56 protein-coding genes (1 of these 56 cut by a window edge) are annotated in these 57,530 nt (G+C 64.9%); 33 read left to right on the top strand and 23 right to left on the bottom strand.

The genetic code is table 11. The features are described 5' to 3' along the window. Nucleotides 1-1,191 carry the 3' portion of a sugar porter family MFS transporter gene (locus BH95_RS06580; RefSeq protein ID WP_033189612.1) on the top strand. The gene continues 273 nt to the left of window position 1, outside the view, so 1,191 of the gene's 1,464 nt are visible here — the last part of the coding sequence; its start codon lies beyond the left edge, outside the window; its stop codon occupies nt 1,189-1,191. Between the two features lie 29 nt (nt 1,192-1,220). After that, a complete protein-coding gene (locus BH95_RS06575) occupies nt 1,221-1,577 on the top strand; it encodes a universal stress protein (protein WP_019664164.1) in 357 nt (118 codons plus the stop codon). A 3-nt stretch (nt 1,578-1,580) separates the two neighbouring features. Here the strand turns inward: BH95_RS06575 and nuoN are convergent, their stop codons facing one another. The 16 genes from nuoN to BH95_RS06495 form a co-directional block, all read right to left on the bottom strand. After that, the gene (nuoN, locus tag BH95_RS06570) at nt 1,581-3,158 is read right to left on the bottom strand and encodes an NADH-quinone oxidoreductase subunit NuoN (protein ID WP_037181427.1); all 1,578 of its coding nucleotides are present in this window, start codon (nt 3,156-3,158) and stop codon (nt 1,581-1,583) included. Beyond that, complete coding sequence (locus BH95_RS06565) at nt 3,155-4,681, bottom strand: NADH-quinone oxidoreductase subunit M (RefSeq protein WP_019664162.1); 1,527 nt, start codon at nt 4,679-4,681, stop codon at nt 3,155-3,157. The genes nuoN and BH95_RS06565 overlap by 4 nt, the downstream gene beginning before the upstream one ends. Next, on the bottom strand, nt 4,675-6,555 hold the full coding sequence (gene nuoL / locus BH95_RS06560) for an NADH-quinone oxidoreductase subunit L (protein WP_037181424.1): 1,881 nt from the start codon (nt 6,553-6,555) through the stop codon (nt 4,675-4,677). Before nuoL ends, BH95_RS06565 begins: the two co-directional genes overlap by 7 nt. A 1-nt stretch (nt 6,556) precedes the next feature. Continuing rightward, the gene (gene nuoK, locus BH95_RS06555) at nt 6,557-6,856 is read right to left on the bottom strand and encodes an NADH-quinone oxidoreductase subunit NuoK (protein WP_020110242.1); all 300 of its coding nucleotides are present in this window, start codon (nt 6,854-6,856) and stop codon (nt 6,557-6,559) included. After that, complete coding sequence (locus BH95_RS06550; RefSeq protein WP_019664159.1) at nt 6,853-7,572, bottom strand: NADH-quinone oxidoreductase subunit J; 720 nt, start codon at nt 7,570-7,572, stop codon at nt 6,853-6,855. Before BH95_RS06550 ends, nuoK begins: the two co-directional genes overlap by 4 nt. Then, entirely contained in the window at nt 7,569-8,072 is a 504-nt protein-coding gene (gene nuoI / locus BH95_RS06545) for an NADH-quinone oxidoreductase subunit NuoI (protein WP_019664158.1), read from the bottom strand. The genes BH95_RS06550 and nuoI overlap by 4 nt, the downstream gene beginning before the upstream one ends. Further along, the gene (gene nuoH / locus BH95_RS06540) at nt 8,065-9,315 is read right to left on the bottom strand and encodes an NADH-quinone oxidoreductase subunit NuoH (protein ID WP_019664157.1); all 1,251 of its coding nucleotides are present in this window, start codon (nt 9,313-9,315) and stop codon (nt 8,065-8,067) included. Before nuoH ends, nuoI begins: the two co-directional genes overlap by 8 nt. Then, complete coding sequence (locus tag BH95_RS06535) at nt 9,312-11,660, bottom strand: NADH-quinone oxidoreductase subunit G (protein WP_019664156.1); 2,349 nt, start codon at nt 11,658-11,660, stop codon at nt 9,312-9,314. The genes nuoH and BH95_RS06535 overlap by 4 nt, the downstream gene beginning before the upstream one ends. After that, a complete protein-coding gene (gene nuoF, locus BH95_RS06530) occupies nt 11,657-12,970 on the bottom strand; it encodes an NADH-quinone oxidoreductase subunit NuoF (RefSeq protein WP_033189618.1) in 1,314 nt (437 codons plus the stop codon). Before nuoF ends, BH95_RS06535 begins: the two co-directional genes overlap by 4 nt. Before the next feature lies 1 nt (nt 12,971). Next, on the bottom strand, nt 12,972-13,799 hold the full coding sequence (gene nuoE / locus BH95_RS06525) for an NADH-quinone oxidoreductase subunit NuoE (RefSeq protein WP_033189619.1): 828 nt from the start codon (nt 13,797-13,799) through the stop codon (nt 12,972-12,974). Continuing rightward, nucleotides 13,796-15,127: an NADH dehydrogenase (quinone) subunit D gene (nuoD, locus tag BH95_RS06520; RefSeq protein WP_019664153.1), complete on the bottom strand. Its 1,332-nt coding sequence runs from the start codon at nt 15,125-15,127 to the stop codon at nt 13,796-13,798. Before nuoD ends, nuoE begins: the two co-directional genes overlap by 4 nt. Then, the gene (locus tag BH95_RS06515; protein WP_033189620.1) at nt 15,127-15,783 is read right to left on the bottom strand and encodes an NADH-quinone oxidoreductase subunit C; all 657 of its coding nucleotides are present in this window, start codon (nt 15,781-15,783) and stop codon (nt 15,127-15,129) included. The genes nuoD and BH95_RS06515 overlap by 1 nt, the downstream gene beginning before the upstream one ends. Continuing rightward, a complete protein-coding gene (locus BH95_RS06510) occupies nt 15,780-16,334 on the bottom strand; it encodes a NuoB/complex I 20 kDa subunit family protein (protein WP_019664151.1) in 555 nt (184 codons plus the stop codon). Before BH95_RS06510 ends, BH95_RS06515 begins: the two co-directional genes overlap by 4 nt. A gap of 38 nt (nt 16,335-16,372) precedes the next feature. Beyond that, nucleotides 16,373-16,732 carry an NADH-quinone oxidoreductase subunit A gene (locus BH95_RS06505; RefSeq protein ID WP_019664150.1) on the bottom strand — a complete coding sequence of 120 codons (360 nt, stop codon included), beginning with the start codon at nt 16,730-16,732 and terminating at the stop codon, nt 16,373-16,375. Between the two features lie 196 nt (nt 16,733-16,928). After that, nucleotides 16,929-17,336, bottom strand: a complete 408-nt coding sequence (locus BH95_RS06500; RefSeq protein WP_019664149.1) for an Rv3143 family two-component system response regulator — start codon at nt 17,334-17,336, stop codon at nt 16,929-16,931. Nucleotides 17,337-17,426: 90 nt separating this feature from the next. After that, nucleotides 17,427-18,071 (bottom strand): CG0192-related protein, encoded by a 645-nt coding sequence (locus tag BH95_RS06495; protein WP_026347619.1) that lies wholly within the window; start codon nt 18,069-18,071, stop codon nt 17,427-17,429. Nucleotides 18,072-18,233: 162 nt separating this feature from the next. Between BH95_RS06495 and BH95_RS06490 the strand changes: the two genes are divergently transcribed. The 7 genes from BH95_RS06490 (at nt 18,234) to BH95_RS06460 (ending at nt 28,841) form a co-directional block, all read left to right on the top strand. Then, entirely contained in the window at nt 18,234-18,413 is a 180-nt protein-coding gene (locus BH95_RS06490) for a hypothetical protein (protein ID WP_019664147.1), read from the top strand. A gap of 76 nt (nt 18,414-18,489) precedes the next feature. Further along, entirely contained in the window at nt 18,490-20,019 is a 1,530-nt protein-coding gene (locus tag BH95_RS06485; RefSeq protein ID WP_051127718.1) for an aldehyde dehydrogenase family protein, read from the top strand. 38 nt (nt 20,020-20,057) lie between these two features. After that, nucleotides 20,058-21,578: an APC family permease gene (locus BH95_RS06480; RefSeq protein ID WP_019664145.1), complete on the top strand. Its 1,521-nt coding sequence runs from the start codon at nt 20,058-20,060 to the stop codon at nt 21,576-21,578. Further along, on the top strand, nt 21,575-23,128 hold the full coding sequence (locus tag BH95_RS06475) for a GMC family oxidoreductase (protein ID WP_020110231.1): 1,554 nt from the start codon (nt 21,575-21,577) through the stop codon (nt 23,126-23,128). The genes BH95_RS06480 and BH95_RS06475 overlap by 4 nt, the downstream gene beginning before the upstream one ends. Then, nucleotides 23,112-24,995, top strand: coding sequence for a putative nucleotidyltransferase substrate binding domain-containing protein (locus BH95_RS06470; protein ID WP_037181422.1), 1,884 nt, complete (start codon nt 23,112-23,114; stop codon nt 24,993-24,995). Before BH95_RS06475 ends, BH95_RS06470 begins: the two co-directional genes overlap by 17 nt. 23 nt (nt 24,996-25,018) lie before the next feature. Next, nucleotides 25,019-27,688: an MGH1-like glycoside hydrolase domain-containing protein gene (locus tag BH95_RS06465; protein ID WP_037181419.1), complete on the top strand. Its 2,670-nt coding sequence runs from the start codon at nt 25,019-25,021 to the stop codon at nt 27,686-27,688. A gap of 49 nt (nt 27,689-27,737) precedes the next feature. After that, on the top strand, nt 27,738-28,841 hold the full coding sequence (locus tag BH95_RS06460; RefSeq protein ID WP_027498553.1) for an alcohol dehydrogenase catalytic domain-containing protein: 1,104 nt from the start codon (nt 27,738-27,740) through the stop codon (nt 28,839-28,841). Here BH95_RS06460 and BH95_RS06455 read toward each other — a convergent pair. Continuing rightward, the gene (locus BH95_RS06455) at nt 28,823-29,629 is read right to left on the bottom strand and encodes an ABC transporter ATP-binding protein (protein ID WP_037181417.1); all 807 of its coding nucleotides are present in this window, start codon (nt 29,627-29,629) and stop codon (nt 28,823-28,825) included. The two genes, BH95_RS06460 and BH95_RS06455, sit on opposite strands and share 19 nt — an antisense overlap. 116 nt (nt 29,630-29,745) lie before the next feature. On the opposite strand from BH95_RS06455, the gene BH95_RS06450 reads away from it, so the two are divergent. The 8 genes from BH95_RS06450 (at nt 29,746) to zwf (ending at nt 36,665) form a co-directional block, all read left to right on the top strand. Next, entirely contained in the window at nt 29,746-31,080 is a 1,335-nt protein-coding gene (locus BH95_RS06450; RefSeq protein WP_019664139.1) for an OFA family MFS transporter, read from the top strand. Continuing rightward, nucleotides 31,077-31,193: an MFS transporter small subunit gene (locus tag BH95_RS30060; RefSeq protein WP_019664138.1), complete on the top strand. Its 117-nt coding sequence runs from the start codon at nt 31,077-31,079 to the stop codon at nt 31,191-31,193. Before BH95_RS06450 ends, BH95_RS30060 begins: the two co-directional genes overlap by 4 nt. A gap of 73 nt (nt 31,194-31,266) precedes the next feature. Further along, nucleotides 31,267-32,025, top strand: coding sequence for a 4-hydroxy-tetrahydrodipicolinate reductase (gene dapB, locus BH95_RS06445; protein ID WP_208601144.1), 759 nt, complete (start codon nt 31,267-31,269; stop codon nt 32,023-32,025). Between the two features lie 4 nt (nt 32,026-32,029). Beyond that, the gene (locus tag BH95_RS06440; protein ID WP_020110224.1) at nt 32,030-32,494 is read left to right on the top strand and encodes a hypothetical protein; all 465 of its coding nucleotides are present in this window, start codon (nt 32,030-32,032) and stop codon (nt 32,492-32,494) included. Nucleotides 32,495-32,510: 16 nt separating this feature from the next. Next, entirely contained in the window at nt 32,511-32,960 is a 450-nt protein-coding gene (locus BH95_RS06435; RefSeq protein ID WP_033189625.1) for a flavodoxin family protein, read from the top strand. A 27-nt stretch (nt 32,961-32,987) separates the two neighbouring features. Further along, nucleotides 32,988-33,899 (top strand): alpha/beta hydrolase, encoded by a 912-nt coding sequence (locus tag BH95_RS06430; RefSeq protein WP_037181414.1) that lies wholly within the window; start codon nt 32,988-32,990, stop codon nt 33,897-33,899. A gap of 33 nt (nt 33,900-33,932) precedes the next feature. Further along, a complete protein-coding gene (locus tag BH95_RS06425; protein ID WP_037181413.1) occupies nt 33,933-35,153 on the top strand; it encodes a winged helix-turn-helix domain-containing protein in 1,221 nt (406 codons plus the stop codon). Nucleotides 35,154-35,210: 57 nt separating this feature from the next. Further along, nucleotides 35,211-36,665, top strand: a complete 1,455-nt coding sequence (gene zwf / locus BH95_RS06420) for a glucose-6-phosphate dehydrogenase (RefSeq protein WP_037181412.1) — start codon at nt 35,211-35,213, stop codon at nt 36,663-36,665. 1 nt (nt 36,666) lies between these two features. Here zwf and BH95_RS06415 read toward each other — a convergent pair whose 3' ends face one another. Continuing rightward, nucleotides 36,667-37,128 (bottom strand): toxin-antitoxin system HicB family antitoxin, encoded by a 462-nt coding sequence (locus BH95_RS06415; RefSeq protein ID WP_037181411.1) that lies wholly within the window; start codon nt 37,126-37,128, stop codon nt 36,667-36,669. A gap of 101 nt (nt 37,129-37,229) precedes the next feature. On the opposite strand from BH95_RS06415, the gene thyX reads away from it, so the two are divergent. The 3 genes from thyX (at nt 37,230) to BH95_RS06400 (ending at nt 40,798) form a co-directional block, all read left to right on the top strand. Next, a complete protein-coding gene (gene thyX, locus BH95_RS06410) occupies nt 37,230-37,982 on the top strand; it encodes an FAD-dependent thymidylate synthase (protein WP_026347615.1) in 753 nt (250 codons plus the stop codon). Between the two features lie 72 nt (nt 37,983-38,054). Continuing rightward, the gene (gene dapA, locus BH95_RS06405) at nt 38,055-38,963 is read left to right on the top strand and encodes a 4-hydroxy-tetrahydrodipicolinate synthase (protein WP_019664129.1); all 909 of its coding nucleotides are present in this window, start codon (nt 38,055-38,057) and stop codon (nt 38,961-38,963) included. Next, nucleotides 38,960-40,798, top strand: coding sequence for a ribonuclease J (locus tag BH95_RS06400; RefSeq protein ID WP_026347614.1), 1,839 nt, complete (start codon nt 38,960-38,962; stop codon nt 40,796-40,798). Before dapA ends, BH95_RS06400 begins: the two co-directional genes overlap by 4 nt. A 59-nt stretch (nt 40,799-40,857) precedes the next feature. Here the strand turns inward: BH95_RS06400 and BH95_RS06395 are convergent, their stop codons facing one another. After that, nucleotides 40,858-41,637, bottom strand: a complete 780-nt coding sequence (locus BH95_RS06395; RefSeq protein WP_019664127.1) for a sulfite exporter TauE/SafE family protein — start codon at nt 41,635-41,637, stop codon at nt 40,858-40,860. A gap of 61 nt (nt 41,638-41,698) precedes the next feature. Here BH95_RS06395 and BH95_RS06390 point away from each other — a divergent pair, with 61 nt between their 5' ends. Both BH95_RS06390 and BH95_RS06385 read left to right on the top strand, forming a co-directional pair. Further along, the gene (locus tag BH95_RS06390; protein WP_026347613.1) at nt 41,699-42,322 is read left to right on the top strand and encodes a TIGR03085 family metal-binding protein; all 624 of its coding nucleotides are present in this window, start codon (nt 41,699-41,701) and stop codon (nt 42,320-42,322) included. A gap of 60 nt (nt 42,323-42,382) precedes the next feature. Then, nucleotides 42,383-45,085: an FtsK/SpoIIIE family DNA translocase gene (locus BH95_RS06385; RefSeq protein ID WP_208601143.1), complete on the top strand. Its 2,703-nt coding sequence runs from the start codon at nt 42,383-42,385 to the stop codon at nt 45,083-45,085. Nucleotides 45,086-45,137: 52 nt separating this feature from the next. Here BH95_RS06385 and BH95_RS06380 read toward each other — a convergent pair whose 3' ends face one another. Both BH95_RS06380 and BH95_RS06375 read right to left on the bottom strand, forming a co-directional pair. Continuing rightward, nucleotides 45,138-45,419 (bottom strand): YciI family protein, encoded by a 282-nt coding sequence (locus BH95_RS06380; protein WP_019664124.1) that lies wholly within the window; start codon nt 45,417-45,419, stop codon nt 45,138-45,140. Between the two features lie 43 nt (nt 45,420-45,462). Continuing rightward, nucleotides 45,463-46,047 carry an amino-acid N-acetyltransferase gene (locus tag BH95_RS06375; RefSeq protein ID WP_020110219.1) on the bottom strand — a complete coding sequence of 195 codons (585 nt, stop codon included), beginning with the start codon at nt 46,045-46,047 and terminating at the stop codon, nt 45,463-45,465. A 146-nt stretch (nt 46,048-46,193) separates the two neighbouring features. Here BH95_RS06375 and pgsA point away from each other — a divergent pair, with 146 nt between their 5' ends. From pgsA to BH95_RS29010, 5 genes are all read left to right on the top strand, one after another. After that, the gene (gene pgsA / locus BH95_RS06370) at nt 46,194-46,814 is read left to right on the top strand and encodes a CDP-diacylglycerol--glycerol-3-phosphate 3-phosphatidyltransferase (RefSeq protein ID WP_019664122.1); all 621 of its coding nucleotides are present in this window, start codon (nt 46,194-46,196) and stop codon (nt 46,812-46,814) included. A 257-nt stretch (nt 46,815-47,071) separates the two neighbouring features. Next, on the top strand, nt 47,072-47,443 hold the full coding sequence (locus BH95_RS06365) for a helix-turn-helix domain-containing protein (protein WP_037181408.1): 372 nt from the start codon (nt 47,072-47,074) through the stop codon (nt 47,441-47,443). 164 nt (nt 47,444-47,607) lie between these two features. After that, on the top strand, nt 47,608-48,426 hold the full coding sequence (locus BH95_RS06360) for a PspA/IM30 family protein (protein WP_019664120.1): 819 nt from the start codon (nt 47,608-47,610) through the stop codon (nt 48,424-48,426). Nucleotides 48,427-48,471: 45 nt separating this feature from the next. Further along, a complete protein-coding gene (gene pspM, locus BH95_RS06355) occupies nt 48,472-49,263 on the top strand; it encodes a phage shock envelope stress response protein PspM (RefSeq protein WP_052059972.1) in 792 nt (263 codons plus the stop codon). A 134-nt stretch (nt 49,264-49,397) separates the two neighbouring features. After that, entirely contained in the window at nt 49,398-49,571 is a 174-nt protein-coding gene (locus BH95_RS29010) for a hypothetical protein (protein ID WP_037181405.1), read from the top strand. Here BH95_RS29010 and BH95_RS06345 read toward each other — a convergent pair. Then, entirely contained in the window at nt 49,534-50,439 is a 906-nt protein-coding gene (locus BH95_RS06345) for a diacylglycerol kinase (protein ID WP_167336896.1), read from the bottom strand. The two genes, BH95_RS29010 and BH95_RS06345, sit on opposite strands and share 38 nt — an antisense overlap. Further along, a complete protein-coding gene (locus tag BH95_RS06340) occupies nt 50,436-52,025 on the bottom strand; it encodes an FAD-binding oxidoreductase (protein ID WP_037181400.1) in 1,590 nt (529 codons plus the stop codon). The genes BH95_RS06345 and BH95_RS06340 overlap by 4 nt, the downstream gene beginning before the upstream one ends. Before the next feature lie 130 nt (nt 52,026-52,155). Here BH95_RS06340 and BH95_RS06335 point away from each other — a divergent pair, with 130 nt between their 5' ends. The 6 genes from BH95_RS06335 to BH95_RS28185 all read left to right on the top strand — a co-directional run. Next, on the top strand, nt 52,156-52,764 hold the full coding sequence (locus BH95_RS06335; protein WP_020110215.1) for a TetR/AcrR family transcriptional regulator: 609 nt from the start codon (nt 52,156-52,158) through the stop codon (nt 52,762-52,764). Continuing rightward, entirely contained in the window at nt 52,761-54,347 is a 1,587-nt protein-coding gene (locus BH95_RS06330) for a glycerol-3-phosphate dehydrogenase/oxidase (RefSeq protein WP_037181397.1), read from the top strand. The genes BH95_RS06335 and BH95_RS06330 overlap by 4 nt, the downstream gene beginning before the upstream one ends. A 22-nt stretch (nt 54,348-54,369) precedes the next feature. Then, complete coding sequence (locus tag BH95_RS06325; protein ID WP_026347609.1) at nt 54,370-55,518, top strand: glycosyltransferase; 1,149 nt, start codon at nt 54,370-54,372, stop codon at nt 55,516-55,518. A 23-nt stretch (nt 55,519-55,541) separates the two neighbouring features. Then, nucleotides 55,542-55,736 (top strand): DUF3046 domain-containing protein, encoded by a 195-nt coding sequence (locus BH95_RS06320; RefSeq protein ID WP_019664112.1) that lies wholly within the window; start codon nt 55,542-55,544, stop codon nt 55,734-55,736. Between the two features lie 210 nt (nt 55,737-55,946). Further along, nucleotides 55,947-56,981, top strand: coding sequence for a recombinase RecA (gene recA / locus BH95_RS06315; RefSeq protein ID WP_019664110.1), 1,035 nt, complete (start codon nt 55,947-55,949; stop codon nt 56,979-56,981). Nucleotides 56,982-56,997: 16 nt separating this feature from the next. Beyond that, nucleotides 56,998-57,530, top strand: a 533-nt coding sequence (locus tag BH95_RS28185) for a regulatory protein RecX (RefSeq protein WP_080737986.1), incomplete at its 3' end; no start/stop codon positions are given.

The raw sequence follows: 57,530 nt of genomic DNA, 5'->3' as shown, positions 1-57,530 counted from the left end.
ATCGGCGCACTGGTGGGCGGGCGCCTGTCCGACAGATTCGGCCGACGCCACAACATCATCATGCTCGCTCTGGTCTTCATGGTCGGAACGCTCGGGTGCGTGCTGTCACCGAGCTGGGAGATCTTGGCCGTGTTCCGCTTCGTACTCGGCCTCGCTGTCGGTGGCGCATCGGCGACGGTGCCCGTCTACCTGTCGGAGATTTCCCCCGTGGAGCGGCGCGGTTCGTTGGTCACGCGCAACGAGGTCATGATCGTCAGCGGGCAGTTCGCAGCCTTCGTGATCAACGCGATCATCTTCAACATCTGGGGTGAGCACGAGTCCGTCTGGCGCTTCATGCTTCTCGTTGCGGTAGCTCCCGCAATCGTGCTTTTCTTCGGAATGCTGCGCATGCCCGAAAGCCCGCGTTGGCTCGTTCTTCAGGGGCGCGAGGACGAGGCCCTGGAAGTACTCAGGCAGGTTCGGTCGGAAGAACGCGCACAGGCCGAGATGGCCGAGGTGCACCGACTCGCCGAGGAAGAGAAACTGGCGAAGACCGGTGGTGTCACGGATCTGTCCGTCCGCTGGATTCGTCGATTGATCTACATCGGCGTCGGACTCGGTGTCGCCAACCAGATCACCGGTATCAACTCGGTGATGTACTACGGAACCCAATTGTTGAGCGATGCCGGGTTCTCGTCCAGCGCAGCAATCATCGCGAACACCCTCAACGGATTGTTCAGTGTTCTCGGAATCACGGTCGGCATATTTCTGATGAACAAGGTCAACCGGCGGACCATGCTGATCGCGGGCTTCTCGCTGACTACAACGTTCCACCTTCTCGTCGGCTTGTCCGCGCTTCTACTGCCGGACGGCACGGTCAAGGCATACTTCATTCTGGTGTTCGTCGTCCTGTTCGTGTTCTGCATGCAGGGAACCATCGGACCTCTGGCGTGGTTGATGCTCGCGGAGATCTTCCCCCTGAAGATTCGCAGTTTCGCGATCGGCCTGTGTGTCTTCGCGCTGTGGATTGCGAACGCGGCGATTGCGCTGTTGTTCCCGCCGGTCGTAGCAGCCTTCGGGATTGCGGCCACGTTCTTCATCTTCGTCGGTCTCGGTGTGATCGCGCTCATCTTCTGCATCACTCAGGTGCCGGAGACGCGCGGCCAGACGCTCGAAGAACTGGAAACCCGGTTCCGCAAGGAATACTCCTAGAGGTTCGCAACACCGAGAGAGGTAATTTCATGTCAGTTCTGGTTGCAGTGACCGACAGCCCCGAGGGCATCCATTCGCTGTCCGCCGCGGCGGACGAGGCGGCGCTTCTCGGCACCGATCTGATCGCGGTCAACCTGACGCTGGGAAAGCTCGACCTCTCCGTGCTTCCGGAAGACTGCAAGGTCACCGTCGTCGAACGTGAGGGGCGTGAGGACCGCGACCCTGTCGCCGCCGTTCTCGACGAGTTGGAAGTGTTTCCCGATGTCACGCGTCTGGTGATCGGAATAAGGAAGCGCAGCCGGGTCGGAAAGGCCCTGCTCGGCAGTGTCAGTCAGCGTCTGCTGCTGACCTCGCCGGTCTCGGTCCTGGCGGTCAAGGCGCCGTAGGACTCACCAGACCGCCGCGCCCGCGGCGAGATCCAGCAGCGGTTGTGGAAACACACCGAAAACGACAGTCGTGACGACGCCGAAGCCGATGGCCACGGCTGTTGCGACACCCGGAGTGACGACGGTGGGACTCCCACCGTCGTCACTGTCGTTCGTGGGGGCCACGGGCTCGGCGAAGAACATGAGAACGATGACGCGGACGTAGAAGATCGCGGCGATGGCACTACTGAGCACCCCGACGACGACGAGGGCGGTCGCGCCGCTGCCGGCCGCAGCCTGGAAAACTGCGAACTTACCGACGAATCCAGCCGTCAGCGGGATCCCCGCGAACGACAACAGCAGCAACGCGAAGACGGCGGCGATCGCGGGGGAGCGACGACCGATGCCGGCCCATCGCGCCAGTTCGGTCACCTCGCCGTTGCCGTCGCGCACGACGGTGACGACGGCGAATGCCGAGACAGTGCTGAACCCGTAGACGAACAGATAGAACATCGTCGCGGACAACCCGTCGGCGTCCAGAGCGACGACGCCCGTGAGAATGAAGCCGGTGTGGGTGATCGACGAGTACGCGAGCATCCGTTTGATGTCGGTCTGAGTGACCGCGAGCAGAGCGCCCACCAGCATCGTGACGATCGCGACGGCCCACAGCGCCGGTCGCCAGTCGTCGCGCAGGTCCGGCAGTGCGATGTAGAACAGGCGGAGCATGGCACCGAACGCGGCGATCTTCGTCGCGGCGGCCATGAAGGCGGTGATCGGAGTCGGTGCACCCTGATACACGTCGGGAATCCACGAATGAAACGGAATCGCACCGACTTTGAACAGTAAGCCGACACCGACGAGTGCAGTACCGAGCACGGCCAGCACGTCGTTGCCGTCGCCGAGAGCAATGGCAGCACCGATGGGGCCGAGCTCGAGCGAGCCTGCGTACCCGTACAGCATCGCGGTACCGAACAGGAAGAACGCCGAAGAGAACGCGCCGAGCAAGAAGTACTTCATCGCGGCTTCCTGCGACAGGAGCCTGCGCCGACGGGCCAACCCGCACATCAGGTACAGCGGTAGCGAGAACACCTCGAGGGCAACGAACATCGTGAGCAGATCGTTCGACGCGGGAAACAGCAGAAGGCCGCCGATCGCGAACATCGTCAGCGGGAACACCTCCGTCTGCGCCGCGCCTGCCTGGCCTGCCTGGCGTTCGGACAGACTTCCGGGAACGGTGGAGGCCTGCGGGGCGAAGGAGTCCACCCGGGTGCGTTCGAGTGAGCGTTCCCCGACCATGAGCAACGAGGGCACGGCTACGAGCAGGAGGGTGCCCTGGAGGAACAGTGAGGGTCCGTCGACCACGACCGAGCCCATCACGGCCCGGGTGCCGGGTGAGCTGGAGCCGGACACGGCCAGGACGACGACCGCTACCAGCGACCCCGTCGTCGCAGTCAGGGCGAGGGTCGTCTGGATGCGGCGACGGGCGGCACTCGGTGCGAACGCCTCGACGAGTACGCCGAGAACAGCTGCGGCGAAGACGATCAGCATCGGTGACAGAACGCTGTACTCGATGCTCGGCGCGGTCAGGACGGAGTCGTTCATCGGGGTCCCTCCGGCACTTCGGCCACGTTGTCGATGCCTTGCACGGTGGTCACTGTCGACTGCACAGCAGGAGAAACGATGTCCAGCAGGGGCTTCGGGTACACGCCCAGTACGACGAGCAGCACGATGAGCGGGCCCATCACGGCGAGTTCACGCGGTACGAGATCCTTCATTCCGTCGTTCTCAGCGCGGCGTGGTCCCGTCATGACCCGTTGGTACAGCCACAGGATGTAGATCGCGGACAGCACGAGCGCGATCGATGCCACGACGGCAGCGACGTGATACTTCGCGAACGTGCCGATCAGTACCAGGAATTCGCTGACGAACGGTGCGAGCCCCGGAAGCGACAGAGTGGCCAGACCGGCGACGAGGAAGGTGCCGGCCAGCACCGGTGCGACCTTCTGGACGCCACCGTAGTGCGAGATGACGCGGGTGCCGCGACGCGAAACCAGGAAACCGGCAACGAGAAACAGTGCTGCCGTGGAGATTCCGTGATTGACCATGTACAACGCGGAACCGGCCTGGCCTTGGCTGGTCATGGCGAAGATTCCCAGAATGATGAAGCCGAAGTGCGAGATCGACGTGTACGCGATCAAACGCATCACGTCGGTCTGCGCGATCGCCAGTACGGCGCCGTAGACGATGCCCACGACCGCGAGAGTGACGATGACCGGCGCGAAGTACGACGACGACTCGGGGAAGAGTTGCAAACAATACCGAAGCATCGCGAACGTGCCCACCTTGTCCACGACGGCCATCATCAGAACGGCTGTGGCAGGGGTGGATTCGACGGCGGCATCGGGTAGCCACGAGTGGAACGGCCACAGGGGTGCCTTGACGGCGAAAGCGAACATGAACCCGAGGAACAACGCGTTCAGAACTCCGGGGGTGACGCCGAGGTCGCCGAGAGCAGCGGTGTCGGCGATCTCACGGAACGAGAAGGTTCCCGCCACGACGTACAGCCCGATGACCGCAGCCAGCATCACCAGACCGCCGACGAGGTTGTACAACAGGAATTTCACGGCCGCGGCGGCGCGTCCCGGTCCGCCGAATCCTCCGATGAGGAAGTACATCGGGATCAACATGGCCTCGAAGAAGACGTAGAACAGCAACACGTCGAGGGCGCAGAAGGACATCAGGACCATCGACTCGACGATCAGAATCGATGCGACATAGACGTGCGTGGACTGCCCGACGCGCGGGTCGTTCCATCCGGCTACCAGCAGGATCGGAAGCAGGACCGTGGTCAGCAGGACGAGCACCAGAGCGATGCCGTCGATTCCCAGCTCGTATCGAGCTCCGAACGACTCGATCCACCAGTGGGATTCGACGAACTGGAATTCGTCACCGGACGGATCGAAGCCGACGAACAACACCACTGCGACCGCCAGAGTCAGCAGCGAGGTCGCGAGCGCGCACACCTTCGCGAGCTGTGGCCTCGTACGAGGCAAAATCAGGGTCAGGACAGCACCTGCCACCGGAAGCAGCCACAACACGGTCAGCCACGGAAGAGTAGTCACCACACCATCACCGCCACCATCATCGCGAGGACTACCGCCGTACCGGCCAGCATCGTCAGAGCGTACGAGCGCACGTACCCGGTCTGCGTGCCACGAATGCGAGCGGACAGCGACGTCAGCCCGCCCGCAAGAGTGCGGGTTCCGCCCTCGACGGCGACGTCGTCGAAACGCTGCGCGGCCTCGGCCAGCTTCAGACCCGGTCGCATCAGAAACGCTTCGTTGACGGCGTCTCCGTACAGGTCGACTCGTGCGGCAGCCGTCAGCGCGGTGACGGGTGTCGGCGCGATCGGCGGTACGGGAGTTCTCGCGTAGCGGCGATACGCGAGCCCGACGCCGACGGCCACGACCGTCAGTGCCATCACGGTCACCAGCCACGCGGGTACGACGTGCGCTTCCTGGGCCTCGCCGACGACCGGTTCCAGCCAGTGCGTCAGCGCGCCACCGACGGTGAACAGGGCCCCAGCCGCAACCGAACCCACCGCCAGAACGATCATCGGCACGGTCATGGTCGACGGCGACTCGTGTGGGTGCGCGCCGGGCTCCCAGCGCTTCTGGCCGAAGAAGGTCATCACCATGACTCGGGTCATGTAGAACGCGGTCAGGCCTGCACCGAGGAGCGTGACGATTCCGAGCACGGCGCCCTGTACTCCACCGGCACCGAACGCGACTTCGATGATCTTGTCCTTGGCGAAGAAACCCGAGAACGGGGGAACACCGATGATCGCGAGGTAACCCAGACCGAAGGTGACGAACGTGACGGGCATGACGGTTCTCAAGCCGCCGAACTTGCGCATGTTCACTTCGTCGTTCATGCCGTGCATCACCGAACCGGCACCGAGAAAGAGTCCGGCCTTGAAGAATCCGTGGGCGAGAAGCAGCATGATCGCGAATGCGTAGCCGGACGGACCGAGGCCGGCAGCGAGAACCATGTAGCCGATCTGGCTCATCGTCGACGCGGCCAGCGCTTTCTTGATGTCGTCCTTCGCGCAACCGATGACGGCCCCGAACAGCAGTGTCACGGCACCGACGACGATCACCGCGGTCTGCGCGGCGGGGGCTGCTTCGAAGACGGGTCCGGATCGGACGATCAGATACACCCCGGCGGTCACCATCGTCGCCGCGTGGATCAACGCCGACACCGGCGTCGGGCCTTCCATGGCGTCACCGAGCCACGACTGCAGCGGCACCTGGGCCGACTTTCCACACGCTGCGAGGAGCAGAACGAAGCCCAGTGCGGTGAGTGTTCCGCTGGACGCAGTCTCGGTACCGGAGAAGACGTCCGTGAACGAGACGCTTCCGAAGTTCGCGAACATGATCATCAACGCGACCATCAGTCCGATGTCTCCGACACGGTTGACGACGAAGGCCTTCTTCGCCGCCGTCGCCGCCGACGGTTTGTACTGCCAGAACCCGATCAGCAGGTAGGACGCCAGACCCACACCTTCCCAGCCGACGTACAGTCCGAGGAAATTGTCGGCTGTCACCAGGAGGAGCATCGCGGCGAGAAAGAGGTTCAGGTACGCGAAGAACCGTCGCCGGTCCGGGTCCTCCGCCATGTACCCGATGGAGTAGACGTGAATGAGCGTGCCGACACCGGTGATCAGAAGTACGAAGCACATGGACAGTTGATCCAGGCGAAAGCCGAAGTCCACCTGCAACTGTTCGACGGGAACCCAGCTGAACAGCGTGGTGGTCACGGCCCTGTCGTCTGCAGCCCGGCCCAGCATGTCGACGAAGAGGACCACGGCGAATCCGAAGGACACCGCGGCCATGACGGTTCCGAGCGCGTGTCCCCATCGATCGGTTCGCCGGCCTCCGACGAGCAGCACGACAGCGCCGAGCAGCGGCAGCGCCGGCAACAGCCAGATGGCGTCCATGTCAGTTCTTCAGCAGGTTGGCGTCGTCGACCGAGGCCGAGCGGCGGGCACGGAAGATGGTCATGATGATCGCGAGGCCGACGACCACCTCGGCTGCAGCCACCACCATGGTGAAGAACGCGAAGACCTGGCCTTCGAGATTGCCGTGCATCCGGGCGAACGTCACGAATGCGAGGTTGGCGGCGTTGAGCATGAGCTCGATGCACATGAACACGACGATCGCGTTGCGGCGCAACAGAACACCCGCCGCACCGATCGTGAAGAGGAGGACCGACAGATACAGGTAGTTCTCGGGATTCACATCTCACCGTCCCGGTGACCGCGGTGCATCGGGTTGACGGACAGCTCCGACGGTGACCCGTCGGGCAGACGCGCGGGCCAGTCGACGGCGTTGTGCCGGGCATACACTCCGGGACTCGGCATCGGCGTGACGTGAGTGCCGTCGCGGAAGCGCTGCTCGGACAGCTCGCGCTGACCTTGCCGCTCGGTGAACCGCTCACGGTGGGCGAGGATCATCGCGCCGACCGTGGCGATGATCAGCAGCGCACCGGTGAGTTCGAACGCCCAGAGGTAGCGAACGAAGATGAGCTCGGCGAGGCCTTCGACGTTGCCGCCCGCATTGGCGGCGTCGAGTCCGACGAAGTCCGGTCGCCCGCTCTCCACCGATGCGTTGCCGATCGCACCGATGACGACGAGCCCGAAGCCGATGCCTGCGGCGATCGCGGCAGGCCGTTGACCTTTCAGCGTTTCGGTCAACGAGTCCGCCGAGTCCACCCCGACGAGCATCAACACGAACAGGAACAGCATCATCACCGCGCCGGTGTAGACGACGACTTGTACGACGCCGAGGAACACTGCGCCCTGCGCGATGTAGAACACGGCCAGGATGATCATCGTGACCGCGAGGAACAGAGCCGAGTACACGGCTTTGGTGGCGCAGACCATCGCGATCGCACCCAGTACCGCCAATCCGCCCAGCAGCCAGAACTGGACGGCCTCGGCGGTTCCGGTGCTCATCGGATCGTCCCTCGGTAGTAGTCGGCCGCAGTCGTGTTCTCGGCCATGGGATGTGGCGCGGGTTCCATGCCCGGTTCCATCGGCGCGAGGAGGCGGTCCTTCTCGTAGATGAGGTCGGCGCGGTTGTCGTCGGCCAACTCGTACTCGTTGGTCATGGTCAACGCGCGCGTCGGGCAGGCTTCGATGCACAGCCCGCATCCGATGCAGCGGAGGTAGTTGATCTGATAGACCTGCCCGTATCTCTCACCGGGGGACCAGCGCTCCTCGTCGGTGTTGTCCGCGCCCTCGACGTAGATCGCATCCGCCGGGCACGCCCAAGCACACAGCTCGCACCCGATGCACTTCTCGAGGCCATCGGGGTAACGATTGAGCTGGTGCCTGCCGTGGTAACGCTGAGCGGTCGGTACCTTGTCCTCGGGATAGAACTCCGTCACCGGCTTCTTGAACATCGTCGAGAACGTGACACCGAAACCTGCCACCGGACCGAGAAATTCAGGCATCGCTGCGCTCCTTCACTGGTGTCGGCAGTGTCTGTCCCGGCATCGGTGGGACGGGGAAACCGCCGGCGAACGGATCGAACGGTTCGTCGTGCGTGGACGGTGGGGACGGCTCGTCCGGCTCGCGGTGCAACCGGCGCCGGACGAAGACCGCTACCGACAGAGCCACGACGGCGCTGACGACGACCAGCGCGACAGCCAGTGATCCGTATCCTTCGATGCGGAACGCGCGGACGGTGGCCACGAGCATTATCCAGATCAACGAGATCGGGATCAGAACCTTCCAGCCGAGATTCATGAACTGGTCGTAGCGCAGTCGCGGCAACGTGCTTCGCAGCCAGATGAAGACGAACAGGAAGAGCCACACCTTCAGCGTGAACCACAGAACCGGCCACCACCCGGCATTCGCGCCGTCCCACAGGCTGATCGGGAACGGTGCATGCCATCCGCCGAGGAACAGTGTTGTCGCGAGTGCGGACACCGTGACCATGTTGACGTACTCGGCGAGCATGAACATCGCGAAGTTCAGGGAGGAGTACTCGGTGTGGAATCCGCCGACCAACTCACCCTCGGCCTCGGGAAGGTCGAAGGGAGCGCGGTTGGTTTCACCCACCATGGACGTCAGATAGATCGCGAACGACGGGAACAGCAGAAAGATGTACCACGTGTTCGACTGTGCGGCAACGATTCCGGATGTCGACATGGTGCCCGCGTACAGGAAAACCGCGGTGAAGGACAAGCCCATCGCGATCTCGTACGAGATGACCTGCGCGGTGGATCTCAACCCTCCGAGCAAAGGGTACGTCGAACCCGACGCCCACCCGGCGAGCACGATTCCGTACACACCGACGGATGTGACGGCAAGGATGTACAGGACTCCGACCGGAAAGTCCGTCAGCTGCAGGGCAGTCCGGTGGCCGAGGATCGACACTTCGGGTCCGAAGGGAATCACGGCGAAGGCCATGAACGCGGGCACCGTCGCGATCACCGGAGCCAGAAGGTAGATCGGTTTGTCGACGCCCTTGGGGACGATCCCTTCCTTCAGCGCCAGCTTCACGCCGTCGGCGAGGCTCTGGAGCATTCCGCCCGGCCCTACTCGGTTCGGTCCGACGCGGTTCTGCATACGCGCCATGACCTTCCGTTCGACGAGAATGCAGACGAGCGGTGTCAGGATCAGGAAGACGAAGATCGCCAGCGACTTCGCGACCACGAGCCACCACGGGTCCGTCCCGAACGTCCCGCTCACGACGACGCGCCTTCGACACGGACGACGGCGCCGTTGCCTACTCCGAGTGCCGAGTTGACCTCGGACCCGGTCGAGCGCATCGGCAGCCACACCACCCGATCGGGTAGGTCGGTGATCGCCAGCGGGAGGGTGATCGATCCCCCGCCCGACGACACCGTCACCGGATCACCTTCGGAGACGCCTATCTCTGCCGCCGTGCCGGGGGACAGCCGCACCACCGGGGTGCGCGCGGTACCGGCGAGATGCGGTTCACCGTCCTGCATGCGGCCGGCATCCAGCAGCATTCTCCAGGTGGCGAGAACGGCTTCGCCGACGCTCGGTGTCGGGGTCGGAGATGGATCGTGGCTCGGCGCTGGGGGAGGCGCGCCCGTCCAGGATCCCAGCCTGTCGATCTCGCTGCGCGTGCTCTGGACGTCGGGAAGGCCGATGGGCGCGTTCATCTGGGCGGCGAGTGCATGGAGTACCCGGCCGTCGGTCAGCGACCGCGAATCGGGAATCGCTGCCTCGAAGGAACGCGAGCGGCCTTCCCAGTCCAGATAGGTCCCTGCCTTCTCGGTCACCGGAGCGACCGGGAACACCACGTCCGCATGTTCGGTGACGCTGCTGTGGCGGATCTCGAGGCTGACCACGAACGATGCGCTGTTCAGCGCCGCTGCTGCGGCGGCGGGATCGGGCAGGTCTGCGAGCTCGACGCCGCCGACCACGAGTGCGCCGCCCGACCTCGCCGAGCCGAGGATTCCCGTCGTGTCCAGCCCGTGGGAGTCGGGCACTGCAGTCGTGCCCCAGAACTCGGCGAGGTCCGTTCGCGCGCCTGCGTCGCCGACAGGTCGCCCACCGGGAAGAAGGGTCGGCAGCGCTCCCATGTCGAGCGCACCACGATCGCCTGCCCGTCGAGGAATCCAGGCCAGGGCAGCACCGGTTTCCTGCGATGCGGCGACGACCGCCGTGTAGCCGCCAGCAGTGTCCGCCACTCGTTCGCCGACCAGAATCACACTGCCCTCGGGCAGATCTCCGAGGTCGGCGAGCGCCGCGGGCTCCTGGCCGGGCACACAGGAAATCAACGACGCGCCCAGCTTGCACGTCCCGGCCGACAGGAACGGCGCGACGGCCTTCACCTTCTGACCCTTCGTGCGGACGGCTTTGCGCAGTCTGAGGAAGACGATGGGCGATTCTTCCTCGGGCTCGAATCCGACCAGGACCACTGCGGGAGCGTTCTCGAGTCGCGCGTAGGTGACGTTCGTGTCGGCGCCGGCGACATGCGAGGCGAGGAACTCGGCCTCCTCGATGCTGTGTGCACGAGCACGGAAATCGATGTCGTTCGTGCGCAACGTGACCCGAGTGAACTTCGAATACGCGTAGGCATCCTCCACGGTTGCGCGGCCGCCGACGAGCACGCCCACTCGATCGGCCTTGCTCAGTCCCGCGGCCGCGACTGCCATGGCCTCGGACCACGACGCGGGTTCCAGAGATCCGTCTGCCGTGCGCACGAGCGGAGTGGTCAACCTGTCGGGCTCGGTGGCGTACGTGAACGCCCACCGTCCCTTGTCGCAGTTCCATTCCTCGTTGACGGTCGGGTCGTCTCCCGCCAGGCGGCGCAACACTTTTCCGCGGCGATGATCGGTACGTTGCGCGCACCCGCTGGCGCAGTGCTCGCAGGCGCTCGGAGTCGACACCAGGTCGTAGGGCCGAGCGCGGAATCGGTACGCCGCTCCGGTCAGTGCCCCGACCGGACAGACCTGCACGGTGTTGCCGGAGAAATAGGACTCGAACGGCTCGTTCTCGTAGATGCCGACCTGCTGCAGCGCCCCTCGCTCGACGAGCTCGATGAACGGGTCGCCCGCGATCTGCGAGGAGAATCGAGTGCACCGCGCGCAGAGCACGCACCGCTCGCGGTCCAGCAGCACCTCGGTGGACAGCGGAATCGGTTTCGGATACGTGCGCTTCTCCTCGACGAACCGTGACTCGGACCGGCCTGCCGACATCGCCTGGTTCTGCAGGGGGCACTCGCCGCCCTTGTCGCACACCGGGCAGTCGAGCGGATGATTGATGAGCAACAGCTCCATCACGCCCTTCTGCGCCTTCGCAGCAACCGGCGAGCTCAGCTGAGTGCGAACGATCATGCCGTCGGTCACCATGGTGGTGCACGACGCCAACGGTTTGCGCTGGCCCTCCACCTCGACGAGACATTGGCGGCAGGCCCCCACCGGATCGAGGAGCGGGTGGTCGCAGAACCGGGGAATCTGAATGCCGATCAGCTCCGCGGCACGTATCACCAGGGTGCCGGGAAGGACCTGGATTTCCTGGCCGTCGATGCTGACGGTGACGGTGTCCACCGAGGTGCTCATGACGAAAGCCCTCCCGCTGTCAGTTCGGCGGACATCAGCGTGCTGCGGTGCGGATCGAACGGGCAGGATGCGCCGATGTGCTGTGCGTACTCGTCTCTGAAATGCTTCAGCGACGACGTGATCGGGCTGACTGCGCCGTCGCCGAGGGCACAGAAGGACTTGCCGAGAATGCTGTCCGCGATGTCGAGCAACGTGTCGAGATCCGATTCCGTTCCGCGGCCGGTTTCGAGCCTCTCGTAGATCTGCACGAGCCAGTACGTTCCTTCGCGGCACGGCGTGCATTTGCCGCAGGATTCGTGGGCGTAGAACTCCGTCCATCTCCGTACCGCACGTACGACGCACGTCGTTTCGTCGAATATCTGCAATGCCTTGGTTCCTAGCATGGATCCGGCTGCACCGACGCCCTCGTAGTCCAACGGAACGTCGAGATGCTCGGCAGTGAAGATCGGCGTCGACGACCCGCCTGGCGTCCAGAACTTCAGCGAATGACCCTCGCGCACACCGCCCGCGTAGTCCAGAAGCTCCCGCAGTGTGATGCCGAGCGGAGCCTCGTACTGTCCGGGAGTGCTCACGTGCCCCGACAACGAGTACAGCGTGAAACCCGGGGACTTCTCGCTGCCCATGGACCGGAACCAGTCGACACCGTTGCGCAGAATCGACGGGACGCTCGCGATGGACTCGACGTTGTTGACCACCGTCGGGCACGCGTACAGACCTGCCACCGCAGGAAACGGCGGCCGTAGTCGAGGTTGCCCACGTCGACCCTCCAGCGAGTCCAGCTGAGCCGTCTCCTCGCCGCAGATGTACGCGCCCGCGCCCGCGTGCACCACGACGTCCAGATCGAATCCGCTGCCGAGGATGTCCTTGCCGAGATACCCGGAGGCATAGGCCTCCTCGACTGCAGCCTGAACACGTCGAAGCACGGGGACGACCTCGCCTCGCAGATAGATGTAGGCGCGGTGCGCCCGAATTGCGTACGCCGCGACCACGATTCCCTCGATCAGGACTTGCGGCGTCGCCAGAAGCAACGGCATGTCCTTGCACGTGCCGGGCTCGGACTCGTCGGCGTTGACCACGAGATAGTGCGGCTTGCCGTCACCCTGCGGGATGAAGCTCCACTTCATCCCCGTCGGGAATCCGGCTCCTCCACGGCCCCGAAGTCCCGCGTCCTTGACCGTGGCGATCACGTCGCCCGCGGGCATCTCGAGTGCACGGCGGAGGCCGTCGTAGCCGCCGTGGCGTTCGTAGGTTTCGAGGGTCCATGATTCGGGGTCGTCCCAGTAACTGCTCAGGACAGGGGTCAGCGCCACGTCACGGTCCTTTCTCGGGGGGAACCGGTTCCGTCGGTGCAGGAGCGGGCTTGTCCTTGGTGGTCTCGGCGGCGTTGGCCTGCTCGGAGCCCAACGGGGCGGCTCCACTGTCTCGCACTTCGTCCGCAGTCGGCGCGTTCATTCCGTGCTCGCGAGCGAACCGCAGACCTGCCAGCGTCGGCGCACCCGCACGTCCACCCGCGTGCACGGCGCCGAGCCGCTGGTCGGGGAAACCGGCGAGAATTCGCTCAGTCTCCTGGAACGTGCACAACGATGCACCACGGGTGGGAACCACCTCGGTGTCGGAGCGGAGCGAATCGACCAGTGCACGAGCGGATTCCGGTGTCTGATTGTCGAAGAACTCCCAGTTGACCATGACGACCGGCGCGTAGTCGCACGCCGCATTGCATTCGACGTGCGTGAGGGTCACGGCCGGATCGGCGGGGTCGACGTGTTCGCGCAGAGCGTCCATGATCGCGTCTCCGCCCATCACGGCACACAGAGTGTTGGTGCAGACGCCGACGAGGTAGTCGCCCGTCGGCTCGCGCCGATACATGGAGTAGAAACTCGACACGGCTGTGACTTCGGCACCCGTCAACCCGAGGTGCTCGGCGCAGAATTCGATTCCGGTGGGGGAAACATACCCGTCCTGGGACTGCACGAGGTGGAGCAACGGCAGCAGCGCCGACCGTGCCATCGCCGGGTTCGGCGCGTCCGGAGGCGAGTACCTCGCGATGATCGCCCTGGCGTCCTCGTCGAGGCGGACCCGGACATCGTCCGGGTACGGAGCCGGGCGGGTTCGGAGTCGAAGGTGGACCTTCTCGCTCATCGGTCGACACCGCCCATCACCGGATCGATGCTGGCGACGGCGGCGATGACGTCGGCAACCATCCCGCCCTCGCACGTCGCAGCCACGGCTTGGAGGTTGGTGAACGACGGATCCCGGTAGTGCACCCGGAACGGCCGAGTTCCGCCGTCGCTCACCATGTGCACGCCGAGCTCGCCGCGCGGCGACTCGACGGCAACGTAGACCTGCCCGGCCGGAACGCGGAACCCCTCGGTCACCAGCTTGAAATGGTGGATCAGCGATTCCATCGACGTGTTCATGATGTCCCGGACGTGGTCCGCGGAATTGCCCATTCCGTCGGACCCCACGGACAGGTCGGCCGGCCACGCGATCTTCTTGTCGTCGATCATGATCGGTCCCGGCCGGAGCCGATCGAGGCACTGTTCCACGATCTTCAACGACTCACGCATCTCCGCGACCCGAATGATGTAGCGGCCGTACGCGTCGCACCCGGTGTCGGTGCACACATCGAACTCGTAGTTCTCGTAACCGCAGTACGGCTGCGACACGCGTAGGTCGTGGGGCAGGCCGGTGGACCTGAGCATCGGTCCCGTGATCCCGAGCGCCATGCATCCGGTGAGGTCGAGATAACCGATACCCTTGGTTCGAGCCTTCCAGATCCTGTTGTCGTCCAACATGTTCGACATGTCGGTCAATCCGGACGGCAGTGTCTTCAGAAGGTCGCGTATCTTCTGGATCGCTCCCTCGGGCAAATCCTGCGCCAGACCACCGGGCCTGATGTACGCGTGGTTCATTCTGAGGCCGGTGATGGTTTCGAACACGTCGAGGATCTGTTCTCGTTCGCGGAATCCGAACAGCATCGCAGTCACGGCGCCGAGTTCCATCCCGCCTGTCGCCAGCGCGACGAGGTGCGACGAGATTCTGTTGAGTTCCATCAGCAGAACGCGAATCACGGTCGCGCGCTCGGGAATCTCGTCGGTGATGTCGAGGAGTTTCTCGACACCCAGACAATATGCAGCCTCGTTGAAGAAAGGGGACAGATAATCCATGCGCGTGACGAACGTGACGCCCTGGGTCCAGTTTCGGAACTCGAGGTTCTTCTCGATCCCGGTGTGCAGATAGCCGATCCCGCATCTGGCCTCAGTCACGGTCTCGGCTTCGATCTCCAGAATCAGACGCAGTACACCGTGCGTCGACGGGTGCTGCGGACCCATGTTGACGACGATCCGCTCCTCCGAGGACGTCGACGTGTCGGCGGCTGCCGCCACGATGTCGTCCCAGTCCTGCCCGGACACGGTGAAGGATTTCTCCGGAGGGGCCGACGTGTCGTGGCCTGCTGTGTCCGTCATCAGTTGTACTCCCGCCGTCGATCGGGTGGGGGAATGCTCGCGCCCTTGTACTCGACGGGAATCCCACCCAACGGATAGTCCTTGCGCTGGGGATGACCCACCCAGTCGTCGGGCATCTGAATGCGTGTCAGCGACGGGTGTCCGTCGAACTCGATGCCGAAGAAGTCGAACGTTTCGCGTTCGTGCCAGTCGTTCGTCGGGTAGATACCGACGAGGCTCGGGATGTGCGGATCCGATTCCGGCACCGACACTTCCAGACGAACACGACGGTTGTGGGTGATGGAGAGCAGGGGATAGCACGCGTGAAGTTCCCGGCCGGTGTTCTGTGGATAGTGAACGCCGTTGACGCCCAGGCACATCTCGAACCGTAGCTCGGGACCGTTTCGAAGCGTGCTCGCCACTGCGCGCAGGTGCTCGCGCCGGACGTGCAGGGTCAATTCACTGCGGAAGACTACGACGGATTCGACGGCGGCGTCGAACTCGACACCGAAGTCGTCTCGGAGTGCGGAGGCGAGTTCGTCTGCGACCGAGTCGAAGAATCCTCCGTACGGCCGCTCGGTGCTGCCCTGAACCAGCGGCGGTATCACGAGCCGCCCGTACCCTGAGGTGTCGCCCGTCCCGCGGACGCCGAACATCCCGCGCTTGTCCACCGTCATCGAAGCAGTCCCTTCAGCTCGATCGTCGGCCTGGAGTTCAATGCTGCTTCCTCGGCGGCACGCGCTACCGTCTCTCGGTCGACGCCCAGCGGCATCTCCTGAATTTTCTCGTGCAGTTTCAGGATCGCGTCGAGCAGCATCTCCGGCCGCGGCGGGCAGCCCGGCAGATAGATGTCGACCGGAACGACATGATCGACGCCCTGGACTATGGCGTAGTTGTTGAACATCCCGCCCGAGGATGCGCACACGCCCATTGCCAGAACCCATTTCGGCTCGGCCATCTGGTCGTAGATCTGCCGAAGAACCGGTGCCATCTTCTGGCTGACCCGTCCGGCGACGATCATCAGGTCGGCCTGCCGAGGGGATGCGCGGAACGCCTCCATGCCGAAACGTGCGATGTCGAACCGCCCTGAACTGGTGGCCATCATCTCGATCGCGCAGCACGCGAGTCCGAACGTCGCGGGCCACAGCGAGCCTTTGCGAACGTAGCCGGCGAGCCCCTCCACCGTGCTCAGCAGAAAGCCGCTCGGGAGCTTCTCTTCGAGACCCATGTCGGACCCTTCTTGTTGTTCGGCGCGCGATCGGCGGACTAATCCCAGCTCAAGCCGCCTCGACGCCATTCGTAGGCGTACGCGACGGCGGCGCTGACGATGAACATGCCCATTGCGAGAAGACCGAAGATGCCGAGCGCGTCGAAGTGAACAGCCCAGGGATAGAGGAAGACGATCTCGATGTCGAAGATGATGAACAGCATGGCCGTCAAGTAGAACTTGACGGGGTATCGGCCAGCTCCCATCGGCTGCGCGGTCGGCTCGATTCCGCATTCGTAGGCATCCAATTTGGCGCGGTTGTAGCGCTTGGGCCCGACAACTGCTGCGATGACGACGGACACGAGGGCGAAGGCGACTGCGACAGCGCCCAGGACCAGAATGGGGATGTACTCGTTCAACCTGTGTCGCCTCTCCGTGCCTGCCTTGTGAGCAAATGAGGAGTTCTGCCGACCAAGAGGTCCTTAGCCAACAGAAATTGTGAGCTGAAACACAGCCTACCGGTGCGATGCCCCGACTTGTCTCGGTTTTCGGCCAGTCGGATCGGCGTGTCGGTCGAAAAGTTGATCTTGCGCCGTCACGAGTCGGCGAAGGAAATCAGTTGTGACCGACAGATTTCGACGACGTGCGCAGTAAATCCGTCACTGCCCTCGTCAGAACGAACGGGTCGAGGGGTTGCGACACCGCAGCATCGGCGCCGGACCACTCGGCCAGCCACCTGTCGTCGGGGCGACCGGTGAGAACGACCAGCGGCGGGCAGTGTTCGATCTCGTCCCTCAGTTGTTTGGCGACACCCATCCCGCCGGCCGGCGCTGCCTCTCCGTCGAGGATCGCAAGGTCTATACCGCCTGCGTCGAGGTGATGCACCACCATGGGCTCGCTCGCGACCTCGAGGTATTCGACTTCCGGAAGCGATGGATCGGGGCGTCGTCCGATGGACGAGGTGACGTCGGCGCGCGTGTGCGCATTGCTGCTGTAGACGAGGATGCGCAGCGAGGCGGTCACGTGAGCGATGCTACGTCCGAACCATCGCCGTGGGTACGGTTCGGCAGAATTAGGTAAACCTTTGTCCGACAACGAGTCCGTAATCGTCTGTCAATCCTCGTGCGGCCTGATCCAGGCCAGGACGACGGGCTCGGACTGGCCGGGCCAGATGCCGGTCAGGGACGGGCCGGCTGCGGTCGATCGAGTGGTGTCGACGGCACGGACGAGGTCGATGCGCGTCGCCCCGGCGGTGATCGTCGTCGAGTCGTCGGAATCGATCGACGACACCGAGTCGAGGGCAGGTACCGGGGTGCCCGGGGTTCCGGTGCCGACGACTCGGGTGGTGACGGCCCGCTTCTCCGGCGGAGCCTCGTAGTCGTACTCCTCGTAGTCGTACACCAGGGCGGCCTCGGTTCCACCGGTCAGGATCGCAGTTACCAGCGCGGTCACGTACACCGGATCGGCCACACCGTCGTACGCCCATCTCGTTCCGAGGACCGAGTGCTCCATCGTCGTCACGAGGGCGTCGTCGGACCCGGGCCACGGTGCGCCGCGGTACGTGAGCGGGACCTGCAGTACTCGGCCGCCGGTCGAGATCAAGAATGTCTCGATCCCGACGGCACCGGCGGGATCGTCGAATCTGTACGCGCCGAGGATGTCGACATCCGTGCTGCTCGTCCAAGGACGCGACGGTAGCCAGGCGCGGAGAGCGTCGCGCTTGCTCGGCGTCAACTCTGCGGCGTGAATGATGGCCATGACGTGCACGCTACCTGCATGCCTGCGTTCCATTCAGTATCGATGTGTAACGGTTCGAGTCGTTGGACTGATTAACCATGCAACTCCGGAGCGCGGTGCCGCAGACCCCCGACTCGGCACCGCACCGGAGCCCTGAACCCCGGACGAGCTGCGAGGAAGCCCATGCACGATCATGTGACAGCCCAGTTTCCGCACGGCGACGGGCCCAGCGAGGACGTGTTGAACGAGTTCGGAGTCAGTCGTCAGGCATTCGTCGGCCGACTGCGCGAAATTCTCCTCCGTAATCCTCCCGCGGCACTCGACGACGTCGACGTCGCACGGGTGCTCGCAGCCTGCTCCTGACGGCACTGGCACACGAAGACCCCTCGCGGGCTTACGGTTGATCACGAGTCATCCGGTCAGCGAGAAGGAGTCCGACGTGCCCACCTCCGGAAACGAAGCACTCGACACAGCGAATCTGCGCCCGTCGTTGTGGATCGACGGACGATGGACGGAGTCGTCCGACGGAGGCACCCGGGAGATCGTCGATCCGTCGAACGGAAGCGTTGTCGTCGTCGTCGACGAAGCGACGCCCGCGGACGCGCGAGACGCTGTCACGGCGGCGCGTCGAACCTTCGACGACGGCGCCTGGCCGGCAACGGCTGTCTCCGAGCGGGCAGCGCTGCTGAGTACGATCGCGGATCTCCTGCAACGGGACAAGGAGCAACTCGCGCACCTGGAAACCGTCGACACCGGTAAAACGTTGGCCGAGAGCCGAATCGACATCGACGACGTGACATCGGTGTTCCGGTACTACGCGGAACTCGCGGCGGTGCACAGCGACCGGCTCGTCGACGTCGGACGGCCCGAAATTCTCAGCCGCGTCGTGCACGAGCCGATCGGTGTGTGCGTCATGATCGCGCCGTGGAACTATCCGCTTCTGCAGATCTCCTGGAAGATCGCACCGGCGCTGGCGGCCGGGTGCACGATGGTGCTCAAGCCCAGCGAAGTGACCCCGCTCAGCACCATCGCGTTCGCCAAACTGGTCGAAGAGGCAGGGGTGCCTGCGGGTGTGGTCAACCTCGTGCAGGGAAGCGGGGCCGTACTCGGTGAGGCGTTGACGACCGATCCGGACGTCGACTTCATCTCGTTCACCGGGGGACTGGCGACGGGCCGAACGATCCTGGCGGCGGCGGCCGCGAACGTGACCAAGGTTGCCGTCGAGCTGGGCGGAAAGAACCCGCACATCGTGTTCGCCGATGCACTCGTCGACGACGACGCGTTCGCGAACTCCGTGGATCATGTGTTGACCGGGGTGTTCCTGCACTCGGGGCAGGTGTGTTCTGCCGGGACCCGGCTGATCATCGAGGAGTCGGTAGCGGACCGATTCGTCGCTGCACTCGCCGAACGCGCGGGCCACATCACGATGGGATCGGGCCTGGACGAGAACTCCGAGACCGGACCGCTCGTGTCGGAGGCGCAGCTGAAGAAGATCGAGGGCTTCGTCGAACTGGGGATTTCCGAAGGTGCCGAGCTCGTCGTCGGCGGCAGACGGCCCGAGGATCCGCGCCTTGCTGCCGGCAGCTTCTTTCTGCCCACGGTGTTCGACAGATGCGATCGCTCGATGAAAATCGTGCAGGACGAGACGTTCGGGCCCATACTCACTGTTGAGCGTTTCACGACCGAGGAGGACGCGTTGCGTCTCGGCAACGACACGAACTACGGTCTCGCGGCGGGTGTCCGAACGTCGGACAGTGCGCGGGGCGAACGTATGGTGCGCGGATTGCGGCACGGAACGGTGTGGCTCAACGACTTCGGCATCTACACTGCTGCGGCCGAATGGGGCGGATTCAAACGATCCGGAAACGGTCGAGAACTGGGCCCGTCCGGTTTGTCCGAATATCAAGAAGCCAAGCATATCTGGCACAACACCTCGCCCACGGCGGCCGGGTGGTTCAGCACCCCCTGAGATTCCACGAGTTCTGCCGGACGAAAGGCAGTACGAGTATGACAGTCGATTCCGACAGCGGCATGGACGATTTCGGTTACAAGGAATCGCTCGATCGAAGTCTGGGAAAGTTCGCCAGCTTCGCCGCAGGTGTGAGCTACATATCGATTCTGACCGGCACGTTCCAGCTGTTCTACTTCGGGTTCGGTACGGCCGGGCCCGCCTACCTGTGGTCGTGGCCTGCAGTGTTCGTCGGGCAACTCTGCGTCGCACTGTGTTTCATGGAGCTCGCCGCCAAATATCCGGTCGCGGGATCGGTCTACAACTGGGCCAAGCTTCTGGGGCGGCGCATCGTGGGGTGGTCTGCGGGCTGGTTGATGCTGACGGCGTCGATCGTCACGCTGTCGGCCGTGGTTCTCGCGTTGCAACTGAATCTTCCGCGAATCTGGACCGGTTTCCAGATCATCGGCGACGGCAGCGGAGACAACGATTTCGCGACCAACGCAGTCCTGTTGGGCGCAATCATGATTGCGATCACCACGACCATCAACGCGCTGGGTGTCAAGTTGATGGCGATGATCAACAGTGCCGGTGTGTTCATCGAGTTGATCGCCGCAGTGCTGATCGCCGTCATTCTCGCGGCCAACATCACACGAGGCCCCGAGGTCTTCTTCTCCACCAACGGATACGGAGCAGGTGAGAGCGGCGGCTTCCTTGCCGCGTTCCTCGTCGCATCTCTTGCGTCCGGCTACGTCATGTACGGATTCGACACCGCGTCGTCGCTCGGCGAGGAAACCGTCGAGCCCAGACGGACGGCACCGAAGGCGATTCTGCGCGCCATTCTCGCGTCGTTCGTCATCGGCGGGGCGATTCTCGTGTTCGCGGTGATGGCAGCCCCCGACCTGGAGGATCCCTCGCTCGGCAGCCCCGAGGGAAGTCTTCAGTCGATAGTCGAATCGGTGATGTGGGGTCCCCTCGGCACGGTCTTCCTGATCTGCATCGTCGTCGCCGTCGTCGTCTGCTCACTGGCCGTCCACACCGCAGCGATCCGTCTGACGTTCGCCATGGCACGCGACAACGCATTGCCGTTCGGCGAGAGCCTGGCCAAGGTCAATCCGAAGACCCAGACTCCGGTCGTGCCTGCCGTGACGATCGGCGTGCTGGCCATCGCGATCCTCGTCGTCAACGTCGGTCAGCCGCAGATCTTCACGGTGCTGACGTCGATCGCGATCATCATGATCTACCTCGCGTATCTGATGGTGACCGGTCCGCTGCTCGTCAAGCGGTTCAAAGGAGAATGGCCACCGAAGGACCTGAAACCCGGCGGCTACTTCACGATGGGCAGAGCCGGCCTGATCGTCAATCTGGTCGCCGTCGTCTGGGGAGCAGGCATGGCCTTGAATCTGGCGTGGCCGCGCGTCGCGGTGTACGGCAGTCCCTGGTACAACACGTGGGGTGCGTTCGTCTACATCGGTGTGATTCTGGTGCTGGGTCTGGCCTGGTACGGAACGACGGGTCGTCGCCACATCGGTACGTTGAAGTCACATGCATCCACCGGTGAGGAGAGGAGTCCGTCGTGACGGACGCGGCATTCGATTACGTCATCGCCGGAGGCGGTACCGCAGGGTGTGTTCTCGCAGCGAGACTGAGCGAGGATCCGTCCGTGACCGTGTGCCTCGTCGAGGCTGGTCCGTCCGATGTGGGCGACGACAGCATTCTCGACCTGTCGCAGTGGATGCACCTGTTGGATTCCGGTTACGACTGGGACTATCCCGTCGAACCACAGGAGCGGGGCAACAGTTTCATGCGCCATGCCCGGGCGAAAGTGCTCGGAGGGTGTTCGTCGCACAACTCCTGCATCGCATTTCACCCGCCCGCGCAGACGCTGGACGACTGGGAAGCCGCGGGCGCAACGGGGTGGGGAGCGAAGGACGTGCTGCCGTTGGTGGCGCGAGTGGAGAACAACGACACCGGACGCGGTCACGACGGGCCCGTGCGCATCCGCGACATTCCTCCCGTGGATCCCTGCGGGACAGCGGTTCTGGAGTCCGCTGCCGAGGTCGGTCTGCCCACCGTGCAGTTCAACCGCGGTGACACCGTCATCGACGGTGCCGGGTGGTTTCAGATCAACGCAGGCGAGGACGGCACGCGCATGTCCACCTCACACGCGTATCTGCATCCGATTCTGGACTCACGCCCCAATCTCGAGGTTCGGACTCACAGCTGGATCAGCGAGATTCTGATCGACGACGCACTCACCGCAACCGGGATCCGCTGCCAACGACCTGATCTGACGGGGTACGACACGATCACCGCGCGCCGCGAAGTCATTGTCACAGCAGGCGCGATCGACACACCGAAACTGCTCATGTTGTCCGGCATCGGACCCGCGGATCATCTGCGCTCCATGGGAATCGATGTGCGAGTCGACTCGCCCGGTGTCGGTGAAAATCTCGACGACCACGTCGAAGGCCTCGTCTTCTGGGAAGCGTCACGGCCCATGGTGACGACGTCCTCGCAGTGGTGGGAAATCGGTATCTTCGCCGCGACCGAACCGAACCTCGACTACCCCGACGTCATGATGCACTACGGCAGCGTGCCGTTCGACATGAACACCCTCCGCTGGGGATACCCGACGACCGACAACGGATTCTGTCTGACTCCCAACGTGACTCAGGGCCGGTCGCGGGGCACGGTACGCCTACGGAGCCGTGACTTCCGGGACCGCGCGAAAGTGGACCCCCGATACTTCACCGACCCGGACGGACACGACGACGCAGTCATGCTCGCCGGCCTGAAGCTGGCGAGGAAGATCGCCGCGCGAGGGCCGCTGTCGTCCTGGATCGAACGTGAACTCGCTCCAGGACCCGACGCCGTGACCGACGACGACCTGCTCGAGTACGTGCACAAGACACACAACACCGTCTATCACCCGGCGGGCACCGCACGGATGGGGTCCGCCGCAGACGTCACGGCGGTGCTCGACCCGGAATTGAGGGTCAAGGGCGTACGCAACCTGCGTGTGGTGGATGCATCGGCGATGCCCAAGTTGCCCTCGGTCAACCCGAACATCACCGTCATGACCATGGCAGAGAAATGCGCGGACCTGATCCGTGGACGACACAGCTGACTTCCTCGCCCGCTACCCTCCGTTCCGGACCGCGACGCCCGGAGAATTGGGCGCGCTGAGCGCCGAGGCCCGGAGCGTCGAGTACCCCACCGGGGCAATCATTCTCGACGTCGACATGCGCGACGTCGATTCGGTGTGGGTGGTCCGACGCGGTCGGGTCGTCATTCTGCAGCCGGACGACACGGCGCTCACGGCCGTTCCCGTCGACACGGTCGACGTCGGCGGTGTGTTCGGGTTCTCGGCCATGTTGACCGGATCGACGTTCGGCTTCGTCGCTCGTACGACGGAACCGAGCGTCGTCGTCCAGCTGCCCGGGACGCTCATGCGCCCGCTGTTCTCCGAACCCGCGGGCCTGGCGTTCCTTGCCGAGGCGGTGACCACCGCCACTGCGGCTGTGGCTGGTCCGACCGACCGAACCACACGCAGAACCGTCGGCGACCTGGTGTCCGGTCCAGCGATCGTCGTCGATGCGGACACCACGGTTCGCGACGCAGTGCGGGCCATGACCGAACGCGGGGCATCGTGCGTACTGGTGCAGCTGGGCCGTGGCCGCTACGGGATCTTCACCGACCGCGATCTCCGCATCCGAGTCGTCGCCGCCGACATCGGCGTCGACACACCGATCTGCGCCGTCATGACCGCACCTGCCGAGACCGTCACCGCCGACCGATTGGCTGCCACCGTGCTGGTGGACATGCTGGATCGAGGTCTGCGGCACATGCCGGTGCTGTCGGGGCGAGGCGAGATGATCGGCGTCATCGAGGACTCCGAACTGCATGCGGCGTCGACCCGGCGGAGCTTCGTGCTGCGACGATCGGTTGCGCTTGCCACGACCACGGGCGAGCTGATCGACGCTGCTCGGAGAATTCCCGGTCTCGCGATCGACCTGTTCCGTGGTGGGACGGAACCGACTGCGGTGAGCGCCATCCTCTCGGTCGTCCTGGACAGCGTCGTCCGACGCGCGCTCGAGCTCGAGCGGGGAACAGACCCCGAAGTTCCGCGGTCCGACGTCGCATGGTTGACGCTCGGCAGCGTCGCACGTCGGGAAGCGATGCCGTCCTCGGACGTGGACAGCGCCCTGTCCTGGTCCGATCTACTGCCCGATCCGTCGGGCGGAGGGCGAACCCGGGACACCGCGCTGATGGACCTCGCTGCGCGAGTGCATCTGACCCTTGCCGCATGCGGTCTACCGGCCGACTCGAACGGTGCAGTGGCGAGCTCGCCGAGGTTTGCGAGATCGGCGACCCAATGGCAATCCGCGGCGGGACACTGGCTGAGCAACCCCTTCGGTGACCGGGGCAATCCGTCGTCGGATTCGGGCCTGATCATGTCGTCTCTACTCGTCGACGGGCGAGTGGTGTGGGGAAATCCCGAACTGCACACGGTGCCCGACGTGTACCGCACGATGGCCGCGGATCATCCCGACGCGCTTCGACTTCAACTGCGCGACGCACTGGCCGGGCGTGCCCGGCTTCGATCGCTGCGTGACGTACTGGCACGACGAGGCGGCACGTTCGATCTCAAGGCTCACGCGATCACGCCGATCGTCAACCTTGCGCGGTGGGGCGGCCTGTCCGTCGGGCTGGCCTCCGCGTCCACCCCGGCGAGACTGGCGGCGGCGTCGGGAAACGGGTTTCTGGCCGATCGCGACGTCGACATTCTGACCGAGGTGTTCACTCTGTTGCAGCGCCTGCGGCTGGGACATCAGATCGAACAGCTCGAAGCAGGCCTTGCGCCGGGAGACGTACTCGTCATGGGAGAGCTCTCCGCGATCGAACGTAGTGTGCTCGGAGACGGCGTCCGCGAGATCGCAGCGGTTCAGCGACGTGTGGGATATCTCGCGAGCAACGTCGGCGTGCGTCCGTGACGTCGAGATAGCAGACTGGGCGCGTGACCGACGACGCTGACACACCTTCGACCGCCGAACACTCACGCCTTGCCGAATCGCCCGGTGTGTCGGGCCCGTGGCGCCAGTGGGGTCCCTACCTGGCGGGACGACAGTGGGGGACGGTGCGCGAGGACTACTCGGCCGACGGCGATGCGTGGCAGTCGTTCCCCTTCGACCAGGCGCACGCCCGGGCCTACCGCTGGGGCGAGGACGGATTGGGCGGAATCAGCGACCGCTTCGGCTTTCTCAACTTCGCCTTCGCATTGTGGAACCGCAAGGACCCGATTCTCAAGGAGCGGCTGTTCGGGCTGACCAACGGCGAGGGGAACCACGGCGAGGACGCCAAGGAGTACTGGTGGGTCGTCGACGGCACTCCGACCCATAGTTGGATGCAGTGGCTCTACCGTTACCCGCACGCGGAATATCCGTACCGGCAGTTGCGTGAGGAGAGCGCGGCGCGCGGGCGAGACGAACGCGAATACGAACTGTCCGACACCGGAATTCTGGACGGCAACCGCTTTTTCGACGTCCAGGTGACCTACGCCAAGGCGTCGCCGGACGACATGTGCATCGTCATCTCGATCACCAATCACGGACCGGACGCGGCGTCGGTCGACTTGCTTCCCCATCTGTGGCTACGCAACACCTGGGCGTGGGGCCGCGACGACAGGGCCGGGATGCTCCGGGCCGTCGAAGCGCCGGAACTGCAGGTCGGTGGGGTGACTGCCGTCGAGGCCGAGCACGGATTCCTCGGCAAGTACTATCTGAGCGCCGAGGGCCACCCCGAAGTCCTGTTCTGCGACAACGAAACCAACGCGGCCGAACTGTGGGGTCAGGAGAACCGCTCCGCGTTCAGCAAGGACGGAATCGGCCGACGTGTCGTCGGTGGTGACGTGGAGGCGGTCAACCCGGAGAAGTCCGGCACGAAGTCGGCGTTCTGGTTCTCGTTCGACGACATCGCATCCGGTGCGACGGTGGAGGTCAAGCTCCGACTCTCGACGAGGATTCCCGACGAGCAGACATTCGGACGCGGATTCGACGCCGTCGTGGCGGACCGACGTGCCGAGGCGGACGAGTTCTACTCCACCGTCATCGGACCCGAACTCGACGAGCAGGATCGGCACGTGGCGAGACGCGCCTACGCGGGCCTGCTGTGGACCAAGCAGCTCTACCGCTACGACGTCGAACAATGGCTCGAAGGCGACCGGGTGGGCGAGCCTGCACCGGAATCGCGTCGGGGTCCCGGTGGTCGCAACACTCATTGGCGTCACCTTGCTCTCGCCGACGTCATCTCGATGCCCGACGAGTGGGAGTATCCGTGGTTCGCCGCGTGGGACCTTGCGTTCCACACGATTCCGCTCGCGCACGTCGACCCGGATTTCGCGAAGGAACAACTCGTGCTCATGTGCCGCGAGTGGTCCATGCATCCCAACGGCCAACTGCCCGCCTACGAATGGGAGTTCGGTGACGTCAACCCGCCGGTACATGCATGGGCAGCGTGGCACGTCTATCGGATCGACGGTTACCGGGACCGTGAGTTCCTGGTTCGCGTGTTCACCAAGTTGCTGCTGAACTTCGCCTGGTGGGTCAACCGCAAGGACTCCGAGGGATCGAACATCTTCGAGGGCGGGTTTCTCGGGATGGACAACATCGGGTTGTTCAATCGATCCGCACCTCTTCCGCCGGGGTTCCGGCTCGAGCAATCCGATGCCACCAGTTGGATGGCGTTCTACTGCCAGCAGATGTTCAAGATCGCGTTGGAGCTCGCGCGGCACGACAGTGCCTGGGACGACGTGGCGACCAAGTTCTTCGCGCACTTCCTGTCGATTGCGAAAGCTGTGAAATCGTTCGGATCGCAGCATATTTCGCTGTGGCACGAGGAAGACGGATTCTTCTACGACGTCCTCGTTCCGCCCGAGGGTGACGCTGTCCCGCTGCGCGTGAGATCGATGGTGGGCCTTTTGCCGATCCTGGGGGCGACGGAGATTCCGTCGTGGGTGGAGGACGAGTGCCCGGACCTGACGGCGCGGCTCCGGTGGGTGCAGCGACGCAGGCCGGAGATGATCAGTCCTCTGCTCGCACGCAAGGACGGAGACGAAGTACGGGTGCTGCTCTCGCTCGTCGAACCGGAGCGTCTCAAGCGTGTGCTGGCCAGAATGTTCGATTCCGAGGAGTTCCTGTCGCGGTTCGGCATACGTTCACTGTCTGCTTCCTACCGCGACGGAGTCACGTACGAGATCGACGGCCGGAGCCTGTCGATCGAGTACGAGCCGGGGGAGTCCCGCACCGGGATGTTCGGCGGCAACTCGAACTGGCGCGGGCCCATCTGGTTCCCGGTCAACGTCCTGCTGGCCGACAAGTTGCGGGCGTACGGACGGCACTACGGCGACTCCTTCACCATCGAGATTCCCACCGGGTCGGGGAACCACTGCACCCTGACCGACGCCGCGGATCTCATCGACAACGGTCTGGCTGCTCTGTTCCGGCCCGTCGACGGGAAACGACCGGCCGACGGGGATCGCATCGAGTCCAGTGACGACCCTCTGTGGAGTGTGCACCCGACGTTCAACGAGTATTTCGACGGCGACACCGGGGAGGGGCTCGGAGCGTCCCACCAGACCGGCTGGACCGGATTGGTCGCGCACCTGCTGCGGCCCCGCCTTCCCCTGTGAGTACTCGAGTAGGGCAGGGCGCGCATTTCCGCTCACCTAGAGTGTGGGAATGAAGATCCGCGGCGCAGTTCTCGAGGAAATCGGACGACCACGGCCATTCGCCGAGTCGAAGCCCATCTCCATCTCCGAGCTGGATCTGGCTCCACCGGGTCCGGGGGAAGTGCTCGTGCGGATCGAAGCAGCCGGGCTCTGCCACTCGGACCTGTCCGTCGTCGACGGCAACCGAGTTCGCCCGGTACCGATGCTGCTCGGCCACGAGGCCGCGGGCCGAGTCGAGACCGTCGGGGACGGTGTCGACGATCTGCCCGTCGGGACCCGAGTGGTCATGACGTTTCTGCCGCGATGCGGAGATTGCGCAGGATGTCTGACCGACGGCCAGATGCCCTGCATCCCGGGCAGTGCCGCCAACAACGCCGGCACCCTGCTGGGCGGTGGAGCCAGGTTGGACCGAGCCGGGTCGGAGGTGAAACACCACCTCGGCGTCTCCGGCTTCGCGACCCACGCCGTCGTCAGTCGCAAGTCCGTCGTCGCTGTCGACGACGACATCCCGGCCGATGTCGCGGCAGTGCTCGGCTGCGCGGTACTCACCGGAGGAGGGGCGGTGCTCAACGCCGGCCGACCGCGGCCGGGGCAATCGGTGATGGTGATCGGGCTCGGCGGCGTCGGAATGGCCTCGATCCTGACCGCCGTGTCGGTGGGGGCAGGTGAGGTGATCGGCGTCGACGGTGTGCCGGACAAACTGGCCGTTGCCCGTGAGCTCGGTGCAACACAGACGTTCTCGCCCGCAGAGCGAGAAGAACGCGGCGTCAAGGCCGACATCGTGATCGAGGCGGCCGGCAACGCGCGTGCATTCGAAGCCGCGGTAGCGGCGACGGCTCCCGGCGGTACGACGGTCACCGTCGGGCTACCCGCGCCCGACGCCCGGTCGTCGATCTCCCCGTTGGTTCTCGTCGCCGAAGCACGCACGATCATCGGCAGTTACCTGGGCTCGGCGGTGCCGTCGCGGGACATCCCGCTCTACGCCCAGATGTGGCGCGAGGGACGGCTTCCGGTGGAGAAGCTCATCAGCTCACGGATCGGGCTGGCCGACGTCAATCGCGGAATGGACGAGTTGGCCGACGGCAAAGCCATCCGTCAGGTGATCACGTTCTGAACGGCGGTTGCCACCCACCGGCCGCCTCGACGGTCGATCTCGATGGGGTGATCGAAGCACGCGCTGATGTTGGCCGTGGTGATCACCTCGTCGACGGCCCCGCTCGCCGTGATCCGACCGTCCCGGATGAGGACGGCATGCGTCGTCGACGTCGGGATCTCCTCCAGATGGTGCGTCACCAGAATGCTTGCGAGCGAGGGGTGTTGGCGTCGCAGACTGTCGACCGCGGTCAGAAGCTGTTCGCGTGCAGCGAGGTCGAGTCCGGTGGCGGGTTCGTCGAGCAGTAACAGCGCGGGGTCGGCCAGTAGTGCGCGTGCGATGAGTGCGCGTCCCCGCTCGCCTTGAGAGAGCGTGTACCACGGTGACGAGGATCGGTTCTCGACGCCGAGGGACTCGATCAGGCCTTGTGCGCGCGACATCTCGCCGTCCGACGGCGACCATCGGGGGATCAGATCCGGAGTGTTCGTCAGCCCGGTGAGCACGGCCTGTATCAGTGTCAGTGACGGTTCCATGTTCAGACGCGGGTCGACGTGGCCTATGTGCGTGCGGAGTTCGCGCATGTCCACCCGACCCAGCCGATGCCCGAGGACGTGCACGGTGCCGTTCGTGGGATGAACGAACGCCCCGAGAAGGCTCAACAACGTACTTTTACCTGCGCCGTTCGCGCCGAGCAATACCCAGTGCTCGCCTTCGGCGATGCTGACGGACGCATCGCACAGCAGGAAGCGACCGTTTCGAACCAGGTCGACGTGATCCGCTCGGAGAACGGCACCGGTTTCGTCACTCACCTTCTGGACGCTAGCGCCGTCGGTCGGACCCGGTGTGATCGGCCCCCGGCGTGTGATGTTTGACTCACCCAAGTCAGTGGAAAGTTGTACTGGTTGCCACCGAACAAGGGATCTCGATGACTCTCGCGATACTCGAACGATCACGCATCGTTGCCACCCCGGAATGGAGCCGATGGCTCATCCCACCCGCAGCACTGTCGATCCATCTGGCGATCGGATCCGCATACGCGTGGAGCGTCTTCAAGAACGCCATCTCCGCACCCACCGCCATGGATCTCAGCGGCACGGTCACGGCCATACCGTTCCAGCTCGCCATCGTCATGCTCGGTCTGTCCGCAGCCGTGTTCGGGACCAGGGTGGAGAAGAACGGGCCCCGCTGGGCGATGACCGTGTCCCTGATCTTCTTCGTGAGCGGACTGTTGCTGTCCGCCTTGGGAATGAGCCTCGACCAGTTCTGGCTGGTGATCTTCGGGTACGGGTTCGTCGGTGGCATCGGACTCGGCATCGGGTACATCTCGCCGGTCTCGACGCTGATCAAATGGTTCCCGGACCGGCCAGGGATGGCGACGGGTATCGCGATCATGGGCTTCGGTGGCGGTGCCCTCATCGCGTCACCGTTGACCACCCAGTTGCTTTCGGGCTTCGGTGGTTTCACCGATGCGTCGATCGCACAGACGTTCCTGGTGCTGGCCGTCGGCTACGCCGTGTTCATGGCGCTGGGGGTCGTCCTGATCAGAGTGCCGGCCGACGACTGGAAACCCGCAGGCTGGAACCCCTCGGCGTCGTCTCCGTTGGTCGCGACTCACAACGTGTCGGCGGCGAACGCGGTCAAAACGCCTCAGTTCTGGCTTCTGTGGATCGTGCTGTGTTTCAACGTGACCGCGGGAATCGGCATTCTGGAGCGCGCGTCGGGGATCTACCAGGACTTCTTTCCCGACGCCACCTCCCCGGAATCACTCGCGGCTGCTGCAGCCGGTTTCGTGGCCTTCCTGTCGCTGACCAACATGATCGGACGGTTCGTGTGGTCGTCCGTGTCCGATCTGGTCGGCCGCAAGAACATCTACCGCCTCTACCTCGGCGTCGGTGCGCTGCTGTATCTCTACATCGCACTGTTCACCAACTCCAACAAGGTCCTGTTTCTCGTCTCGGCGCTGCTCATTCTGTCCTTCTACGGCGCGGGATTCGCGACGATGCCCGCGTATCTGAAAGACATGTTCGGCACCTACCAGGTCGGCGCCATCCACGGTCGATTGCTGACGGCATGGTCGGTCGCAGGTGTCCTCGGTCCGCTGATCGTCAACGCCATCGCCGACGCCGGAGAGGACGGTCAGGTCGGTCGCTACCTACCGGCGTTCTACGTGATGATCGCCCTGCTCGCCATCGGATTCGTCGCGAACGAACTGATCAAGCCCGTGAACTCGAAGTACCACGAACCGGAGGTCGACGCATGAACTCGACACGTCAGCACACCGTCATGATCGTGGCCTGGCTGTGGGTGACCGTGCCGTTCGTCTACGGGCTCTACGAGCTGATCCTCAAAGCCAAGAATCTCTTCGGCAGCTGAGTGGTCTGCGTTCGCAGGTCGTCAGTAGGCTTCACACGACCAATCGTGTCGGTGAGAAGAGAGTGGAGCAGACGTGAGTTCAGAAGCACCTATCCGAGTCGGCGTACTGGGTGCCCGCGGCAAGGTGGGCCAGGCGATCTGCGCCGCTGTCGAGGCTGCGTCCGACCTCGAACTGGTCGCGACCGTCGACGCCGGTGACCCGCTCTCGCTGTTCGTCGACTCGGCCACCCAGGTGGTCGTCGACTTCACTCATCCCGACGTCGTCATGCCCAACCTGCAGTTCCTCGTGGAGAACGGAATCCACGCCGTCGTCGGAACCACCGGGTTCGACGAGGAACGGCTCGCGTCGGTGACGGAGTGGCTGGGGTCCTCGCCTCGGACCGGTGTGCTGATCGCCCCCAACTTCGCCATCGGAGCAGTCCTCACCATGCGCTTCGCGGAGCAGGCCGCACGCTTCTTCGACTCGGTCGAGGTCATCGAGCTGCACCACCCGAACAAGGCCGATGCGCCCTCGGGAACCGCCTATCGCACTGCGGAACTCATCGCGAAAGCACGCGCGAAGGCAGGGACCCCGAAGAGCCCCGATGCCACCACGGTGGAGTTCGACGGTGCCCGCGGCGCCGAGGTGGACGGAGTTCGCGTCCACTCGATCAGGCTCGCCGGTCTGGTCGCGCATCAGGAAGTTCTGCTCGGCACCCTCGGCGAGACACTGACGATCCGTCACGACTCGCTCGATCGCACGTCGTTCGCGCCGGGCGTCCTGCTGGGGGTCCGCGAGATCGCCGGACGGCCGGGGCTGACCGTCGGACTCGATTCCTTCCTCGATCTGTAAGACCATGAACAAAGCGACGAAAGTCCTGCTGACCATCGGCGTGATGGTGTTGATCCTCGGGTTCTACTTCTACCTTCTCGGAACCCGCGGAATCTCCCTCGTCCAGACGGGCGGACCGGTCAACATCGGGCTCGGCATCGGAGTGCTCCTCCTCCCGATCATCGGCGTCTGGATCGTCGGGGCAACCCTCAAAGCCGGATTCGACCATCAGCACCTGGCGCAACGCGTCGACGACGAGGGCCTCGAACTGGACGTGACGGACCTGCCGCGCATGCCCTCGGGCAGGATCTCCCGGGAGGCAGCGGACGAGCTGTTCCAGACGATCAAGGCCGAATGGGAAAAGGACCCGGACAACTGGCGTAACTCCTACCGACTGGCGAGGGCGTACGACTACGCGGGGGACCGAGGTCGGGCGCGCGAGACCATGAAGCGAGCTGTCGCGCTCGAGCGCCAGGAATCCTCGTCATGACGGCGACCCCGAACTGATGGCAACCCTCCTCGTCGTGCACCACACGCCGTCGCCGCCGACGCGGGAGCTGCTCGAGGCCGTCCTCGCCGGTGCAGCCGACCCCGCCATCGAGAATGTCACCACCCGGGTCGTGCCCGCGTTGGCAGCAACAGTGCCGGATGTTCTCGCAGCCGACGGATTCCTCTTCGGAACACCGGCGAATCTGGGATACATGTCGGGGGCGCTCAAACACTTCTTCGACACCACCTACTACCCGTGCCTGGACGCAGTTGCCGGTCGGCCCTACGGGCTGTGGGTCCACGGCAACAACGACACGGCCGGTGCCACTTCCGCTGTCGAGAAGATCGCGACCGGATGGAGTCTGGACAAGGTCGCCCAACCGCTCCGGATCACCTCGGTGGACAGAACTGCGCGGGAGAAGTGTTACGAACTCGGCGCAACCGTGGCCGCGACTCTGATGAACTGACTGGGTCTTTCGCCTAGTCTGGCACGCGTGACCGGTGACCGATATGCGAGGTTCCTGCCCGAGAAGTATCGGCCGAACGAACAGCCGGTCTCGACGAGATGGCAGTGGCGCGACTCCGACGTTCACATCGTCCGTGCCGGCGATGCGCACGCGCCGCTGAAGGTGCTCGCCGTCCACGGCGCGGGCGGACATTCCGGTGCGCTGTGGCCGTTCGCGGCGCTGGCAGCAACCCGGGGCGCGGAAGTGTTGTTTCCCGACATGCCGTTGTACGGCCGCACCGCAGTCCCGGATCCGGGAAGCGTCACGTACGAGGACTGGATCGACATGATGTGCGATCTCGTCCTGGCGGAACGACGACGAGATCCGAGGCCGCTGGTGCTGTTCGGCGCCAGCATGGGCGGTATGCTGGCCTACGAGGTCGCCGCGCGTACCGGCGAGGTCGCCGATGTCGTGGCGACGTGTCTGCTCGATCCGTCCGACCCACAGGCGCGTTCGGCGGCAGCGCGGTTCGGTTTCCTCGGCGGACCGTCACCGGCGCTGCTGAAGCTCGGCGCTCGGCTGTCCCGCCGTACGAGGCTACCGATCCGATGGTTGATCGACATCGACAACATGAGCGCCGATCCGGACTTGTCGGCGCTGTGCGCATCCGATCCGTTGGGCGGGGGAGTGTCGGTACCCCTCGGCTTTCTGAGCAGCTTCTTCTCGTTCGAGCACACGCCGCCGCAGACGTACCGCGGTCCCCGGGTGACACTGGTCCATCCCGCCGAGGATCGGTGGACTCCGCCGGAGATCAGTGTTCGATTCCTCGAGCGCATCGCCGCCGACACGACTCTGGTGTACCTCGACGGATGCGGGCACTTTCCGATCGAGGAACCAGGCCTGTCGCAGCTCGTGTCGACGATGGAGGACCTCGCCCGAACGCACGGCTGGCAGAGCTGACGGACTGTCGGACCTTCGTGGCAAGGTGGGGCCATGCGCGAGATGAGTGCCGCGATGGCGAAGCGTACGGCCCTGGCGGCCCAAGGTCTGGCGTCCCCTCATCGTGTGACGGAGCGGGGCGCGTCGTCGAGGGCAGTGCACACGGTCATCGAACGAAATCGGTTACTGCAGATCGATTCGGTGTCCGTGCTCGTCCGTGCCCACTACGCGCCACTGTTCAGTCGGGTCGGAAAGTACGACCGATCGGTGCTCGACGCCGCGGCGTGGACCGACACCGCGCGAAGGCCGCGCAGGCTCGTCGAGTACTGGGCGCACGAGGCCGCCCTGGTGCCGGTCGAGGACTGGCCACTGTTTCGCTGGCGCACCGAGCTGTACGCGCACGGGCGTTGGGGTGGCGCACACACCGTTCTGGAGCGTAATCCGTCTCTGTCGCAGGACATCCTGGATGTCTTGAGAGATGCGGGGCCGTCGAGCGCCGGGGACATCGAGCGAGTCCTCGACTCTCCGCGTCCCGGTCGAAAAGGCCCGTGGTGGGACCGCAGTGACGTGAAAGTGGTCGTCGAGCAACTGTTCGCTGCGGGTGTGGTGTCGGTCGCCACCCGCAGCGGATTCGTCCGGCGGTACGATCTGGTCGAGCGTGTCGTACCCGAACATGTTGCAGCGCAAGTGGTGTCGGAACCCGACGCCGTACGGCAGTTGGTCGCACAGTCGGCGTCGGCGCTCGGAATCGGAACGGAGCCCGATCTCCGTGACTACTATCGCTTGTCGCAGAAGCAGACGAAGGCCGCCATTGTCGATCTCGTCGAGGACGGCACACTGGAACCTGTCGCGGTCCGGGGCTGGGGAGCGGCGGCATACCTCCACGCCGGTGCCAGAACCCCCAGAGCGGCAACAGGATCCGCGCTTCTGTGCCCGTTCGACCCGATGATCTTCTGTCGTCCCCGCGTCGAGCGGATCTTCGATTTCCACTACCGCATCGAGATCTACACACCCCAGCACAAGCGAGTGCACGGGTATTACGTGTTCCCGTTCCTGATGGACGGGGACCTCGTGGCCAGGGTCGACCTGAAGGGCGACCGTGCGGCGTCGCAACTGCAGGTCCTCGGAGCGTTCGTCGAAGGGGCCCGCGATCCCGGACCCATCGCCGATCGCCTCGTTCCGCACTTGCGGGAGATGGCCGAATGGCTCGAACTCGAGTCGGTGGTGGTCGGTGAACGCGGGGACCTCGTGGGTGCACTCTCCCGCGCGCTCTGAGACGAGGGTCAGCGCTTCGGCCTGCGAGACGGGAGTATCGGTGCCACTATCTTCACTGTGACGACGTCGGCCACCGCGCCCAAGAGTGAACTCCCTCCGCAGGTCGTGGTGCTCTTCGGTGCCACCGGTGATCTGTCCAAACGCAAGTTGCTGTCCGGAATGATGCACCTGGCATTGTCCGATCTCGCCCCGCGCATCCGCGTCGTCGGGACCTCGCTGGAGGAGATGTCCAGCGACGAGTTCCGGCAGATGGCGCTCGAAGCGATCGACGAGTTCTCCAGCCGGAAAGTGTCGGACGAGCAGTGGCGGCAATTCGCCGGAAAACTCAGTTACGTATCCCAGAAGGCGGGACCGGCGGCGCTCGCCGAGGCCGTCGCCCGCGCCGAGATGGAACTCGGACCGGGGACTCGGAAGCTGCACTACCTGTCCGTGCCACCGAAGTCCGCGCTGGCCGTCGTCGAGATGCTCGGCGCGGCAGGATTGGTCAAGGGGTCTCGCATCATCATGGAGAAACCCTTCGGTACCGACCTGGCCAGTGCCATCGAATTGAACGCCACCGTGCACGAGACCTTCGACGAGGACCAGATCTTCCGGATCGATCACTTCCTGGGAAAGGAGCCGGCACAGAACATTCTGGCGTTCAGATTCGCGAACGGCTTGTTCGAACCTATCTGGAATCGCAATTTCATCGACCACATCCAGATCGACATCCCGGAGAAGCTGGCGCTCGACGGACGCGCGAACTTCTACGAGTCGACGGGCGCCTTCAAGGACATGGTGGTGACACACCTGTTCCAGGTCCTCGCGTTCATGGCGATGGAACCTCCGACGGCCCTCGAACCACGCGCGATCGGTGAAGAGAAGAACAAGGTGTTCCGGTCGATGAAGCTGCTCGATCCCCGCAAGGTGGTTCGCGGACAGTACGCGGGTTACCTGACCGAACCCGGAGTGTCGCCGGATTCCGACACCGACACCTTCGTCGCGCTGCAGTGCGAGATCGACAACTGGCGTTGGGCCGGAGTGCCGTTCTACCTACGGACGGGCAAACGCATGGCGGAAGGCCAGCGCATCATCTCGATCGCGTTCCGCGAGCCACCGAAAAGTATGTTCCCTGCCGGGTCCGGTGTCGGCGCCCACGGCCCCGACCACCTCATGTTCGACCTGGCCGACGCCTCGAAAGTGTCTTTGTCGTTCTACGGCAAACGCCCGGGCCCCGGCATGCGTCTGGACAAGCTGAGCATGCAGTTCGCGATCGGCGAGACCGAGCGCGTCGGCGACGTACTCGAAGCCTACGAGCGGCTGATACTCGACGCCATGCACGGCGATCACACGCTGTTCACCACGGCCGAAGGGATCGAACGACTGTGGGAGGTGTCCGCGCCGCTGCTCGCGGATCCGCCCCCGGTTCGTCAGTACACACCGGGATCGTGGGGGCCCAACGCAATCCACCAGCTGATCGCACCCAACGCCTGGCGGCTGCCCTTCGAACGGGCGTGGCGCGAACGACCGTGAATCAGAAGGGGCGGTCCTTGCGCATCTGATCACGCAGCGCTCCCTGAACTGCCTGCGAAAGCCACGAGTTGAGCGACACGCCGTTCATCGATGCGGCTTCCTCCGCGCGTTCCTTCACCTGCTCGACCACCCGCAGCGTCACCCGGCGCATCTCGCCGGTGACGTCGTCCATCGTCGGATAGTCCTCGGCGGCGGCGCGATCGTCCGGCGTGCCGGAGTCAGGTGCCACGGTGACATCGGCTACCGCCTGCGTACCGGCGATGCGCACATGCACCGTCGGGCCGTTCAGCTGTGCGGTGACCTCGTCGGCGAAGTCGGACAGTGCTTGCAGCAGCATGAGCCTGGCCGACGCCTGCGCCGCGGATCCGAGTGCCTCGGCGGTCTTCCTGGTGTGTTCGTCGCCGAGCGCTGCCGCGGCGAGTAGATCGGCTCGAAGGGGCGAGGTGTACGTGTCGAGTTCCATGACGCCATTGTGGCGTCAGAAATGGTGTCATGCAAGGCGTCAGTATGACGCATCGATAGTGTTCGGGTGTATCGGTGCAGCTCGAGCAAAGGAAAACCGACGTGTCGAAGACGGTGTCACTGAAGGTGCAGTTGGTCGCGAAGACCGATTTCGTGCCACCGGAGGACATTCCGTGGGAGACCGACGCCGACGGCGGCCAAGCACTTGCGGAGTTCGCGGGCCGGGCGTGCTATCAGAGCTGGTCCAAGCCCAATCCTCGGACCGCGACCAACGCGTCCTACCTCCGGCATCTGCTCGACGTCGGCCACCTCTCCGTTCTCGAGCACGCGTCGGTGAGCTTCTACATCACCGGGATCTCGCGCTCGTGTACCCACGAGCTGATCCGTCACAGGCACTTCTCCTACTCCCAGCTCTCGCAGAGATTCGTACCCGAGCGTGAGGCCAAGGTGATCGTGCCTCCGGCCATCGACGGTGATCCGGAGCTGGAAGCGCTTTTCCTGGAGGCGACGGAACAGAGCCGGGCAGCATACGTCGAGCTTCTCGGCGCACTCGAACAGAAGTTGGACGGCGTGACCGGCGCCGCTCTACGTGGCAAGCAGGCTCGGCAGGCCGCGCGTTCGGTACTTCCCAACGCCACCGAGACCAAGGTCGTCGTCACCGGTAACTACCGAGCCTGGCGTCACTTCGTGGCGATGCGCGCATCCGAGCACGCCGACGTCGAAATTCGCCGTGTCGCCGTGGAATGCCTGCGGCAACTGACCACCGTCGCACCCGACGTGTTCGGTGACTACGAGATCGCGACGCTGCCCGACGGCTCGGAAGTAGCGCACAGTCCGTTCGTCACCGAGGTGTGATGCCACGCCACGGAAGTGAACTCCCGTCCCACCGGCAGGTAGGGCTCCGCGTACCGGGTAGCCTTTCTGACCATGACATACGGTGATGCCGCTCCTCGAGGACTACCGGCGTTCGGCACGGTGCTCACCGCAATGGTGACGCCGTTCACGGCCGACGGAAAGCTCGATGTCGACGCCGGAGTCCGGTTGGCACACCACCTGGTGGAGCAAGGCCACGACGGCTTGGTTCTGGCCGGCACGACCGGAGAGTCGCCGACCACCACCGAGAACGAGAAGCTCGAACTGATGCGGGCCGTCATCGCCGCGGTGGGCCATCGTGCACGGATCATCGCCGGTGCCGGAAGCAACGACACGGCGCACAGCGTCCAACTGGCTCGCGACGCCGCGCGCGCAGGTGCGCACGGCCTGCTCGTCGTGACGCCGTACTACTCGCGCCCGCCTCAGGCCGGGCTGTACGCCCATTTCACCGCGGTCGCCGACGCGACCGACCTGCCCGTCATGCTGTACGACATTCCACCCCGGTCGGTCGTACCCATCGAGACGGACACGTTGCGTCGCCTGTCCGAGCACCCGAGAATCATCGCGGTGAAGGACGCCAAGGGCGACCTGAACGCGGGCGCGGAGCTCATCGCGACCACCGGCTTGCAGTTCTACTCGGGCGACGACCCGCTCAATCTGCCGTGGCTGTCCGTCGGTGCCACCGGATTCGTCAGCGTCATCGGACATCTCGTTCCCGCACGCCTGCGGGAACTGCACTCCGCGTTCATGGTCGGCGACGTCGCCCGCGCCCGCGCCATCAACGCAAGCCTCATCCCCGTCATTCGATCGGTAGCGCGCCTCGGTGGCGTCACCGCATCCAAGGCCGGGCTGCGCCTCATCGGACTCGACGTCGGTGATCCCAGACTTCCCCAGGTGCCACCGAGCATCGACCAAATCGAATTGCTCGCAGCAGATCTGCGGGCAGCAGGAGTCCTTGTATGAGTAGACCAGCACGTTCACGAGGCCGCGCAACCCGAAGCGCGGGCCCCCCTGCGGAACGGCCGGCGCAGCCTGCCAAATCCGCAGGAAAACCTGTGGTGCAGAATTCCGCGCGCACACAGCGCCCGGACACCCGCCGTGAGGTCGATCCGACCGACCGCCTCGGGACGCCGCCGAAGGCCCCGTTCAAGGGCCTCCGCATCGTCGCCCTCGGCGGAATCGGTGAGATCGGTCGCAACATGACCGTGTTCGAGCATCAGGGCAAACTCCTGATCATCGACTGCGGCGTCCTGTTCCCCGAGGACCAGCAGCCAGGCGTCGACCTGATCCTGCCCGACTTCCGGCACATCGAGAACCGAATGGCCGACGTCGAAGCCGTCGTCCTCACCCACGGCCACGAAGACCACATCGGCGCGGTCCCGTTCCTGCTCCGGTTGCGGCCCGACCTGCCCGTCATCGGCTCCAAGTTCACGTTGGCCCTGGTCGCAGCCAAATGTCGCGAGCACCGCCTGCGCCCGAACCTCGTCGAGGTCATCGAAGGCCAGAAGACCAAGCACGGGCCCTTCGAATGCGAGTACTTCGCCGTCAACCACTCGATTCCCGACGCGCTCGCCATCGCGATCCGCACCGACGCCGGTCTCGCGCTGCACACCGGCGACATCAAGCTCGACCAGCTGCCGCTCGACGGCCGACTCACCGACCTCGCAGGTTTCTCCAGGCTGGGCGACGAGGGCGTCGATCTGTTCCTCGTGGACTCCACGAACGCCGAGGTGCCTGGATTCGTCACGCCCGAGCGTGAGATCGGTGGCGTACTCGACACCGTCATCGGCAAGGCCAAGCAGCGAGTCATCGTCGCGTCGTTCGCGAGCCACGTGCACCGCATCCAGCAGGTCATCGACGTCGCCGAGCGATACAACCGTCGCGTCGCATTCGTCGGTCGGTCGATGGTGCGGAACATGCAGATCGCCCAGGATCTCGGCTACCTGCGGGTGCCCGACGGCCTGGAGGTGAACATCGACACCGCAGCGACGCTCCCCGACGATCGCCTGGTGCTGATCTCCACCGGTTCACAGGGCGAGCCACTGTCGGCATTGTCGCGCATGGCCCGTGGTGAGCACCGTCAGATCAACGTCAAGGCCAATGATCTGGTGGTTCTCGCGTCGTCGCTGATTCCCGGCAACGAAAACTCCGTCTTCGCGGTCGTCAACGGCCTCGCCAAGCGCGGCGCGACCGTCGTGACCCAGCAGAACGCCAAGGTCCACGTTTCGGGCCACGCATCCGCGGGTGAGCTGCTCTACCTCTACAACGCGGTGCGCCCCACCAACGCGATGCCCGTGCACGGCGAATGGCGACACCTGCGCGCCAACGCTGCACTCGCCAAAGCCACCGGTGTCGCCGAGGACCGTGTCGTTCTGGCCGAGGACGGCGTCGTCGTCGACATGGTCGACGGACTGGCCCGCATCGTCGGTCAGGTGCCCGTCGGTCACGTTTACGTCGACGGCCTGTCCGTCGGAGACGTCGGCGATTCGACCCTGTCCGACCGCCTCGTGCTCGGTGAGGGTGGATTCATCGCCATCACCGTGGCCGTCGATTCGACGACCGGCCGTGCCATCACGACTCCCGAGGTGTCCGGTCGCGGCTTCTCCGACGATCCGGCTGCGCTCAAGGAAGCGGCTCAGCTCGTCGAAGCGGAACTGCAGAGACTGGCGTCCGACGGGGTCACCGACACCCACCGCATCGCGCAGGCAGTTCGCCGCGTGGTCGGTCGGTGGGTTGCCGACAAGTACCGTCGCAAGCCGATGATCGTCCCGACCGTCATGGCGGTCGGCCAGAAGTAGCGTCGTACGACACTTCGTACGATCTGCACCGGCGCTTGCTGGTCTGACGCGTGGACGCGTCAGGCCAGCAACCGCCACAGGCCGATGAGGCCGATCACGACGATGGTGATCCGCAGCGCCCACGGGGACAACTTCCGGCCGTAGCGTGCGCCGACGGATCCGCCCACGAGAGATCCAGCTGCAATCAATCCTGCCGCGGCCCAACTGATGTCGTCGAACGCCACGATGGTGTAGGTGACCGCGGCGACGACGTTCACGATGAGCGACAGCAAGTTCTTGGCGGCATTCATGCGCTGCATCGAGTCCGGTAGAAGGACTCCCATGACGCCGATCAGGAGGATGCCCTGCGCTGCGGTGAAGTAGCCGCCGTAGATTCCCACCACGAACGTCCCGATGGTGAGCAGGGTCAGCTTCGTTCGGCTGACGTGGTCCACCGCGACTCCCGCCGCCTCGGAACGCCGTCTGGCCCACCCCTGGATGCTCGGCTGCGCCACCACCAGGACGAGTGCGCCGATCAGCAGAACCGGAACGACAGCGCTGAACACCGACGGGGGCAGGTGAAGCAGCAGCCACGCGCCACCGAGCGCACCGAAGAACGACGCAGGCATCTGCCATCGCAGCCGCGACCACTGACCCGCGAGCTCCCGTCGATAGCCCCAGGTACCCGATACGCTCCCTGCGACCAGCCCTATTGCGTTCGACATCGTGGCCACGACGGGCGGGTAACCGAAAGCGACCAGAGTCGGAAACGTGATCAGCGTCCCCGATCCCACCACGGCGTTGATGGCACCTGCGCCGAAGCCGGCAACGAGAATGACGAGAATTTCGGAGATCGGCACCGATCCGAGATTACGGTCCGTGACGGCCGCGCAGGGCAGCGGGCACGTACGGTGGATCGATGTGACCCTTGCACAGCACGAACGCGCAGAACTGGTACTGAGTTTGACGGCAGCGGGTGAGTCCGCGCCGACGCTGTGCGGCGACTGGACGACGCGGGATCTCGCGGCCCATCTCGTCGTCCGCGAGCGGAGGTTGGATGCGGCGCCCGGGATACTCCTGCCGCTGTTCGACTCCTACACGCAGAAGGTTCAGAACGAGGTGGCACGCCGGCCGTTCTCCGAACTCGTGGCGGAGATCGCGGCCGGGCCACCGGTGTGGTCGCCGTTCAAGATCCTGGACCCCCTGGTCAACGTCGGTGAGATGTTCGTTCACCACGAGGATGTCCGGCGCGCCCAGTCCGGATGGTCGCCCAGGTTGCTGTCCGCCGATCTCCAGAATCGTCTGTGGAGGCTCGCGACGGTCGTGGGACGCCTCGCGTATCGGCGGTCGCCGGTAGGCGTGGTGCTCGAGACCCTCGACGGACGCTCGGTCACGGTGAAACGAGGCGGGGGAGAACAGGTCGTGCTGGTGGGTCGGCCGTCGGAGCTGCTGCTTCACGCGTTCGGGCGAAGCGAGGTTCACCTCGACAGGACCGGAAACGCGTCGTCCGTCGAGGCCGTCGAAGGCTTGGATCGAAGTTTCTGACGGGCTGTTACTCGTGTTGCGGATGGTTTCGAAGGGGCCCTTGCGACTAACCTAGGGGCCATGGCAGGAAAGACCAGCACACGGAGTTCGAACGCCGGCAGCGCCGGAGGTTCGTCGACATCGCGTGCTTCGGGGGGATCACGCAAGCCGTCCGGAGGGCGAACCGCACGCACGGTGACCACGCCGAAAAAGCCGACAGCGCCCCGCAAGGCGGCGCCGAGAAACGCAGCGCCACGGAATGCGCCGCCGCGCGGATCGGGATCGAGGCGGCCGCCCAAGAAGAAGTCGGCTGGAGTGATGTCCGCCGTCGGGCGCGGTATGTCGTCCGGGTGGTCGATGGCTGCCCGGGGGGTAGGGGCCACCACCCGTACGGTCAGCAAGGCCAAGGACATCGAGCACGGTCATCGCCGTGACGGACTTGCTCTCGGCTTGATCGCCGTCAGCGTCGTCGTTGCCGCGGCAGTCTGGTTCTCGGCCGGCGGCCCGGTAGGCGAGTGGATCGAGATAGCTGTCCGAGCGATCGTCGGTGACGCCGGATACATCGTGCCGGTTCTCGGTGTCGGCGTGGCCGTACTGCTCATGCGGACCGAACCGAATCCGGACATCCGTCCGCGACTGGTCCTGGGCTCGATCCTGCTGGTTCTCCCGATCCTCGGTCTCTGGCACATGGCGGCGGGGTCGCCGACGGACGCCGAGGGTCGCGCGTCGGGGGCAGGATTCGTCGGGTACGTCGCAGGTGGACCGATCGCCGACGGTCTGACCGTGTGGCTGGCCGTGCCATTGCTGCTGTTGGCCGGTCTGTTCGGCGTGCTGCTTCTGACCGGGACAACCGTGCGGGACGTTCCGGATCGCCTCCGGTCGCTGTTCGGGACCGACAGCCGCGGTGACGAGTACGGCGACTACGACCCAGCCGACTACGGTTCGGAGTTCGGCGACAACGACTACGGCGACGGTCGATACGGGGACTACGACGCGGCGGCCTTCGACGCCGACGGCTACCCCGTGGACAACGCTGCCGGGCATCTCGGTGGAGACCCCTACGGCAACTACCCGACCGAGGAGTACATCCCGGTCAAGAAATCCCGCGCCCGCAAGCCCGCCGCAGAGCAACTGCCGACCGAGGTGATCGAACCGGTCGCGTCGGAACCCGAACTTCCGCTCGAGCCACCGACGGCGCCACCGCGGCCCCGGCCCAAGCCCGTCGTCAAGGCGGCCGAGCCGAAGCCCGCCGCGGACGAGGACAAGATCGTCGTCGACCGCGTCGTCGACGGTGATTACACGCTGCCGTCGCTGTCACTGCTGATCGACGGCGATCCGCCGAAGACCCGCAGTCAAGCGAACGACGCGATGATCGAGGCCATCTCCGAGGTCCTCGAACAGTTCAAGATCGACGCAGCCGTCACCGGATTCACTCGCGGTCCGACGGTGACGCGCTACGAAGTCGAGCTGGGACCGGGCGTCAAGGTCGAGAAGATCACGGCCCTTCACCGCAACATCGCGTACGCAGTCGCGACGGACAACGTCCGACTGCTCGCCCCGATCCCCGGCAAGTCCGCCGTCGGTATCGAGGTGCCCAACTCCGACCGCGAGATGGTGCGACTCGCCGACGTGCTCACCGCTCCGTCGACCCGCAAGGACCACCATCCTCTGGTGATCGGCCTCGGCAAGGACATCGAAGGCGATTTCGTCAGCGCGAACCTGGCGAAGATGCCGCACCTGTTGGTCGCGGGTTCGACGGGTTCCGGTAAGTCGAGCTTCGTGAACTCGATGCTCGTGTCGTTGCTGGCGCGAGCCACGCCCGACGAGGTTCGGATGATTCTGATCGACCCGAAGATGGTCGAGTTGACGCCGTACGAGGGCATTCCGCACCTCATCACCCCGATCATCACGCAACCCAAGAAGGCCGCGGCAGCCTTGGCGTGGTTGGTCGAGGAAATGGAACAGCGCTACCAGGACATGCAGGTCAACAAGGTGCGCCACGTCGACGACTTCAACAAGAAGGTGCGTTCGGGCGAGATCACCGCACCGCTGGGAAGCGAGCGGGTGTACCGCCCGTACCCGTACATCCTCGCGATCGTCGACGAACTGGCCGACCTGATGATGACGGCGCCCCGCGATGTGGAGGACGCGATCGTCCGCATCACCCAGAAGGCGCGTGCTGCCGGCATCCACCTGGTGCTGGCCACGCAGAGGCCGTCGGTGGACGTCGTGACGGGTCTGATCAAGACCAACGTGCCGTCACGTCTGGCGTTCGCGACGTCGTCGTTGACCGACTCGCGGGTCATCCTCGATCAGGCGGGTGCGGAAAAGCTCATCGGCATGGGCGACGCGTTGTTCCTGCCCATGGGTGCCGGCAAGCCGACCCGTCTGCAGGGAGCGTTCATCACCGACGAGGAGATCTCGGCCGTCGTCGACTTCGCCAAGAACCAGGCGGAGCCGGAGTACAACGAGACGGTCACCGCGGCCAAGGCGTCGGACAAGAAGGACGTCGACCCGGATATCGGCGACGATCTCGACGTGTTGCTGCAGGCAGTCGAGCTGGTGGTCACCAGCCAGTTCGGGTCGACATCGATGCTGCAGCGCAAGCTCCGCGTCGGATTCGCCAAAGCGGGACGGTTGATGGACCTCATGGAGAATCGTGGCGTCGTCGGGCCGAGCGAAGGCTCCAAGGCCCGCGAGGTGTTGATCAAGCCCGACGAGCTCGACGGCTTGCTGTGGTCGATCAGGGGCGGCGACCCGGACGACGCACCGGCAGAGGACTGACGGCGCGTCACCGGGTGCCGAGCACGCGGAGCGTGCGGGTCCTGACGCAGTGTCAGGACAGGGCGCCCATGACCGGCTTCCACTCGACGATCGTGGACGTCTCCACGAGGTTCTCCACGGCGAACGGATCCTGCTCGAACAGCGTGGCCACCGACGCGGTGTCGGTTCCCTCCACGATGATGAGCGCGCCGCTACCGTCGACGTACGGACCGGACGACACCAGCACGTTCTGCTCGAGCAGATCGGCGAGCCACGCACGATGCGTCGCGCGGTGGGTGTCGCGGCCGTCGGTGGTGCTGGGCGAATAGGTGTAGTGGACGGCGAACAGTGCCATGTGAGATTCCTTCGTCTTCGAACTGCGGGACGATGAAATCCTGTCAGAGAGACAGCAGCATCCTGGTGTTGCCCAGTGTGTTGGGCTTCACATAGCTGAGGTCGAGGAACTCCGCGACACCGGTGTCGTAGGACCTGCACATCTCGGCGTACACCTCCGCGGTGACCGGCGTGCCGTCGATCTCGACGAACCCGTGCCGGGCGAAGAAGTCGATCTCGAAGGTCAGGACGAACAGACGCTGCAACGACAGTTCGCGGGCGACCTGCACGAGCTTGTCGACGATCAGGTGGCCCGCACCGTGTCCCTTGGCCGACGGGTCGACCGCGACGGTGCGTACTTCGCCGAGATCGGCCCACAACACGTGCAACGCGCCGCAGCCGATGACCGTGCCCGCGCGTTCCGCGACCCAGAATTCCTGGACCGCCTCGTACAGGGTCACCAGGTTCTTCTCGAGGAGAATCTTGCCCGCGTAGATGTCGATCAGTCGTTTGACCTCCGGGATGTCGGACGTCCGTGCTCGTCGAATCACCAGATCGTCGCCTCCGTGGGAAGACTGTGCGGTGTTCGAGGCTGGGTCCGAGGAGGTGTCGAGATCGTCTCGACTCGCCCGGTTCGGCGCAGAAGTCATGTGGTGAACAGTAGCCAACAGGTGAGCAGATATTCTTCTGGTGTGTCCGTCTCCGAACTCGCCGTCGCACTACCGGGACACCTGTGCCGACACGTACTCCGACAGCACGCACTTCGACAGCACGCACTTCGACGGATCGGTACGGCATGACCGAACGCGTACCACCGACGCCGCAGTTGCCGCACGGCAATTCTGCGACCGGCAGTACCGAGGTCGTCCCGATCCTCAACATCGCCAACGTCCTCACTGTTCTCCGCATCGCGCTCGTCCCTGTGTTCCTCGTCGTGCTGTTCGCCGGCGACGGTCACGACACGACGTGGCGAATCGCGGCAACCGTCGTGTTCGCCGTGGCTGCCATCACCGATCGAATCGACGGCCAGCTGGCGCGCAAGTACGGACTGGTGACCGATTTCGGCAAGATGGCTGATCCCATCGCGGACAAAGCCCTCATCGGTGCGGCCCTCGTCGGGCTCTCGATTCTGGGAGACCTGCCCTGGTGGGTGACCATCGTGATCGCGGCCCGCGAAATCGGGATCACGCTCGTACGGTTCATCGTGATCCGTCACGGCGTGATACCGGCGGGGCGGGGAGGCAAGATCAAGACCCTGGTGCAGAGCTTCGCGATCGGGTTCTATCTGTTCCCTCTCCCGGATGACGTGCGCTTCGTGTCGGTGACACTGATGGGCGCCGCCGTCGTGCTCACCGTGTACACGGGCCTCGATTACATCGTCCAGGCAATCAGGCTCAGGCGAGGCGTCACCTCGTGACCGACCCCCTGAGCCGGGCTGACGAAGCCCGCGCTCGAAATACGGTCCGAAAAGGTGTGTCGTCGGTGCTTCGACGGGTAATCGAGAACACGGCCGTATAGGGTCGGGAACCAATCGAGCACGGTCCTTCGTTGTAGCTGAAGATGAACGCCCCGTACGTACAGATGAACAAAAACCGCAGATGACGAAGAACCACAGATGACGAAGAACCACAGATGACGAAGAACCACAGATGACGAAGAACGAGGAGGAGCGAGATGGCGCTGCTATTGCGTGAAGCACTCGGCGACAGTCTGCGGCGCACTCGCGTTGCGCAAAGCCGGACCCTGCGCGAGGTCTCCAACACCGCACGGGTGAGCCTCGGTTACCTCTCCGAGGTCGAACGCGGCCGCAAGGAAGCGTCGAGTGAACTGCTCAACGCGATCTGCGACGCGTTGGCCGTCCCCCTCGCCGACGTCATGAGCGACGTCAGCGAGTCGCTGTCGGAATCGACGCTTGCTGCCCGTGCCGCCGATGCGGATGCTGCCGTGGGGGTGGATGCGGCAGGCGTGGACGCCGCGTCACCTCGGATTGCCGACGACACTCGCGTTGTCATTCCTGCGCCCGCGCGTGCTCTTGCCGCTGCCTGAACGGCAGACATGAGGCTTGGTACCGCTAGGGTGGAATCGACACTCACGACAAACCGACCAGACCAGTATTCTCGTGTCACTGGCAGTTCTTCGACGGTCGCTGTACACCTCAGCTGACCCCCTATGCGCGAACCCGGCGCTCGATATGGAGGCAGGATCAACCCATGGCTAATCCTTTCGTCAAGGCCTGGAAGTACATGATGGCCCTCTTCAACTCCAAGATCGACGAGAAGGCCGACCCCAAGGTTCAGATTCAGCAGGCCATCGAGGACGCGCAGCGGCAGCACCAGGCGCTGTCCCAGCAGGCTGCGTCGGTGATCGGCAACCAGCGTCAGCTGGAGATGAAGCTGAGCCGTCAGCTCGACGAGGTAGAGAAGCTGAACGCGAACGCCCGTCAGGCTGTCACGTTGGCAGATCAGGCCGCGGCAGCCGGCGACGTGGACAAGGCAACGCAGTACACCAACGCCGCCGAAGCGTTCGCCGCACAGCTCGTCACGGCCGAGCAGGGCGTCGAGGACCTCAAGGTCCTGCACGATCAGTCGCTGCAGGCAGCGTCGCAGGCCAAGAAGGCCGTCGAGCAGAACGCGATGGCGCTGCAAGCCAAGGTCGCCGAGCGCACCAAGCTTCTCAGCCAGCTCGAACAGGCCAAGATGCAGGAGAAGGTCAGCGAATCGCTGCGCTCCATGGACAGCACGCTGTCGGCGCCGGGCAACACCCCCAGCCTCGATGCGGTCCGCGACAAGATCGAGCGTCGCTACGCAGATGCACTCGGTTCCGCCGAGCTTGCACAGAACTCGGTGTCCGGTCGGATGATGGAGGTCCAGCAGGCGTCGGTGCAGATGGCCGGACACAGCCGTCTGGAGCAGATCCGCGCATCCATGGCGGGGGATTCCCTTCCTTCCGGCAATTCCGCAGCGGCGCCCAAGCCGTCGATCCAGAAGGCTCCGAACGCCACCCCCGAGCCCCCGGCACAGAACCAGTAGCTCGTGACGAACGAACAGCATGGCCGGTCACGAAAGTGGTCGGCCATGCCCGTGTCCGAGTCCGTCTCGATGGTGCGTGCCGCCACCGACACGGCTCGACGGTCCGTCGAGTCCGCCGTCGACGCGGTCGGTCGATGGAACGATCCCCGGCAGAAACATCTCCGACGGATCAAGCGAGCTCGTCGGCGGGGCACGTGGTTGGGTAGCGCGTCCGGTGTGTCCGCCGCATCGACCGCGGGTCTGGCCGTTGCCTCGGCTCCCGAGTGGACATTGCTCGCCGGCGGAGGTGGCGCGGCCGTCCTCGCCGTCCCGGCGGTGTTGGCGTTCGGTCGTTACCGGCGTCTACGCGCGCAGCCCCTTCCAGCAGCGCGCCCTGGCAGAGCGACGCTGCCGCCCAAGTCGTCCGCGTCCTACGAACCCGTGCGCAGGCTCGTGGGCGCTCAGAACAGCTTGTACGAGCTGGTGGGGATTCTCACTCGGTCCGAGTTCGTCGACTCGGCAGAGGTATCCGACATCACGGACGTCGCCGACGCCGCCGCCCGTACGCTGCGCGACATGGCTGCGGACATCTCGTCGTTGGAACGTGCGGCGGAGGGAAGCGCCCGAGCTGCCTCGCACCTGTCGCCCACCATTTCGTCGGCCGCAGTCGAGTTGGACAAGGGCGTCGACCAATTCGAGGACCTCGTCGCCGCAGCCGCACGTCTGACGAGCCCGGGCGGCCTGCCCGGCAGTGCGGTGGAACTACGCAAAGCCGAGTTGTTGTCTGCCACCGATCGTCTCGAGGGGTGGGCCAGCGCGCTCGCAGAACTGGCAGCGATCAGAGGCCGGCACTCCTGAGGCTTCCGCGCCCTCGGGTGCGCGTTCCGAGACTTAAGGGTATTCCCCCATCTTTCCCTGAACTCCCTGCTGGAGTGGTGTTTTCGCGTCCACGGCATGCCAGGATCGGAAGCACACCAAGGAAAGGGAATCACATGTTCTGGAAAGTTCTCGGCATCATCGTCCTGGTCTGGCTCGCGTTCGCCGTTCTCGGCACGGTGATCAAGGGCTTGTTCTGGGTGGCGGTGACAGCGGCAATCGTGTTCGGCATCTACTGGTTGGTCAAGGCGATCACCGCGGGCGATCAGCGCGATCTGACCAAGCTGTAGTTCCCACGAGGGCGGTGACGGCTCCGGGGATCGAGTCGATCTGCACCGGCAACGGAGTGAACCTCTCCCCGTCGGCGTACGCGACCATCCCGGGAGCGCTGAGGCGGACCCGGGCCGCGCGGTGGGTCTCGACATCGGGAAGGTCGACGTGCGTGCCCTTGTACAACGTGGGGGAGAGGCGGACCAACCGACTGCGGCTGGAGGCTCTGACGATGGTCACGTCGAACAGTCCGTCGTCGGCGACGGCGCCGGGACAGATCGCCATACCGCCCCCGTAGGACGGGCCGTTACCGACCGTCACCAGCGTCGCATCGATGTCCGACGAGTGTCCGTCGAGCTCGACCGAGTACCTGATGGTCCGAAACCGGCTCAATTCCAGCAGCATTGCGATGTTGTACTTCGACGGGCCGGACGGCCACTTCATCCCGTTGGCGCGTTCGGTGACCAGACTGTCGAATCCGCTCGACAGGACGGTCGCGAACCATCTGTTGCCCACCCGCCCGAGGTCGAGCGATCGGCGTCGATCGTCGATGACGATGTCCGCCGCCGCCACCGGGTCGTCCAGCGGGATTCCGACGAGGCGAGCGAAGTCGTTGCCCGTCCCGGCAGGGGCGACAGCCAGCGGGGTCGTGGTCGTGGCGACTGCTTGCAGAGCGAGGTTGACCAGTCCGTCGCCCCCGACGGCCACGAGACAGTCGGTCCCGGTGCGGACCGCTCTTTTGGCCTGATCGAGTGCTTCGCCCGGAGTTCTGCCCTCGATGGTGACGACGTCGACGCCTCGCTCGCGTAATCGTGCAACGACGGCGGTGGACACGCGGACTCCGCGCCCACGGCCTGCAGTGGGGTTCGTCAGAACCGTGACAGTCACGGAATCAGTTTGCCAGGATTCAGAATTCCCGCGGGATCGACGGCGACCTTCACTGCTCGAAGGACAGCAGACCCGACAGGTCCGATCTCGTCGGGCATCCATGATCGGTGGTCGCGGCCCACGGCGTGATGGTGTGTGACGGTCGCTCCACTGTTGACGATGGCTGCCGTCGCTGCACGCTTCGCCGTAGTCCACTGAGCCGTCGCATCGGGTGCTGCCGCGCAGACCACCGTGACGTACAGCGACGCACCGGTGGCGTACACGTGCGACACATGACACATCACGATCGGAGGAGTGCCGAGCCCGGTGAGCGCCTCGACGAGAGCGGTGGTGACCCGGGCGCGAACCGCGCTCAGATTCGACCAGCTCGTCGCTGTCTCGAGAGTCTCGGCCAGAGCGCCCGCGTCGAGCAGCGCGTCACGCAGATAGGGCGAATCGAAACGTTTCGCTTCCCATCGCCTGGCACCCTCGGGGTCCGTCACACGTCCGCCGGCGGCGATCACCACCACGTCTGCGGCCGCGGCAGCGTCGATCGCGGCGGCTGTGCCGTCGGGGCAGTCGAACGTCGCCACGGCGGTGCACCCGCCCTGCTCTGCGTCCTGCCCGGCCCGTCCCGCCAGCGCGGCGTCGATGGCGGATTCGGCTTCGTCGGACAGCCTCACGACCGTCGGTCTGCCCGGTGCCACCGACAGCTGCCGCAGTGCCTCGAGACCGGAGGCGAAGTCCGGAAAATGCCAGCACCGATACTCGGTGTACCGAGGGATCGGCCGCACTCGTACGGTCACCGACGTCACGATTCCCAGAGTGCCCTCGGAACCGAGGAAGATCTGCCGCAGGTCCGGTCCCGCCGCCGACGCAGGCGCTCGTCCGCAGACGGTCGTGCCGACGGGGGTGACGACGGTCATCGCCTCGACCATGTCGTCGAAACGACCGTATCCCGAGGACGACTGGCCCGACGACCGCGTCGCGGCGAATCCTCCGATGCTGGCGAAGGCGAACGACTGCGGGAAATGACCGAGGGTCAGGCCGTGACGGCCGAGCATCTCCTCGGCTTCCGGGCCGGTGACTCCCGCCAGCAACGTTGCGGTGCGAGATTCGACGTCGAGATGGGTCAGTGCGTCGAGTCGACGTGTGCTGACCGTGACCACGGTGTCGAACCATTCGCGGACCGGGTCGACTCCGCCGACGACGCTGGTGCCACCGCCGAACGGAACGACGGCGATCGCGAAGTCGCTGCAGTACCGGAGGAGGGATTCCACCTGCTGCGTATCCGCGGGGAAGAGGACTGCGTCCGGGGCGTGCTGCACCCCGCCGCGGCGCCGGGCCAGCAGATCGGTCGTGCTCTTGCCGCCGAGATACCGAAGTCGAACATCGTCGTCGGTGGAAATGTATGCGACACCGACGATGTCCTCGAAACCGCGGCGTCGGTCGTCGGTCAGGCGCGACCGAGTCAGCCGCACCGGAGCAACCTCCCGATCGGGCCGATCCGGTGCGGGGGAGATGCCCAGCGCGGACTGCAGCAGGTCTCGAACCTCGGACGGCAGAACGCGCTTGTTCTCAGCGGTTCCCCACGCATCCCAGACCATCGTCGAGGGCGACGCGCCGGGCAGCTCCACCGGGGGATGTTCCTGCATGATCTATAGTGTTACACAGCTTGCATATTTGTAACCCGGTCTCGGTTTTCAGTTCTCGAGGCCACCGAGCGAGGTGCCGACAGTGAGTGACCAGTCCGTTGCAGGCTCGTCTGCCGTGAAGGATTCGTCCTCCGTCGAAGATCAGGTGCTCGACGCGGCGCGTTCCTGCATCCTCGAACACGGTGTCCGGCGCACCACTCTCGCCGAGATCGCTCGACGTGCCGGGGTCAGCCGGCCGACGGTCTACCGGCGCTGGGCGGACACACGGGCCGTCGTGTCGTCGTTGCTGACGCGTGAGATCGGTTCGGTCATGCCGTCGTTCGATCTCGACGCTCCTGTCCGACCACAGGTGTCCTCCGCCGCACGCGATGTGGCGGACAAGGTGCGTTCACATCCGCTGTTCGTCAAGATCATCGAGTCCGACTCGGACATCCTGTCCACCTACATCCTCCACCGGCTCGGCACCAGTCAGTCGCTGATCATCGACGCGCTCGCACCCGTCGTGGCTGCAGGGCAACGGGACTCGTCGATCCGCCCAGGAAACACGATTCATCTGGCGACCGTCGTTCTTCTCATGGTCCAGTCCGCAGTTCAATCGGCGAACATGGTCGCGCAGCGCATTCCCGGTGACGAGTTGATCGCGGAAGTCTCCTACGCCGTCGACGCGTACCTCAGCCCGGCTGGTCCGTGAGACCCTCCGGCAGTTCGGCCCCTTCCAGCAGTTCGGCCCCCTCCGGCAGTTCGGCGCTGAACGGCGCTCGACGTGAACGCGATCTCGAAAAGCTCTGGGACGGTGACGTTGTCGATGTTCTGGTCGTGGGTGGCGGCGTCACCGGTGCAGGCGTTGCGCTCGACGCGGCGTCGCGCGGGCTGAGCGTTGCTCTCGTCGAGAAGCACGATCTGGCGTTCGGGACGAGCCGGTGGAGTTCCAAACTGGTCCACGGCGGCCTGCGGTATCTAGCGTCGGGCCACGTCGGGATCGCCCACGAGAGTGCGGTGGAGCGCGGGATCCTGATGACCCGTACAGCGCCGCATCTGGTTCGGCGCCTCCCGACGATCATTCCGTTGCACGAGTCGGTCTCTCGGGTCGATGCCGTCGTGATCAGGGCTGGGCAGGCCGCAGGAGATGCACTCAGAGCGGCCGCCGGGACGCCCGCGGCGTTGCTGCCACGCGCAGATCTGATCGGAGCAGGCAGCGTGGTCGACGCCGCGCCCACTGTTCGGCGTCGCGGACTGCGCGGCGGCGCACGATCCTGGGACGGGCAGTTGGTCGACGACGCCCGACTCGTCGTGGCCGTTGCGCGTACAGCCGCGTCGTACGGGGCCTCCGTCCTGACCGGACTCGGCGCATCCGACGTGGACCGAACGTCGGCTCGGATCACCGATACCGAGTCCGGAGAGAGTACTCGCATCAGGGCGCGGATCGTCGTCAACTCCGCAGGGGTGTGGGCTGGTGAGATCGACTCCCGAATCACCCTGCGTCCCAGCCGCGGGACGCACCTGGTCTTCGACGATTCGACGTTCGGCGGGCTGAACTGTTCGCTCACCATCCCGATACCCGGTGAGCGCAACCGCTTCGTGTTCGCACTTCCAGCGCCGCTCGGCCGCGTGTACGTCGGATTGACCGACGAGGCGACCTCGGGCCCGGTACCGGATGTCCCCGTCGCCTCGGACACGGAGGTGGACTTCCTGCTCGCAGTTCTCGGCACCGTCGTCGACCCGGCGCCGACGCGCGCCGACGTCATCGGATCCTTCGCCGGGCTGCGTCCGCTGCTGGCCTCGGGTGACGGCGCTTCGGCCGACCTGTCCCGTCGGCACGCCGTGCTCGACGACGGTGCCGGACCCGTCGGTGTGGTCGGCGGCAAGCTGACGACGTACCGGTTGATGGCCGAGCAGGCCGTCGACGTGGTGGCGACGGCTCTCGGTGAGACGCTCGGACCTTCGCGCACGGCATCGATTCCGCTCGTGGGGGCCGCGACGCAGCAGACCCTCGATGCCATCGACGCCCCGGTGTCCGTGGTCCGGCGGTTCGGTGCCGACGCCATGCTCGTTCGAGCGCTCGCGGACCGGATGCCTGGTGGGTGGGCACCGGTAGCGGAGGGGATCGACATCTGTGAGGCGGAGTTGGCCTTCTCGGTGCAGTACGAGGGTGCTCGGTCCGTGGGCGATCTCCTCGACCGACGCACGAGGATCGGGCTGGTGGACGTCGATCGGGCGCGAGCCGTGGACTCCGCGGAGCGAGCGCTCGAGCAGTTCCTGCACACGCGTCGGTGAACATCTGTGGCACGCTGAACCTGTGCGCGTAGCGGTAGTGGCAGGCCCCGACCCAGGCCATGCTTTTCCTGCGATAGCTCTGTGCCTGAAGTTCGTCGAGGCGGGGGACGAGCCGGTGTTGTTCACCGGTTCCAGGTGGATCGACGGTGCGCGGGCAGCCGGAGTGGACACCCGGTTGCTCGAGGGTCTCGCTCCGCGGCCCGAGGACGACGACATGGACGCGGGCCAGCGAATTCACTCGCGCGCCGCATTCGTCGCGACGGAGTTTCTTCCGGATCTTCGGTCTGTATCGGCCGATCTCGTCGTCTCCGACATACTGACTGCCGGAGGCGGTATGGCGGCCGAGAAACTCGGTGTTCCCTGGGTGGAGCTCTCACCTCACCCGCTGTACTCGCCGTCGAAAGGGTTGCCGCCCATCGGAAGTGGTCTCGCGTGTGGCGTCGGATTCCGCGGTAGGCTTCGCGATCGGATGATGCGCGCCGCGACCGGACGGTCGATCGCACAAGGCCGAGCGCAGCGCAGTGCGGCTCGGGTCGGTATCGGACTTCCCGCGGAGGATCCGGGGCCGAAGGCCAGACTGATCGCCACGATCCCCGCTCTCGAAGTCCCGAGGCCGGATTGGCCGTCGGAGGCGCATGTCGTGGGCCCTTTGCACTGGGAGCCGACCAACGAGGTTCTCGAACCTCCGCCCGGCGACGGTCCGGTCGTGATGGTGGCGCCGTCGACGGCGTTCACCGGAGCGGTGGGAATGCTCGAGATGACGTTGGAAGGAATGCAGGGCAGCGGTACTCGCGTGGTGGCGTCGATACTCGACGACCCTCCGTCGTCGTTGCCGACGTGGGCCGTAGCTGGTCTCGGGCGTCAGGACGCGCTGTTGCGCGCCGCCGACGTCGTGGTGTGCGGTAGTGGGCACGGTCTCCTGTCGAAGGCTCTGATCCACGGTGTTCCGGTGGTCGCGGTCCCGGGCGGCGGGGATCAATGGGAGCTGGCTAACCGCGCCGAGCGTCAGGGAAGCGCCATCGTGGTTCGTCCGCCGACCCCGGAGTCGATCGGATCCGCCGTGCGGGCAGTGTTGGGGGGCCCGTCCTACGCCCGCGCTGCTGCTGACGCTGCGGCAGGCGCGCACGACGTCGACGATGCGGTCGAGGTGTGCCGCGCTGCTCTCGCCTGACACGGTTTCGGTACGGTTGTGCGGTGCGATTGACTGAATTCCGTGAACTGCTCGTCGAGGAGTTCGGCCAGATTCGGGGTGACTCGATCCTGGTCGATCACGTCATCACCGGAATCGACGGGCTCACCGGCGCCGAGGCGATAGAGGCCGGGGTCGATCCGCGTGAGGTCTGGCGCGCTTTGTGCAAGGAGTTCGACGTGCCGCGTAGTCGCTGGTGACAATTCTCGGCCTTTCCGCGTGTCGGATGACGCAATCGAACACGTGTTCGCCTATGCTGGGTGTCATTCGGTTGGGCTCGTCGAGTGCGGCTGGATCGAACCTGTCGGTGGGTGGCTCTACGGTTACCGACAACACGCTGAACTACGAACCACGCTGACAGACCGCACCGATACAGACCACACGGATACAGACCACTCAAGGAGATCACGATGCCTGCATACGATCGCGACAAAGCGCTCGATCTCGCACTAGCGCAGATCGACAAGAACTTCGGCAAGGGATCGGTGATGCGGCTCGGTGACGAGGTTCGTCAGCCGATCGCCGTCATTCCCACCGGGTCGATCGCCCTGGACGTAGCGCTCGGTATCGGTGGACTGCCGCGTGGCCGAGTCGTCGAGATCTACGGCCCGGAGTCCTCGGGTAAGACCACCGTTGCACTGCACGCAGTTGCCAACGCGCAGCGCAACGGCGGTATCGCCGCGTTCATCGACGCCGAGCACGCGCTGGACCCGGACTACGCACAGAAGCTGGGCGTCGACACCGACGCACTGTTGGTCTCGCAGCCGGACACCGGTGAGCAGGCGCTCGAAATCGCGGACATGCTGATCCGCTCGGGTGCGCTCGACATTCTGGTCATCGACTCGGTCGCTGCGCTCGTGCCGCGCGCCGAGATCGAAGGCGAAATGGGAGACAGTCACGTCGGTCTCCAGGCTCGCCTCATGAGCCAGGCGCTGCGAAAGATGACCGGTGCGCTCAGCAATTCCGGCACCACGGCCATCTTCATCAACCAGTTGCGCGAGAAGATCGGCGTCATGTTCGGTTCCCCGGAGACAACCACCGGCGGTAAGGCACTCAAGTTCTACTCGTCCGTTCGCCTCGATGTTCGCCGTATCGAGACGTTGAAGGACGGCACCGACGCAGTCGGCAACCGCACACGTGTGAAGATCGTGAAGAACAAGGTTGCGCCTCCGTTCAAGCAGGCAGAGTTCGACATTCTGTACGGCAAGGGCATCAGCCGTGAAGGCTCGCTCATCGACATGGGCGTCGAGCACGGATTCATTCGCAAGTCGGGCTCCTGGTTCACCTACGACGGCGATCAGCTCGGGCAGGGCAAGGAAAATGCTCGTAAGTTCATGCTCGAGAACCCGGACATCCGCGACGAAATCGAGAAGAAGATCATGGAGAAGCTGCAGATCGGGGCCGACGTCACGGCCACCGACGAAGCCGCGCCCGTCGAGTTCTAAGTCTGGGTAGTTGTCGGTGGATTCAGGCGAAGGTGGTGGCACCGAAGCGCAGGCGCAGGATGTCTGCCTTCGGCTGCTGACCGACCGAGCACGCAGCAGGCATGAACTCGAAACGCGTTTGGCGAAGAAGGGATTCACCCCCGCTGTCGCAACCGCGGTGCTGGACAGGCTGACCACAGCAAAATTGGTCGACGATGCAGCGTTCGCGGAGCAGTGGGTGCATTCCCGGCACACGTATTCCGGCAAAGGCAAACACGTCCTGAGTCGGGAACTGCGCACCAAGGGCGTCAGCGACGACCTCGCTCGCATCGCACTCGATCAGATCGATGTCGAAGACGAGCGCGAGCGCGCCAGTGAACTGGTACGGAAGAAGTGTCGGACCATGTCTCTCCCGGAGCCGGGGAGTCCCGATGCGCGGTCCGAGCGAGACAAGGTGGTGCGCAGACTCGTTGGAATGCTCGCGCGTCGCGGCTACTCGCAGGGAATGGCATTTGCAGTCGTGAAGGAACAGCTCGACCGTCTGGGAGCCGAAACCGAAGACTTCGACGG

Origin of the sequence: Rhodococcoides fascians A44A (assembly GCF_000760735.1) — a bacterium.
GTDB lineage: Bacteria > Actinomycetota > Actinomycetes > Mycobacteriales > Mycobacteriaceae > Rhodococcoides > Rhodococcoides fascians_E.
The sequence above is the reverse complement of the archived record's forward strand: the minus strand, read 5'-3'. Positions and strand labels throughout refer to the sequence as shown.

What these genes read in the sequence shown, in the direction of transcription:
- BH95_RS06450 (WP_019664139.1), top strand. Translation starts at nt 29,746, where the DNA reads ATGACTCTCGCGATACTCGAACGATCACGCATCGTTGCCACCCCGGAA.
- BH95_RS06425 (WP_037181413.1), top strand. Translation starts at nt 33,933, where the DNA reads ATGCGCGAGATGAGTGCCGCGATGGCGAAGCGTACGGCCCTGGCGGCC.
- BH95_RS06365 (WP_037181408.1), top strand. Translation starts at nt 47,072, where the DNA reads ATGGCGCTGCTATTGCGTGAAGCACTCGGCGACAGTCTGCGGCGCACT.
- BH95_RS06400 (WP_026347614.1), top strand. Translation starts at nt 38,960, where the DNA reads ATGAGTAGACCAGCACGTTCACGAGGCCGCGCAACCCGAAGCGCGGGC.
- nuoN (WP_037181427.1), bottom strand. Translation starts at nt 3,158, where the DNA reads ATGAACGACTCCGTCCTGACCGCGCCGAGCATCGAGTACAGCGTTCTG.
- BH95_RS06515 (WP_033189620.1), bottom strand. Translation starts at nt 15,783, where the DNA reads ATGACGGTGGACAAGCGCGGGATGTTCGGCGTCCGCGGGACGGGCGAC.
- BH95_RS06510 (WP_019664151.1), bottom strand. Translation starts at nt 16,334, where the DNA reads ATGGGTCTCGAAGAGAAGCTCCCGAGCGGCTTTCTGCTGAGCACGGTG.
- BH95_RS06480 (WP_019664145.1), top strand. Translation starts at nt 20,058, where the DNA reads ATGACAGTCGATTCCGACAGCGGCATGGACGATTTCGGTTACAAGGAA.
- nuoL (WP_037181424.1), bottom strand. Translation starts at nt 6,555, where the DNA reads ATGGACGCCATCTGGCTGTTGCCGGCGCTGCCGCTGCTCGGCGCTGTC.
- dapA (WP_019664129.1), top strand. Translation starts at nt 38,055, where the DNA reads ATGACATACGGTGATGCCGCTCCTCGAGGACTACCGGCGTTCGGCACG.
- BH95_RS06575 (WP_019664164.1), top strand. Translation starts at nt 1,221, where the DNA reads ATGTCAGTTCTGGTTGCAGTGACCGACAGCCCCGAGGGCATCCATTCG.
- BH95_RS06440 (WP_020110224.1), top strand. Translation starts at nt 32,030, where the DNA reads ATGAACAAAGCGACGAAAGTCCTGCTGACCATCGGCGTGATGGTGTTG.
- BH95_RS06380 (WP_019664124.1), bottom strand. Translation starts at nt 45,419, where the DNA reads ATGGCACTGTTCGCCGTCCACTACACCTATTCGCCCAGCACCACCGAC.
- BH95_RS06340 (WP_037181400.1), bottom strand. Translation starts at nt 52,025, where the DNA reads ATGGTCTGGGATGCGTGGGGAACCGCTGAGAACAAGCGCGTTCTGCCG.
- pgsA (WP_019664122.1), top strand. Translation starts at nt 46,194, where the DNA reads ATGACCGAACGCGTACCACCGACGCCGCAGTTGCCGCACGGCAATTCT.
- nuoE (WP_033189619.1), bottom strand. Translation starts at nt 13,799, where the DNA reads ATGAGCGAGAAGGTCCACCTTCGACTCCGAACCCGCCCGGCTCCGTAC.
- nuoD (WP_019664153.1), bottom strand. Translation starts at nt 15,127, where the DNA reads ATGACGGACACAGCAGGCCACGACACGTCGGCCCCTCCGGAGAAATCC.
- recA (WP_019664110.1), top strand. Translation starts at nt 55,947, where the DNA reads ATGCCTGCATACGATCGCGACAAAGCGCTCGATCTCGCACTAGCGCAG.
- BH95_RS06460 (WP_027498553.1), top strand. Translation starts at nt 27,738, where the DNA reads ATGAAGATCCGCGGCGCAGTTCTCGAGGAAATCGGACGACCACGGCCA.
- BH95_RS06385 (WP_208601143.1), top strand. Translation starts at nt 42,383, where the DNA reads ATGGCAGGAAAGACCAGCACACGGAGTTCGAACGCCGGCAGCGCCGGA.
- BH95_RS06415 (WP_037181411.1), bottom strand. Translation starts at nt 37,128, where the DNA reads ATGGAACTCGACACGTACACCTCGCCCCTTCGAGCCGATCTACTCGCC.
- BH95_RS06550 (WP_019664159.1), bottom strand. Translation starts at nt 7,572, where the DNA reads ATGAGCACCGGAACCGCCGAGGCCGTCCAGTTCTGGCTGCTGGGCGGA.
- BH95_RS06490 (WP_019664147.1), top strand. Translation starts at nt 18,234, where the DNA reads ATGCACGATCATGTGACAGCCCAGTTTCCGCACGGCGACGGGCCCAGC.
- BH95_RS06495 (WP_026347619.1), bottom strand. Translation starts at nt 18,071, where the DNA reads ATGGCCATCATTCACGCCGCAGAGTTGACGCCGAGCAAGCGCGACGCT.
- BH95_RS30060 (WP_019664138.1), top strand. Translation starts at nt 31,077, where the DNA reads ATGAACTCGACACGTCAGCACACCGTCATGATCGTGGCCTGGCTGTGG.
- nuoI (WP_019664158.1), bottom strand. Translation starts at nt 8,072, where the DNA reads ATGCCTGAATTTCTCGGTCCGGTGGCAGGTTTCGGTGTCACGTTCTCG.
- BH95_RS06360 (WP_019664120.1), top strand. Translation starts at nt 47,608, where the DNA reads ATGGCTAATCCTTTCGTCAAGGCCTGGAAGTACATGATGGCCCTCTTC.
- BH95_RS06435 (WP_033189625.1), top strand. Translation starts at nt 32,511, where the DNA reads ATGGCAACCCTCCTCGTCGTGCACCACACGCCGTCGCCGCCGACGCGG.
- BH95_RS29010 (WP_037181405.1), top strand. Translation starts at nt 49,398, where the DNA reads ATGTTCTGGAAAGTTCTCGGCATCATCGTCCTGGTCTGGCTCGCGTTC.
- pspM (WP_052059972.1), top strand. Translation starts at nt 48,472, where the DNA reads ATGCCCGTGTCCGAGTCCGTCTCGATGGTGCGTGCCGCCACCGACACG.
- BH95_RS06535 (WP_019664156.1), bottom strand. Translation starts at nt 11,660, where the DNA reads ATGAGCACCTCGGTGGACACCGTCACCGTCAGCATCGACGGCCAGGAA.
- BH95_RS06375 (WP_020110219.1), bottom strand. Translation starts at nt 46,047, where the DNA reads ATGACTTCTGCGCCGAACCGGGCGAGTCGAGACGATCTCGACACCTCC.